The 54,993-nt window shown below is 73.6% G+C and carries 51 protein-coding genes and 2 pseudogenes; 18 read left to right on the top strand and 35 right to left on the bottom strand.

Annotation, left to right across the window (positions count from 1 at the left end):
- Window positions 1-26 precede the first annotated feature (26 nt).
- Entirely contained in the window at window positions 27-917 is an 891-nt protein-coding gene (locus ACZ4K2_RS29230; RefSeq protein WP_467469542.1) for a helix-turn-helix domain-containing protein, read from the bottom strand.
- Between the two features lie 92 nt (window positions 918-1,009).
- Between ACZ4K2_RS29230 and ACZ4K2_RS29225 the strand changes: the two genes are divergently transcribed.
- The 3 genes from ACZ4K2_RS29225 to ACZ4K2_RS29215 all read left to right on the top strand — a co-directional run bounded on the left by ACZ4K2_RS29225 (window position 1,010) and on the right by ACZ4K2_RS29215 (window position 4,428).
- Window positions 1,010-2,764, top strand: coding sequence for a beta-galactosidase (locus ACZ4K2_RS29225; protein ID WP_467469540.1), 1,755 nt, complete (start codon window positions 1,010-1,012; stop codon window positions 2,762-2,764).
- Between the two features lie 77 nt (window positions 2,765-2,841).
- Window positions 2,842-3,723: a hypothetical protein gene (locus ACZ4K2_RS29220; RefSeq protein ID WP_467469538.1), complete on the top strand. Its 882-nt coding sequence runs from the start codon at window positions 2,842-2,844 to the stop codon at window positions 3,721-3,723.
- 63 nt (window positions 3,724-3,786) lie between these two features.
- Window positions 3,787-4,428 (top strand): SIMPL domain-containing protein, encoded by a 642-nt coding sequence (locus tag ACZ4K2_RS29215; RefSeq protein WP_467469536.1) that lies wholly within the window; start codon window positions 3,787-3,789, stop codon window positions 4,426-4,428.
- Between the two features lie 37 nt (window positions 4,429-4,465).
- Here ACZ4K2_RS29215 and ACZ4K2_RS29210 read toward each other — a convergent pair whose 3' ends face one another.
- From ACZ4K2_RS29210 to ACZ4K2_RS29190, 5 genes are all read right to left on the bottom strand, one after another.
- Window positions 4,466-5,077, bottom strand: coding sequence for a TetR/AcrR family transcriptional regulator (locus tag ACZ4K2_RS29210; RefSeq protein WP_467469534.1), 612 nt, complete (start codon window positions 5,075-5,077; stop codon window positions 4,466-4,468).
- A 35-nt stretch (window positions 5,078-5,112) separates the two neighbouring features.
- Window positions 5,113-5,856 carry a vWA domain-containing protein gene (locus ACZ4K2_RS29205; RefSeq protein ID WP_467469532.1) on the bottom strand — a complete coding sequence of 248 codons (744 nt, stop codon included), beginning with the start codon at window positions 5,854-5,856 and terminating at the stop codon, window positions 5,113-5,115.
- Between the two features lie 195 nt (window positions 5,857-6,051).
- Window positions 6,052-7,515: a glutamate synthase subunit beta gene (locus ACZ4K2_RS29200; protein ID WP_467469530.1), complete on the bottom strand. Its 1,464-nt coding sequence runs from the start codon at window positions 7,513-7,515 to the stop codon at window positions 6,052-6,054.
- The gene (gene gltB / locus ACZ4K2_RS29195; protein WP_467469730.1) at window positions 7,508-12,016 is read right to left on the bottom strand and encodes a glutamate synthase large subunit; all 4,509 of its coding nucleotides are present in this window, start codon (window positions 12,014-12,016) and stop codon (window positions 7,508-7,510) included. Before gltB ends, ACZ4K2_RS29200 begins: the two co-directional genes overlap by 8 nt.
- A gap of 553 nt (window positions 12,017-12,569) precedes the next feature.
- Window positions 12,570-13,301, bottom strand: a complete 732-nt coding sequence (locus ACZ4K2_RS29190) for a VIT1/CCC1 transporter family protein (protein WP_467469528.1) — start codon at window positions 13,299-13,301, stop codon at window positions 12,570-12,572.
- A 257-nt stretch (window positions 13,302-13,558) separates the two neighbouring features.
- On the opposite strand from ACZ4K2_RS29190, the pseudogene ACZ4K2_RS29185 reads away from it, so the two are divergent.
- Window positions 13,559-13,801: pseudogene (locus ACZ4K2_RS29185) on the top strand (ADP-ribosylglycohydrolase family protein); the annotation flags it as partial.
- Here the strand turns inward: ACZ4K2_RS29185 and ACZ4K2_RS29180 are convergent.
- Window positions 13,729-13,950, bottom strand: coding sequence for a hypothetical protein (locus ACZ4K2_RS29180; protein WP_467769980.1), 222 nt, complete (start codon window positions 13,948-13,950; stop codon window positions 13,729-13,731). The pseudogene ACZ4K2_RS29185 and the gene ACZ4K2_RS29180 sit on opposite strands and share 73 nt — an antisense overlap.
- Window positions 13,951-13,979: 29 nt before the next feature.
- Here ACZ4K2_RS29180 and ACZ4K2_RS29175 point away from each other — a divergent pair, with 29 nt between their 5' ends.
- From ACZ4K2_RS29175 to ACZ4K2_RS29165, 3 genes are read left to right on the top strand one after another with little or no spacing between them, the layout of a single operon-like run.
- The gene (locus ACZ4K2_RS29175) at window positions 13,980-15,164 is read left to right on the top strand and encodes an ADP-ribosylglycohydrolase family protein (RefSeq protein ID WP_467469525.1); all 1,185 of its coding nucleotides are present in this window, start codon (window positions 13,980-13,982) and stop codon (window positions 15,162-15,164) included.
- Complete coding sequence (locus ACZ4K2_RS29170; RefSeq protein WP_467469728.1) at window positions 15,152-16,552, top strand: ADP-ribosylglycohydrolase family protein; 1,401 nt, start codon at window positions 15,152-15,154, stop codon at window positions 16,550-16,552. The genes ACZ4K2_RS29175 and ACZ4K2_RS29170 overlap by 13 nt, the downstream gene beginning before the upstream one ends.
- Complete coding sequence (locus ACZ4K2_RS29165; protein ID WP_467469523.1) at window positions 16,549-17,316, top strand: PfkB family carbohydrate kinase; 768 nt, start codon at window positions 16,549-16,551, stop codon at window positions 17,314-17,316. The genes ACZ4K2_RS29170 and ACZ4K2_RS29165 overlap by 4 nt, the downstream gene beginning before the upstream one ends.
- 127 nt (window positions 17,317-17,443) lie before the next feature.
- Here ACZ4K2_RS29165 and lgt read toward each other — a convergent pair whose 3' ends face one another.
- From lgt to hisI, 11 genes are all read right to left on the bottom strand, one after another.
- On the bottom strand, window positions 17,444-18,421 hold the full coding sequence (gene lgt / locus ACZ4K2_RS29160) for a prolipoprotein diacylglyceryl transferase (protein WP_467469521.1): 978 nt from the start codon (window positions 18,419-18,421) through the stop codon (window positions 17,444-17,446).
- A gap of 83 nt (window positions 18,422-18,504) precedes the next feature.
- Window positions 18,505-19,278: a DsbA family protein gene (locus ACZ4K2_RS29155; protein ID WP_467469519.1), complete on the bottom strand. Its 774-nt coding sequence runs from the start codon at window positions 19,276-19,278 to the stop codon at window positions 18,505-18,507.
- A gap of 97 nt (window positions 19,279-19,375) precedes the next feature.
- Window positions 19,376-20,194, bottom strand: coding sequence for a tryptophan synthase subunit alpha (gene trpA, locus ACZ4K2_RS29150; RefSeq protein ID WP_467469517.1), 819 nt, complete (start codon window positions 20,192-20,194; stop codon window positions 19,376-19,378).
- Window positions 20,191-21,474, bottom strand: a complete 1,284-nt coding sequence (trpB, locus tag ACZ4K2_RS29145) for a tryptophan synthase subunit beta (protein WP_467469515.1) — start codon at window positions 21,472-21,474, stop codon at window positions 20,191-20,193. The genes trpA and trpB overlap by 4 nt, the downstream gene beginning before the upstream one ends.
- 141 nt (window positions 21,475-21,615) lie before the next feature.
- On the bottom strand, window positions 21,616-21,783 hold the full coding sequence (gene trpM, locus ACZ4K2_RS29140; protein ID WP_467469513.1) for a tryptophan biosynthesis modulator TrpM: 168 nt from the start codon (window positions 21,781-21,783) through the stop codon (window positions 21,616-21,618).
- 22 nt (window positions 21,784-21,805) lie between these two features.
- A complete protein-coding gene (gene trpC / locus ACZ4K2_RS29135; RefSeq protein WP_467469511.1) occupies window positions 21,806-22,615 on the bottom strand; it encodes an indole-3-glycerol phosphate synthase TrpC in 810 nt (269 codons plus the stop codon).
- Window positions 22,616-22,749: 134 nt separating this feature from the next.
- Entirely contained in the window at window positions 22,750-23,214 is a 465-nt protein-coding gene (locus ACZ4K2_RS29130; protein WP_467469509.1) for a DUF2752 domain-containing protein, read from the bottom strand.
- A gap of 172 nt (window positions 23,215-23,386) precedes the next feature.
- Window positions 23,387-23,644: an HGxxPAAW family protein gene (locus ACZ4K2_RS29125; protein ID WP_467469507.1), complete on the bottom strand. Its 258-nt coding sequence runs from the start codon at window positions 23,642-23,644 to the stop codon at window positions 23,387-23,389.
- A 221-nt stretch (window positions 23,645-23,865) separates the two neighbouring features.
- The gene (locus tag ACZ4K2_RS29120; RefSeq protein ID WP_467469505.1) at window positions 23,866-24,504 is read right to left on the bottom strand and encodes a TIGR02234 family membrane protein; all 639 of its coding nucleotides are present in this window, start codon (window positions 24,502-24,504) and stop codon (window positions 23,866-23,868) included.
- Between the two features lie 25 nt (window positions 24,505-24,529).
- Window positions 24,530-26,035, bottom strand: coding sequence for an anthranilate synthase component I (locus tag ACZ4K2_RS29115; RefSeq protein ID WP_467469503.1), 1,506 nt, complete (start codon window positions 26,033-26,035; stop codon window positions 24,530-24,532).
- Between the two features lie 11 nt (window positions 26,036-26,046).
- Complete coding sequence (hisI, locus tag ACZ4K2_RS29110; RefSeq protein WP_467469501.1) at window positions 26,047-26,448, bottom strand: phosphoribosyl-AMP cyclohydrolase; 402 nt, start codon at window positions 26,446-26,448, stop codon at window positions 26,047-26,049.
- 82 nt (window positions 26,449-26,530) lie between these two features.
- Between hisI and ACZ4K2_RS29105 the strand changes: the two genes are divergently transcribed.
- Window positions 26,531-27,166, top strand: a complete 636-nt coding sequence (locus ACZ4K2_RS29105; protein ID WP_467469500.1) for a TIGR03085 family metal-binding protein — start codon at window positions 26,531-26,533, stop codon at window positions 27,164-27,166.
- Between the two features lie 28 nt (window positions 27,167-27,194).
- On the opposite strand, the gene ACZ4K2_RS29100 is transcribed toward ACZ4K2_RS29105, so the two are convergent.
- The 10 genes from ACZ4K2_RS29100 to hisD form a co-directional block, all read right to left on the bottom strand.
- Window positions 27,195-28,433, bottom strand: coding sequence for an MFS transporter (locus tag ACZ4K2_RS29100; protein ID WP_467469498.1), 1,239 nt, complete (start codon window positions 28,431-28,433; stop codon window positions 27,195-27,197).
- A 22-nt stretch (window positions 28,434-28,455) separates the two neighbouring features.
- On the bottom strand, window positions 28,456-29,043 hold the full coding sequence (locus tag ACZ4K2_RS29095) for a winged helix-turn-helix domain-containing protein (RefSeq protein WP_467469497.1): 588 nt from the start codon (window positions 29,041-29,043) through the stop codon (window positions 28,456-28,458).
- A gap of 109 nt (window positions 29,044-29,152) precedes the next feature.
- Complete coding sequence (gene hisF / locus ACZ4K2_RS29090) at window positions 29,153-29,908, bottom strand: imidazole glycerol phosphate synthase subunit HisF (RefSeq protein ID WP_467469495.1); 756 nt, start codon at window positions 29,906-29,908, stop codon at window positions 29,153-29,155.
- Between the two features lie 6 nt (window positions 29,909-29,914).
- Window positions 29,915-30,310, bottom strand: a complete 396-nt coding sequence (locus ACZ4K2_RS29085; RefSeq protein WP_467469493.1) for a RidA family protein — start codon at window positions 30,308-30,310, stop codon at window positions 29,915-29,917.
- A complete protein-coding gene (gene priA / locus ACZ4K2_RS29080) occupies window positions 30,307-31,032 on the bottom strand; it encodes a bifunctional 1-(5-phosphoribosyl)-5-((5-phosphoribosylamino)methylideneamino)imidazole-4-carboxamide isomerase/phosphoribosylanthranilate isomerase PriA (RefSeq protein WP_467469491.1) in 726 nt (241 codons plus the stop codon). Before priA ends, ACZ4K2_RS29085 begins: the two co-directional genes overlap by 4 nt.
- Window positions 31,033-31,035: 3 nt before the next feature.
- Window positions 31,036-31,680 carry an imidazole glycerol phosphate synthase subunit HisH gene (gene hisH, locus ACZ4K2_RS29075; protein ID WP_467469489.1) on the bottom strand — a complete coding sequence of 215 codons (645 nt, stop codon included), beginning with the start codon at window positions 31,678-31,680 and terminating at the stop codon, window positions 31,036-31,038.
- Window positions 31,671-31,835, bottom strand: a complete 165-nt coding sequence (locus ACZ4K2_RS29070; protein WP_467469487.1) for a hypothetical protein — start codon at window positions 31,833-31,835, stop codon at window positions 31,671-31,673. The genes hisH and ACZ4K2_RS29070 overlap by 10 nt, the downstream gene beginning before the upstream one ends.
- A 3-nt stretch (window positions 31,836-31,838) precedes the next feature.
- Window positions 31,839-32,432 carry an imidazoleglycerol-phosphate dehydratase HisB gene (gene hisB, locus ACZ4K2_RS29065; RefSeq protein WP_467469485.1) on the bottom strand — a complete coding sequence of 198 codons (594 nt, stop codon included), beginning with the start codon at window positions 32,430-32,432 and terminating at the stop codon, window positions 31,839-31,841.
- Window positions 32,429-33,571 (bottom strand): histidinol-phosphate transaminase, encoded by a 1,143-nt coding sequence (locus ACZ4K2_RS29060; RefSeq protein ID WP_467469483.1) that lies wholly within the window; start codon window positions 33,569-33,571, stop codon window positions 32,429-32,431. Before ACZ4K2_RS29060 ends, hisB begins: the two co-directional genes overlap by 4 nt.
- Window positions 33,568-34,893 (bottom strand): histidinol dehydrogenase, encoded by a 1,326-nt coding sequence (gene hisD, locus ACZ4K2_RS29055; RefSeq protein ID WP_467469481.1) that lies wholly within the window; start codon window positions 34,891-34,893, stop codon window positions 33,568-33,570. Before hisD ends, ACZ4K2_RS29060 begins: the two co-directional genes overlap by 4 nt.
- A gap of 200 nt (window positions 34,894-35,093) precedes the next feature.
- Between hisD and ACZ4K2_RS29050 the strand changes: the two genes are divergently transcribed.
- The 4 genes from ACZ4K2_RS29050 to ybaK all read left to right on the top strand — a co-directional run bounded on the left by ACZ4K2_RS29050 (window position 35,094) and on the right by ybaK (window position 39,143).
- Window positions 35,094-36,671, top strand: coding sequence for an oxidoreductase (locus tag ACZ4K2_RS29050; protein ID WP_467469479.1), 1,578 nt, complete (start codon window positions 35,094-35,096; stop codon window positions 36,669-36,671).
- Between the two features lie 134 nt (window positions 36,672-36,805).
- Window positions 36,806-37,855 (top strand): hypothetical protein, encoded by a 1,050-nt coding sequence (locus tag ACZ4K2_RS29045; RefSeq protein WP_467469477.1) that lies wholly within the window; start codon window positions 36,806-36,808, stop codon window positions 37,853-37,855.
- An 11-nt stretch (window positions 37,856-37,866) separates the two neighbouring features.
- A complete protein-coding gene (locus ACZ4K2_RS29040; protein WP_467469476.1) occupies window positions 37,867-38,607 on the top strand; it encodes an LON peptidase substrate-binding domain-containing protein in 741 nt (246 codons plus the stop codon).
- A gap of 32 nt (window positions 38,608-38,639) precedes the next feature.
- Window positions 38,640-39,143: a Cys-tRNA(Pro) deacylase gene (gene ybaK, locus ACZ4K2_RS29035; protein ID WP_467469474.1), complete on the top strand. Its 504-nt coding sequence runs from the start codon at window positions 38,640-38,642 to the stop codon at window positions 39,141-39,143.
- A 526-nt stretch (window positions 39,144-39,669) separates the two neighbouring features.
- On the opposite strand, the gene ACZ4K2_RS29030 is transcribed toward ybaK, so the two are convergent.
- The 4 genes from ACZ4K2_RS29030 to ACZ4K2_RS29015 form a co-directional block, all read right to left on the bottom strand.
- Window positions 39,670-40,299, bottom strand: coding sequence for an AAA family ATPase (locus tag ACZ4K2_RS29030; protein WP_467469472.1), 630 nt, complete (start codon window positions 40,297-40,299; stop codon window positions 39,670-39,672).
- A gap of 34 nt (window positions 40,300-40,333) precedes the next feature.
- Window positions 40,334-41,155, bottom strand: a complete 822-nt coding sequence (locus ACZ4K2_RS29025) for an ABC transporter permease (protein ID WP_467469470.1) — start codon at window positions 41,153-41,155, stop codon at window positions 40,334-40,336.
- Window positions 41,156-41,216: 61 nt separating this feature from the next.
- The gene (locus ACZ4K2_RS29020) at window positions 41,217-42,227 is read right to left on the bottom strand and encodes an ABC transporter ATP-binding protein (RefSeq protein ID WP_467469726.1); all 1,011 of its coding nucleotides are present in this window, start codon (window positions 42,225-42,227) and stop codon (window positions 41,217-41,219) included.
- A gap of 62 nt (window positions 42,228-42,289) precedes the next feature.
- Window positions 42,290-43,513, bottom strand: a complete 1,224-nt coding sequence (locus ACZ4K2_RS29015; protein WP_467469468.1) for an NYN domain-containing protein — start codon at window positions 43,511-43,513, stop codon at window positions 42,290-42,292.
- A gap of 223 nt (window positions 43,514-43,736) precedes the next feature.
- On the opposite strand from ACZ4K2_RS29015, the gene ACZ4K2_RS29010 reads away from it, so the two are divergent.
- The gene (locus ACZ4K2_RS29010; RefSeq protein WP_467469466.1) at window positions 43,737-43,907 is read left to right on the top strand and encodes a hypothetical protein; all 171 of its coding nucleotides are present in this window, start codon (window positions 43,737-43,739) and stop codon (window positions 43,905-43,907) included.
- 72 nt (window positions 43,908-43,979) lie between these two features.
- Here ACZ4K2_RS29010 and dnaE read toward each other — a convergent pair whose 3' ends face one another.
- Window positions 43,980-47,519, bottom strand: coding sequence for a DNA polymerase III subunit alpha (dnaE, locus tag ACZ4K2_RS29005; protein WP_467469464.1), 3,540 nt, complete (start codon window positions 47,517-47,519; stop codon window positions 43,980-43,982).
- Window positions 47,520-47,756: 237 nt separating this feature from the next.
- On the opposite strand from dnaE, the gene ACZ4K2_RS29000 reads away from it, so the two are divergent.
- The 4 genes from ACZ4K2_RS29000 to ACZ4K2_RS28985 all read left to right on the top strand — a co-directional run bounded on the left by ACZ4K2_RS29000 (window position 47,757) and on the right by ACZ4K2_RS28985 (window position 52,503).
- Window positions 47,757-49,082, top strand: a complete 1,326-nt coding sequence (locus tag ACZ4K2_RS29000; protein ID WP_467469462.1) for a DUF2252 domain-containing protein — start codon at window positions 47,757-47,759, stop codon at window positions 49,080-49,082.
- 68 nt (window positions 49,083-49,150) lie between these two features.
- A complete protein-coding gene (locus ACZ4K2_RS28995) occupies window positions 49,151-49,837 on the top strand; it encodes a hypothetical protein (RefSeq protein ID WP_467469460.1) in 687 nt (228 codons plus the stop codon).
- Between the two features lie 102 nt (window positions 49,838-49,939).
- Entirely contained in the window at window positions 49,940-50,752 is an 813-nt protein-coding gene (locus tag ACZ4K2_RS28990; protein WP_467469458.1) for a thioredoxin domain-containing protein, read from the top strand.
- Window positions 50,753-50,832: 80 nt separating this feature from the next.
- Entirely contained in the window at window positions 50,833-52,503 is a 1,671-nt protein-coding gene (locus ACZ4K2_RS28985) for an alkaline phosphatase D family protein (RefSeq protein WP_467469456.1), read from the top strand.
- Window positions 52,504-52,512: 9 nt separating this feature from the next.
- On the opposite strand, the gene ACZ4K2_RS28980 is transcribed toward ACZ4K2_RS28985, so the two are convergent.
- Window positions 52,513-53,082, bottom strand: coding sequence for a dienelactone hydrolase family protein (locus ACZ4K2_RS28980; protein WP_467469454.1), 570 nt, complete (start codon window positions 53,080-53,082; stop codon window positions 52,513-52,515).
- A 107-nt stretch (window positions 53,083-53,189) separates the two neighbouring features.
- On the opposite strand from ACZ4K2_RS28980, the gene ACZ4K2_RS28975 reads away from it, so the two are divergent.
- Window positions 53,190-54,296: a mechanosensitive ion channel family protein gene (locus ACZ4K2_RS28975; RefSeq protein WP_467469452.1), complete on the top strand. Its 1,107-nt coding sequence runs from the start codon at window positions 53,190-53,192 to the stop codon at window positions 54,294-54,296.
- A gap of 16 nt (window positions 54,297-54,312) precedes the next feature.
- Here the strand turns inward: ACZ4K2_RS28975 and ACZ4K2_RS28970 are convergent.
- A pseudogene (locus ACZ4K2_RS28970) lies at window positions 54,313-54,885 on the bottom strand (SDR family NAD(P)-dependent oxidoreductase); the annotation flags it as partial.
- Between the last annotated feature and the right edge of the window lie 108 nt (window positions 54,886-54,993).

Here is a 54,993-nt window from a genome sequence, read left to right as displayed (position 1 = left end):
ACCCTATGCGCTGGAGCGGCCGGGTCCTACGGGGTGTCCGCGGACTGGATGACCGGCGGTTCGCCGGGGTCCGGGACGCGGTCGCTCCAGCCTCCGGGGACGGTGCGGCCCTGCCGGGCGCGGAACCGGACGGGGGCGAGGCCGACGCGCCGGGTGAACAGCCGGGAGAAGTAGGCGGGGTCGCCGTAGCCGACGCGGCGGGCGACGGCCGCGACGGGCAGCTCGGTGGTGGCGAGGAGTTCCTTGGCCCGGGCGAGGCGGACGCCGAGGAGGTAGTCCTTCGGGCTGCACCCGGCCGCCCGGCGGACCGCGCCGCGCAGCTCGGCGGTGGTCATGCCGTGCCGGGCGGCGTGGCCGGCGACGCTCAGCGGTGTGCAGGCGTCGCGGGCGAGGGCCACCAGCACCTGGTCGCCGTCGGGGGCGAGGTCGGCGCGGGCGCGGCGCAGGGCGACGAGGAGTTCGTGGACGGCGGCGCCGGTCTCCACCTCCAGCAGGGGGTTGCCGGGGCGGGCGGCCCGGGCGATGCGGGCGACGGCCGCGCGGGGGCCGCAGGCGTCGGAGAGCGGGACGACGGGCCGGTCGGGCTCGATGTAGCCGAGTTCGCGGTAGGCCGCGGTGGCGGGTCCGGTGAAGTCCACGAACCCCTCGTCCCAGCCGGTGTCCGCATCGGGGGCGTAGTGGTGGGGCACGCCGGGGGTGAGCCACAGCAGCGCGGGCGCGGTGACGGCGGTGCGGCGGCCGTCGGCGGCCCGGTACCAGCCGCCGCCCGAGCTGATCACCACGGCCACGTGGTGGTCGAGGGTGCGCGGGCCGACGGTGGGCAGCGCGCCGTGCTGGAGGCCGACGCCCAGGCAGACCAGGCCGAGGCGGTGGTGGGCGGGGCCGGGGCTGAAGAACCGCATCCAGGTCCGGTACATCGGCGCTCCTCCCGCTGTCCGCGGACTTTTGTCCAAGCAGCGCCGATCTTCGTCCATGGCGCGGATCACCGGAAGGGGTGACGCTGGGGCGCATGAGCGAGTTCACGGTGGGGGAATCGGACTTCCTGCTGGACGGGCGTCCGGTGCGGCTGCTGTCCGGGGCGCTGCACTACTTCCGGGTGCACGAGGACCAGTGGGGGCACCGGCTGGCGATGCTCCGCGCGATGGGCCTGAACTGCGTGGAGACGTACGTGCCGTGGAACCTGCACCAGCCGCGTCCGGGGGTCTGCCGGGACGTGGGGGCGGTCGGCCGGTTCCTGGACGCGGTGCACGCGGCGGGGCTGTGGGCGATCGTGCGGCCCGGCCCCTACATCTGCGCCGAGTGGGAGAACGGCGGGCTGCCCGCGTGGCTGACGGGCGCGGCGGGCACGCGCGCGCGTACGCGTGACGAGCGCTACCTGGCGCACGTGCGCGACTGGTTCCGGCTGCTGCTGCCCGAGATCGTGTCCCGCCAGGCCGACCGCGGCGGCCCGGTGGTCATGGTGCAGGTGGAGAACGAGTACGGCAGTCACGGCAGCGACGGCGGCTACCTGGCGGAGTTGACCGCGCTGCTGCGCGCCGAGGGGGTCACCGCCGTGCTGTTCACCTCGGACGGTCCCGAGGACCACATGCTGACCGGGGGTTCGCTGCCCGGGGTGCTCGCCACGGTGAACTTCGGCTCCGACGCGCGCGAGGCCTTCGCGGCGCTGCGCCGCCACCGCCCGCGGGGTCCGCTGATGTGCGCGGAGTTCTGGTGCGGCTGGTTCGACCACTGGGGCGGCGAGCACGCGGAGCGGGATCCGGCCGACGCCGCCGGGGCGCTGCGCGAGATCCTGGAGTGCGGTGCGTCGGTGAACCTGTACATGGCGCACGGCGGCACCGGTTTCGGGGGCTGGTCGGGCGCCAACCGGGGCGGCCCCCTGCACGAGGGCCCGCTGGAGCCGGACGTGACCTCGTACGACTACGACGCGCCGGTGGACGAGTACGGCCGCCCCACCGAGAAGTTCCGGCGGTTCCGCGAGGTGCTGTCCGGGTACCGCGCCGGGCCGCTGCCGGACCTGCCGCCGCCGCCCGCGGTGCTGGGCGCCCCGGCCGGGGCCGTCCTCACCGGCTGGGCGTCCCTGCCGGCCGTCCTGGAGGCGCTGGGCGGCCCGGAGACGGTCGCGCCCGTGCCGCCCGCCTTCGAGGAGCTGGGGGTCACCCGGGGCCTGGTCCGGTACCGGGTGGACGTGCCCGGGCCGCGCCGGCCGTACCCGCTCACCGTGCGCGGGCTGCGGGACCTCGCCGTGGTGTACGTCGACGGCGAGCGGGCCGGGGTGCTCACCGAGGAGGAGCCGGACCTGCCGGAGCCGGTCGCGGGCCCGGCGCGGGTGGAGCTGTGGGTGGAGTCCCTGGGGCGGGTGAACTACGGGCCGCGGCTCGGCGAGGCCAAGGGCGTCACCGGCGGCATCCTGCACGAGCGGCAGTACCTGCACGGGGTACGCGCGCGCGGGCTGGACCTGGACGCGTTCGACGGCGGGGTGGCCGCGGTGCCCTTCGGGGCGCTGCCGGGCCGGGGGGCGCCGGGGCTGTACCGGGGCACGGTCACGGTCGCCGGGGCCGGGGACGCCCGGCTGGAGCTGCCCGGCGGGACGCGCGGGTTCGCCTGGATCAACGGCTTCAACCTGGGCCGGTACTGGTCGGTGGGGCCGCAGCGGTCGCTGTACGTGCCCGGGCCGGTGCTGCGGGAGGGCGGGAACGAGCTGTGGCTGCTGGAGCTGGACGGGTCGGGCCCCGAGCCGCCCGCGCCGCGCCTGCTGCCCGTGTGACCGGCCGCTCCCCCTTCCGCCGCGTCCCCCGCCGCCTACAGTGGAGGTGGGGTCCGGCCTGATCTGGGGGTGCCGACGTGGCGAACGGCGGACCGGTCGAGCACGGCTACCCGCACCTGGAGACGGTGCGGGCCGCGGTCACCGCGCTGTACCGGCGGCTGTCCCGGGACACCATCGAGACGTTCGCGGTCAGCCTGGCCCCGGCCGACGTGGCCTTCTGCGACGTCGACGACCTGCATCTGGGGGCGCAGCGGGTGGCCCGGGAGATCGTGCGGCACTTCCGGCTGCCGGACGCCCGGCTGATCGTCGGCTTCCGGGAGATGACCCACGCGGCGAACGTCGAACTGGCGTCGGGGCCGGAGTACTTCGTGGAGCTGAACGACCGGTTCCGCACCCACCGCGGGGACATCGGCGCGGCGCTCGCCCACGAGGTGGCGCACGTCTACCTGCACCGGCTGGGCCTGTCGTTCCCCACCACGGCCGAGAACGAGATCCTGACGGACACCACGACGGCCTACCTCGGCGCGGGCTGGCTGCTGCTGGACGCCTACCGGGAGGACGGGGTGTCGTCGCAGAAGCTCGGTTACCTCACCCCGGAGGAGTTCGGGTACGTCCTGGCCAAGCGGGCCCTGCTCGTCCACGAGGACCCCTCGGTGTGGTTCACCAGCCCGCAGGCGTACGCCGCCTACTGTGACGGGCTGGCGCTGGCCCGCCGGGACGGGCGGCAGCCGCCGCTGGCGGGCGCCGGCTGGGCGGGCCGCCGCCGCTACGCCGTGGACCGCCGGCACGCCGCCGCTGCCCCGGCCGCGGCGGCCTACGCCTTCGCCACCGACCCGGCCGGCCGGCTGCGGGTCTCCTTCCCCTGCCCCACCTGCCACCAGCGGATCGGGGTGCCGGTGCGGGGGCGGGTGCGGGCGCGGTGCGGCCTGTGCCGGACCGTGCTGGAGTGCGACACGTAGGGGTTGTCGTCCGGATCGGCCCGGGGCCGCGACGCCCGGCACGGCACCTGCTTCAATGCGCGCATGGACGAGACGATCGGACGGCCCTGGGGCATCAGCGTGTTCGGCACGGGCAGCGTGCGGGTGGAGCCGGCACTGGTGCGGGTGAGGCTGACGGTGGACGTGCTGGAGCCCGCCGCGGACCGGGCGTTCCAGGAGGCGGGCGCGGCCGTGTCCCGGCTGCGGGAGACCCTGCGCCGGCACGGGATACCGGACGCGTCGGTGTCCGGCTCCCGGCTCGGGCTGGCCTCGGAGTACGACGGTTACGGGGCCGAGCGGAGGTTCCTCGGCTACCGCTGCCGCGCCTCGTACGCCGTGGAGAGCGAGGACCTCGACGGGCTGGAGCGGCTCCTCGTGGACGCGGTCGACGCCGGTGCCCGGGAGGTCGAGCAGGTCGAGTACGACGTGCGCGACAGGGCGGCGCTGCGGGACGAGGCGCGCCGCAGGGCGGTGGCGGCCGCCCGCCGCGAGGCCGGGGTCTACGCGGAGGCGGCCGGGGTCGCGCTGGGTGCCGTGCTCCACATCCAGGACGTGGACCCGGAGTCGCACCGCTTCCACCAGTACCGGGCGCCCGCCGCCGCGGGGGGCGCCCCGGCGGGCGGCCTGGCCCCGGGGACGGTCGAGGTGTCCGCCGGGGTGCTGCTGGGGTTCGCGCTCGGGCACTGACCGGCCCCGGCCCCGCGAACTCGCGTACGGGGCCGGGTCAATCGCGTACGGCGATGCCGTCCAGCACCATCGACAGGTACTGGCGGGCGATCTCCTCGGGGCTGTGCCGGCCGCCGGGCCGGTACCAGGAGGCGGCGACCCACACGGTGTCCCGCACGAACCGGTAGGCGAGCCGGACGTCCAGGTCCGCGCGGAAGACCCGCTCGGCGGCGCCGCGTTCGAGCGTGCCGAGCCACGCCTCCTCGAACCGGCGCTGGGACTCGGCGAGGAACGCGAACCGGTCCTGGGCGGCGAGCTGCCTGCTCTCCTTCTGGTAGATCGCGACGGCGGCGCGGTGCCGGTCCATCTCCCGGAAGGACTCGGTGACCAGCGCCTCCAGCGTCTCGCGGGGGCCCAGTCCGGAGGCGAGGACGGTGTCGTAGCCGTCCCACAGCTCGTCGAGGAAGGTCCGCAGGATCTCCTCGAGCATCGATTCCTTGGAGTCGAAGTGGTAGTAGAGGCTGCCCGCGAGCATTCCGGCGTGGTCGGCGATCCTGCGGACGGTGGTGGCGTTGTAGCCGTGTTCGGCGAACACCTCGGCAGCGGTGCTGAGGAGTTCGCCGCGCCGGGCCGCCGCCGCGGTCACCTGAGGTTTCTTCTTGGTCGGCACGCCTCCATTGTGGTGTCCCCCGGCCCCGGTCCGGGCTACGGGAGCGGGAGGGGCCGATCCGGCGGCACTATGCCCGCCGCGCGTGCGGCCGTGAGCCACCTCGGGAACTCGCCGACGAGCCGGTCGTACAGCTCGGCGTCGGAGACCCGGCGCGGGTCGTGGCCCGCGTGGAAGAAGCCGGCGTTGTCCACGACCCGCCGGCCGGGCACCGGCAGGTCGTCCAGTCGGCGCAGGAAGTCGAACTGCCGGCTGTCCGGGTCGCCGAAGCCGACGAACTGCCAGAACAGCGGCAGCGCGGCCGCCTTGCACAGGTACCGCTCGGCGGCGGCCTTGCTGACCGGGCCGCCGTCGGTCTGGAAGACGACCAGGGCGGGATCGGTGGCACCGCTGTCCAGGTAGTGGTCGACGACGGCGTCCATCGCCACGTGGTAGCCGGTCCTGCCCATGTGGCCGAGTCCGGCCGCGATCCGCTCGATGCGGCCCTCGTGGCCGTCGAGGGCGATGTCGGTGACGGCGTCGACGTCCGTGGAGAAGAACACCACGGGCACGCGTCCGTCGTCGTCGAGGTGCGCGGACAGGCCCAGCACCCGGTCGGCGAGCGCCTGCACGCTGCCGTCCCGGTAGTACGGCCGCATCGAGCCCGAGTGGTCGATGACGAGGTAGACGGCCGCCCGCAGCCCGTCCAGGCCGTGCTTGCGCAGCGACACCCCCGCCGACCGGTAGGCGCCGACGAGCGCGGGCGCGGTCTCCTCCACCTTGCGCAGGCTGATCGCGGCCATGGTCCCCCCTCGGCTGTCCCGGGGCCCGAGCCTACGTGGCCCGCGCGGCTCGCGTGCCCGCGGGGACGCCGGGGCGGGGATGGGGAGACGGCACCTGCCCAGTCGTCCGGTCGGGGACAGGCGGGCAGGCGCCGTCGGTGTTCCGTACGCCGTTGTACGGGACGTTCTCGGGGGACCTCGGGTCCCCGGTGCGCGTCAGACCGCCAGCGCGCGGTCCGTCGGGCGGATCGGGGCCGGCAGGTCGCTGGCCCCGGTCAGGTGGCGGTCGACCCCGCGGGCGGCCGAGCGGCCCTCGGCGATCGCCCACACGATGAGGGACTGGCCGCGGCCGGCGTCACCGGCGACGAACACACCCGGCACGTTGGTCTGGAAGTCGGCGTCGCGGCCGATGTTACCGCGTTCGTCGAGGTCCAGGCCGAACTGCTCCACCAGTCCGTTCTCCCGGTCGGTGCCGGTGAAGCCCATGGCGAGGGTGACGAGCTGGGCCGGGATCCTCCGCCCGGTGTCCGGCTTGGGGGTCAGCCTGCCGTCGACGAACTCCACTTCGGCCAGGTGCAGCCACTGGACGTTGCCGTCCTCGTCGCCCTCGAAGTGGGTGGTGGAGGCGGAGTAGATCCGCTCGCCGCCCTCCTCGTGGGCCGAGGTGACCTTGTAGAGGACCGGGAAGGTCGGCCAGGGCTGGCTGGTGGCGTGGCGCTCGTCGTTCGGGCGGGGCATGATCTCCAGCTGGGTGACGGAGGCCGCGCCCTGGCGGTGGGCGGTGCCCACGCAGTCCGCGCCGGTGTCGCCGCCGCCGATGACGACGACGTGCTTGCCCTCGGCCGAGATCGGCGGGGTGACGTAGTCGCCCTCCTGGACCTTGTTGGCCAGCGGCAGGTACTCCATCGCCTGGTGGATGCCCTTGAGCTCGCGGCCGGGCACCGGCAGGTCGCGGGCCATGGTCGCGCCGGCGGCGATCACGATCGCGTCGTAGCGCTTCTTCAGGTCGCGGGCGCTCAGGTCGCGGCCGATCTCGACGCCCGTGCGGAAGCGGGTGCCCTCCGCGCGCATCTGCTCGATGCGGCGGTTGATGTGCCGCTTCTCCATCTTGAACTCGGGGATGCCGTAGCGCAGGAGGCCGCCGACGCGGTCCGCGCGCTCGTAGACGGCGACCGTGTGGCCGGCCCGGGTGAGCTGCTGGGCGGCGGCCAGGCCCGCCGGGCCGGAGCCGATGACCGCGACCGTCTTGCCGGACAGGCGCTCGGGGATCTGCGGGGCGACGTCCCCGGTCTCCCACGCCTTGTCGATGATGGAGACCTCGACGTTCTTGATGGTGACCGGCGGCTGGTTGATGCCGAGCACGCACGCCGACTCGCAGGGGGCGGGGCAGAGGCGGCCGGTGAACTCCGGGAAGTTGTTGGTCGCGTGCAGCCGCTCCTGGGCCGCGGCCCAGTCCTCGCGGTAGGCGTAGTCGTTCCACTCGGGGATCAGGTTCCCCAGCGGGCAGCCGTTGTGGCAGAACGGGATGCCGCAGTCCATGCAGCGGCCGGCCTGCTTGCTGATGATCGGCAGCAGGGAGCCGGGGACGTAGACCTCGTTCCAGTCTTTGACGCGCTCACCGACGGGACGGGTCCGGGCGACCTCGCGGCCGTGGTTCAGGAAGCCCTTCGGGTCAGCCATTGATCGCCGCCTCCATCATCTTCTCGGTGATCTCGGTCTCGGAGAGACCGGCCCGCTCGGCGGCGTCCTTGGCGGCGAGCACTGCCTTGTACGTAGTGGGGATGATCTTGCTGAACCGCTCCACGGCGGTGTCCCAGTCGGCGAGCAGCTTCCCGGCGACCGTCGAGCCGGTCTCCTCGGCGTGGCGGCGCACCACGTCGTGCAGCCACTGCCGGTCGGTGTCGTCCAGCGACTCGATCGCCCCGGCGTTGCCGGCGTTGACGTTGTCGCGGTCGAGGTCGACGACGTAGGCGACTCCGCCGGACATGCCGGCCGCGAAGTTGCGGCCGGTCGGGCCGAGGACGACGGCGTGGCCGCCGGTCATGTACTCGCAGCCGTGGTCGCCCACGCCCTCGGAGACGACCAGCGCGCCGGAGTTGCGGACGCAGAACCGCTCACCGGTGCGGCCGCGCAGGAACAGCTCGCCGCCGGTGGCGCCGTAGCCGATGGTGTTGCCCGCGATCGTCGAGTACTCGGCGAGGTGGTCGGCCGCGCGGTCCGGGCGGACGACGATCCGGCCGCCGGACAGGCCCTTGCCGACGTAGTCGTTGGCGTCGCCCTCCAGGCGCAGCGTGACGCCGCGCGGCAGGAACGCGCCGAAGGACTGGCCGGCGCTGCCGGTGAAGGTGATGTCGATGGTGTCGTCGGGCAGGCCCGCGCCGCCGAACTTCTTCGTCACCTCGTGGCCGAGCATGGTGCCGACCGTGCGGTTGATGTTGCGGATGGCGACCTGGGCGCGCACCGGCTGGGCCTCGGTCGCGTCGTGCGCGGCGAGGGCGTCGGCGGCGAGCTTGATCAGCTCGTTGTCCAGCGCCTTCTCCAGGCCGTGGTCCTGGGCGATCAGCCGGTGGCGGACGGCGCCCTCGGGCAGGTCGGGCACGTGGAACAGCGGCTCCAGGTCCAGGCCCTGCGCCTTCCAGTGGTCGACGGCGCGCTCGACGTCCAGCACCTCGGCGTGGCCGACGGCCTCCTCGATGGAGCGGAAGCCCAGCTCGGCGAGGAGTTCGCGGACCTCCTCGGCGATGAACCGGAAGAAGTTGACGACGTACTCGGCCTTGCCGGCGAAGCGGTCGCGCAGTACCGGGTTCTGGGTGGCGATGCCGACCGGGCAGGTGTCCAGGTGGCAGACGCGCATCATGACGCAGCCGGAGACGACGAGCGGGGCGGTCGCGAAACCGAACTCCTCGGCGCCGAGCAGCGCGGCGATGACCACGTCGCGGCCGGTCTTGAGCTGGCCGTCCGTCTGCACCACGATGCGGTCGCGCAGGCCGTTGAGGAGCAGGGTCTGCTGGGTCTCGGCGAGGCCCAGCTCCCAGGGGCCGCCCGCGTGCTTGAGCGAGGTGAGCGGGGAGGCGCCCGTGCCGCCGTCGTGACCGGAGATCAGGACCACGTCCGCGTGCGCCTTGGACACGCCCGCGGCGACCGTGCCGACGCCGACCTCGGAGACCAGCTTGACGTGGATCCGCGCCTGCGGGTTCGCGTTCTTCAGGTCGTGGATGAGCTGGGCGAGGTCCTCGATGGAGTAGATGTCGTGGTGCGGCGGCGGGGAGATCAGGCCGACGCCCGGCGTGGAGTGCCGGGTCTTGGCGACCCACGGGTAGACCTTGTGGCCGGGCAGCTGGCCGCCCTCGCCTGGCTTGGCGCCCTGGGCCATCTTGATCTGGATGTCGTCCGCGTTGACCAGGTACTCGCTCGTGACGCCGAAGCGGCCGGAGGCGACCTGCTTGATGGCGGACCGGCGCGCCGGGTCGTACAGCCGGTCGGGGTCCTCGCCGCCCTCACCGGTGTTGGACTTGCCGCCCAGCTGGTTCATGGCGATGGCGAGGGTCTCGTGCGCCTCCTTGGAGATGGAGCCGTACGACATGGCGCCGGTGGAGAAGCGCTTGACGATCTCCTCGACCGGCTCGACCTCGTCCACCGGGACGGGCTGCCGGCCGGTGGCGAAGCCGAACAGGCCGCGCAGCGTCATCAGGCGCTCGGACTGCTCGTTCACCCGGTCGGTGTACTTCTTGAAGATGTCGAAGCGGCCGGTGCGCGTGGAGTGCTGGAGGCGGAAGACCGTCTCGGGGTCGAACAGGTGCGGTTCGCCCTCGCGGCGCCACTGGTACTCGCCGCCGATGTCCAGCGCGCGGTGCGCCGGGGCGATGCCGGAGGCCGGGTACGCCTTGGCGTGGCGGGCGGCGACCTCCGCGGCGACGACGTCGATGCCGACGCCGCCGATCTTGGTCGCGGTGCCGTTGAAGTACTTCTCGACGAAGCTCTCGTCCAGGCCGACGGCCTCGAAGACCTGGGCGCCGCGGTAGGAGGCGACGGTGGAGATGCCCATCTTGGACATGACCTTCAGGACGCCCTTGCCGAGGGCGTAGATCAGGTTCTTGATGGCCTTCTCGGGCTCCAGGCCGTTGAGGAAGGTGCCGGCCCGCAGCAGGTCCTCGACGGACTCCATGGCCAGGTACGGGTTGACCGCGGCGGCGCCGTAGCCGATGAGCAGCGCGATGTGGTGGACCTCGCGGACGTCGCCGGCCTCGACCAGCAGGCCCACGTGGGTGCGCTGCTTGGTGCGGATGAGGTGGTGGTGGACGGCCGCCGTGAGCAGCAGGGACGGGATCGGCGCGTGCTCGGCGTCGGAGTGGCGGTCCGACAGGACGATCAGGCGGGCGCCGTTGTCGATGGCGGCGTCGGCCTCGGCGCAGATCTCCTCGATGCGCGCGGCGAGGGAGTCGCCGCCGCCGGAGACCCGGTACAGGCCGGAGAGGGTCGCGGCCTTGAAGCCGGGCAGGTCGCCGTCGGCGTTGACGTGGATGAGCTTGGCCAGCTCGTCGTTGTCGATGACCGGGAAGGGCAGCACGACGGATCGGCAGGAGGCGGCGGTCGGGTCGAGCAGGTTGCCCTGCGGGCCGAGCGAGCTGCGCAGGGAGGTGACCAGTTCCTCGCGGATCGCGTCCAGCGGCGGGTTGGTGACCTGCGCGAAGAGCTGGGTGAAGTAGTCGAAGAGCAGGCGCGGGCGCTCGGACAGGGCCGCGATGGGCGAGTCGGTGCCCATGGAGCCGATCGGCTCGGCGCCGGTGCGGGCCATCGGGGCGAGGATGACGCGCAGCTCCTCCTCGGTGTAGCCGAAGGTCTGCTGGCGGCGGGTGACCGAGGCGTGGGTGTGGACGATGTGCTCGCGCTCGGGCAGGTCGCCCAGCTCGATCTCGCCGGCCTCCAGCCATTCGGCGTACGGCTGCTCGGCGGCGAGGGCCGCCTTGATCTCGTCGTCCTCGATGATCCGGTGCTCGGCGGTGTCGACGAGGAACATGCGGCCGGGCTGGAGGCGGCCCTTGCGGACGACCTTGGCCGGGTCGATGTCGAGGACGCCGACCTCGGAGCCGAGGACGACGAGGCCGTCGTCGGTGACCCAGTAGCGGCCCGGGCGCAGGCCGTTGCGGTCGAGCACCGCGCCGACCTGGGTGCCGTCGGTGAAACAGACGCAGGCGGGGCCGTCCCAGGGCTCCATCATCGTGGAGTGGTACTGGTAGAAGGCGCGCCGGTCCGGGTCCATGGAGGCGTGGTTCTCCCACGCCTCCGGGATCATCATCAGCACGGACTGCGGCAGCGAGCGGCCGCCCAGGTGCAGCAGTTCCAGCACCTCGTCGAAGGACGCGGAGTCGGAGGCGTCCGGGGTGCAGACCGGGAAGAGGCGGTCCAGGGCGCGGTCGCCGAAGAGGCCGGAGGCGAGCTGCGACTCGCGGGCGCGCATCCAGTTGCGGTTGCCCTTGACGGTGTTGATCTCACCGTTGTGGGCGACGAAGCGGTACGGGTGTGCGAGGGGCCACGAGGGGAAGGTGTTCGTGGAGAACCGGGAGTGCACGAGCGCGATCGCGGACGCGAAGCGGCGGTCGGACAGGTCCGGGAAGAAGGGCTCCAGCTGGCCGGTGGTCAGCATGCCCTTGTAGACGATCGTCCGGGCGGACAGGGACGGGAAGTAGACGCCGGCCTCGCGCTCGGCGCGCTTGCGCAGCGCGAACGCCTTCCGGTCCAGGGCGATGCCCTCGCTCACCGCGTCGCCGACGAAGATCTGCCGGAAGACGGGCATCGTCGAGCGGGCGGTGGCGCCCAGCAGCTCGGGGGCGACCGGGACCTCGCGCCAGCCGAGGACGGTCAGCTCCTCCTCGGCGGCGATCGTCTCGATCCGTGAGACGGCGTCCTCGGTCCCCTCGCCCGGCAGGAACGCGATGCCCACCGCGTAGGCGCCGACCGCCGGAAGGTCGAATCCGGCCACCTCGCGGAGGAAGGCGTCGGGCACCTGGGAGAGGATTCCCGCGCCGTCGCCCGAGTCGGGCTCGGACCCGGTGGCACCGCGGTGCTCCAGGTTGCGCAGGACGGTGAGCGCCTGCTCGACCAGGGTGTGGGACGCCTCGCCGGTGAGGGTGGCGACGAAACCGACGCCGCACGCGTCGTGTTCGTTGCGGGGGTCGTACATACCCTGCGCAGCAGGGCGAGCATCCATGAACGACCAGTTCCGGCCGTTCGAGGGGTGCTGGGACGGCTGGCGCGGCGTACGCATCGGCTCTCCCGTCGTCGTCATGTGGCATGTGGCAAGTGCCGAGGGACGACGTTGGCCCTCTGCGGAGATCGAAAGTTCGTGCAGGTTACATGATGGGTCGCATACCGGGAAGCGGATAGCCCATTCCAGCATGCGGACACCACGGGGGGTGGCGGGAGCACCGCGCGACGCGGCCGGTGCCGTGGGGATGCGGCGGGTGCCGTGGGGGTGACGGCGGGGGGTGCCACCCGGTGGTGGCAGGGGCCGCACGGGGCGGCGGACGTGAGCGGGGGCCGGCGCGGACGAGATCGGTCGGATCCGTGTCCGGTGGCCCGGAGGGGGCCGGGGAGGGCGTCATCGCCCACCCCGCGTGGAGGTTGCGGCAGGCGTCATTGCCCGCAGCGCTTACGGCTCATGCCCGGTGGCCGAGCCCGCGAAACCAACGAGTAAGTGGTTACCTATGCGAACCTTTGCATAGGCTCCGATGCCGTCATCCTACGGCCGTTCCGAACAGTCCGCCCAGGGCGTACGTCACACCGGCCGCCGCACCGCCGAGCGCGAGCTGCCGCAGACCGCTGAACCACCAGGTGCGCGCGGTCACCTTCGCCACGACGGCGCCGCACCCGAACAGCCCGGCGAGGGCGAGCAGCACGGCGGGCCACAGCGCGGTGGCGCCGAGCAGGAACGGCAGCACGGGCAGCAGGGCGCCGAGCGCGAAGGAACCGAAGGACGACACGGCCGCGACCAGCGGCGAGGGCAGGTCGCCGGGGTCGATGCCCAGCTCCTCGCGGGCGTGTATCTCCAGCGCCTGCTCGGGATCGGCGGAGAGCTGCCGGGCGACCTCGCGGGCCAGGGCGGGCTCGACGCCGCGGGCCGCGTACAGCGCGGCCAGCTCGGCCTCCTCGTCCTGCGGGTGCTTGCGCAGCTCGCGGCGCTCGACGTCGAGTTCCGCCTCGACGAGTTCACGCTGGGAGGCGACCGAGGTGTACTCGCCCGCGGCCATGGAGAACGCGCCGGCGGCGAGCCCCGCAAGGCCCGTGATCACCAGGGTGTGCTGGCTGACGGACCCGCCGGCCACGCCCGTCATCAGGGCGAGGTTGGAGACCAGGCCGTCCATCGCACCGAAGACGGCGGGCCGCAGCCAGCCACCGTTCACATCGCGGTGCGTGTGGTTGTCACGGTGCGCCTCGTGCAGCGCGGCCTCGGTGTCGATGATCGCCATGCGGGTCCCCCAGGGAAGCTTAGCCAAAGCTAACTTTGGACGCGTTCTACTTTTTGACAACACTGAACCTACGCCGTCGATTCCCCGCCCGCCAGCAAGGAAAGGCTGGGCTTACCTGCGCGTTCGTTCTCCGGCGCGCCCGGTCGCGAGGGCCGGACCGCGTACCGGGCGGGTGACAGAGGGGCTGCCGAGGCTCGTGGGAACACCTCCCGTGGGACACATCCGCAAAGGTCCCGAGCGGCCCCCAGGAGGCGCCCATGGCATCGATCGCCCGCACCGACCCGGCCCCGGTGCCCGGTGACGCCGCCGGGCTCCGCGAGCGGGCGCGCGGTGCGCTGCTCGGGCTGGCCGTGGGCGATGCGCTGGGGGCGCCGGCGGAGAACCTCAAGCCCTCCGAGATCCGCGCCCGCTGGGGCCGCATCACCGGTTACGTCGCCGAGCGGCCGTGCGGCACGGACGACACCGAGTACGCGATCTTCTCCGGGCTGCTGCTGGCCCGGCACGGGTCGGCGCTCACCCCGGCGCACGTGGAGGCGGCCTGGCACGAGTGGATCGCCGACCGGGCCGAGGGCTGCTGTCCGGCTGCACCCTGCCCCGGCTCACCGGCACCGATCTGGTGGAACTCGCCGGACTCCTGGAAGCCGTGCAACCGGCCCGGCCAGGAGGATGATTCGGGGCATGACGCCCGAAGAACACGAAACCGGCGGACCCGGGCCGTGCGGTCTCGCCGACCGCATCACCGGCGCCCTGGTCGGAGCCGCCGTCGGCGACGCCCTCGGCGGCCCGGTCGAGGGCTACTCCCCCGACCGGATCACCGAACGCCACGGCGGCCGCGTCCAGGGGATCGTGGGCCCCTGGCACGGCGACGCCTGGCGCACCGCCCGTCCCCTCGCGCCGTACCACAAGGGCGACGGCCACGTCACCGACGACACCCTGATGACCCACGCGCTGATCCGGGTCTACGACCGCGTCCGCGACCACCTCGACGCGTACGCGGTCGCCGAGCACCTGGTGCCGGACCTGATGACCGAGCCCCGCTGGATCCCGGAGCTGGAGGCAGAGGCCCTGCCCCTGCACCGCCTCTTCCTCGCCGAGAAGTGGCTGGTGGCCCGGCTGGCCTACGGGCACGCGGACCCGCGGGAGGCGGGCGTCGGCAACATCGTCAACTGCGGTGCCGCGATGTACATGGCCCCGGTCGGCCTGGTCAACGCGGCCTGCCCGGCCGCCGCCTACGCCGAGGCGCTGGACGTGGCCGGCGCGCACCAGTCGTCGTACGGCCGGGAGGCGGCCGGTGTCCTCGCCGCGGCGGTGGCCGCCGCCGCGGCACCCGGCGCGACCCCGGACTCGGTGGTGGACGCCTGCCTGTCGCTGGCCAGGGACGGCACCCGCACGGCCATCGAGAAGGTCTGCGAAGTCGCCGCCCGGCATCGGGACTTCGAGTCGGCGCTCGGCCCGCTGCGGGCCGCGGTGGCCCCGTACGACACCGTGGGACCGGACTACCGCGCCCCCTCGCTCGGCGCCCGCCGCCCGTCCCGGCTGCACTCCGTCGAGGAACTCCCCGTCGCCCTGGGCATGCTGGTGGTGGCCCGCGGCGACTACCGGCACGCCGTGCTGGGCTCGGTCAATTACGGCCGGGACTGCGACTCGATCGCCACGATGGCCGGCGCCCTCGCGGGCGCGCTCGGTTCGCCCGTCCCCGAGGAGTGGGCGAAGACGGTGGCGGACGCCAGCCGGCTGGACCTGTGGGCGCCCGCCCGGACGCTCACCGCGGTCGCGCGGGAGGTCTTCGACCGGGACGTCCGCCGCCGGCGCGCCCACGAGCGGGCGTTCTCCGCGCTCGGAGGTCCGCCGTGCTCCGTCTGACCTGGGTCCAGCCTGAGGACCTGCTGGGCCACGAACTGCGCCAGGCCCGCCTGGACGGGCGCGAACCGTCGGCGGTCGAGGCGCGCTGGCGGGCGGCCGGCGGCCCGGACGCGCCGGAACGGGCGGGCGCCTCCGCACGGCCGGTCTCCCGCTACCTGCGGCAACTGGCCGAGGACCTGCTGGACGAACTCGCCGACCTGCCCAGCGCGCTGGCCGACGACGAGCCGACGGACCTGGCCCGCATCAGGTCCCGGTGCCCGGACTGGCCGGCGCCGCCCGCGAGCCGCCGGGAGCCGCCTGGGCACGGCCGCGGCACCGGCGCCCCCTCGGGACACCACCCGCGCGCCCTGGAGGCGGCCTGGCTCGGCCGGGCGGCCGGCTGCCTGCTGGGCAAGCCCGTGGAGAAACTGCCCCTGGACGGCATCCGCGCCCTGGCCGCGGCGACCGGGAACTGGCCGCTCACCACCTACTTCACCGCCAGGGGCGTCCCGCCGGACCTGCTCGCCGCGTACCCGTGGAACCGCCGCTCGGCCGCCACCTCCCTCGCCGAGAACATCGACGGGATGCCCGAGGACGACGACCTGAACTACCCGCTGCTCAACCTGCTCCTGCTGCGGCGGTACGGACGCTCGTTCGGCACCGCGGACGTGGCCCGGCTCTGGCTGGACGAGCTGCCGCCCGGCCGCACCTTCACCGCCGAGCGCGTCGCCGTCCGCAACCTCCTCGGCGGTGTCGAACCGCCCCGGACGGCCCGCCACCGCAACCCCTTCCGGGAGTGGATCGGCGCCCTGATCCGCGCGGACGTGCACGGCTGGACCAACCCGGGCGACCCGGCCGCCGCGGCCGAACAGGCGTACCGCGACGCGGTCCTCAGCCACACCGCGAACGGGGTCTACGCGGCGATGTTCACGGCCGCCGCGATCGCCGCCGCCTCCGCGACCCACGACGTGCACGCCTGCCTGGACGCCGGCCGCCGGGTGGTCCCGGCCCGTTCCCGCCTCGCCCTGGCGATCGACCACGCCCGTGAACTCGCGGTGCGGCACGAGGACTTCACCGAGGTCGTGGACGCGCTCCACGCTTGCTACGCGCCCGGCCACCACTGGGTCCACGCCATCCCCAACACCGCCCTGATCACCGCCGCCCTCACGCACGCGGACGGCGACTTCGGGGGCTCCGTCTGCCGCGCGGTGTCGGGCGGCCTGGACACCGACTCGAACGGCGCCACCGCCGGCAGCATCGCCGGACTGCTCGCGGGCTCCCCCGAGGCCCTCCCCGAACGCTGGCGGGCCCCGCTGAAGAACCGGCTGGCCACCAGCGTCGCCGACTTCGACGGCACCGGCTTCGACACCCTCGCCCACCTCACCCACCTGGAGGCGACCCGCCCATGACCCACATCGCCGTCCTCGACAGTACGGACACGGCCCTCGTCACCTGCGTGCCGAGGGCCCCGCGGCTCGGCGAGACCCTGACCGGGCGCAAGTTCCGTACGGTCCCCGGCGGCGAGGGCGCCAACCGGGCGATCGCCGCGGCCCGAGCCGGGGCCACCGTCCCGATGATCGGCACGGTCGGCGACGCCGCGTTCGGGGCGCGGCCGCGCGACACCCTGGAGCACTCCGGTGCGGACACCGGCTTCCCGCGCACGGTGGAGGGCCTCTCCGGCACCGCGCACATCGTGGTGGACGACGAGGGCGGCAACGCGATCACGGTCGTCCCGGGCGCCGACGGCACCGTCGACCACCTCTCCCCCGGCGACGAAGGGCTGATCGCCACCACCGACGCCCTGCTGCAACCGGAGATCCCGCTCGCGGCGGTCGTCGCGGGCGCGGAGGCGGCCCGCCGGCACGGGGTGCGCACGGTCCGCACCGCCGCACCGGCCCGGGAGCTGCCGCCGGACCCCCTGGCCGCCACCGGCCTGCCGGTGCCGAACGGGTACGAGGCGGTCACCCTCACCGACCGCGCCGACCCGCGCGAGGAGCTTCCGGTGATCGAGCGGGCGTACCTGCCGACGCCCGCGGAGATCGAGCACGCGGAGGCGGTCACGGAGGCGGCGGCGGCCGGCCCGGGCGCCCCGGCCCTGCCCGACGGCCGCTTCGTCGACGCGGCGGCGGTGGCCATGGCCCGCCGCACCCTCTCGCTGACCCGGAGAACCTGACCCACGGCTCCTGACCGACCCCGCGCCCGACGGGCCCGGCAGCGCGAAGCGACGCGGGACCACGGCCTGGGAACGCGGCGAGGGCGCCCGGATGCCCCGGGCGCCCTCGTTGCCTGACCGGCGGCCGTCAGCCCTTCTTGGCCGACCCCGCCTCGTCCTTCGGCACCTCCGCCGGGTCCCGCGGCTGCTCCGCGGAGTTCCCGGCCGTGCCCTCGCCCTCGTCCCCGGTGGCCTCCGCACCCTCGCCCGGGGCGTCGGTGACCGCCTCGGCCGGAGCGCCCGCGGCGACCGCGGCCGGTTCGACGACGGCCTCCCGCCCCGGCCGCTTCCTCGCCGACACCACCATGTACAGCACGGCGAGCAGGAAGACGCCGAGTGCGGTCCAGTCGTTGAGGCGCAGGCCCAGGATGTGGTGGGCGTCGTCCACCCGCATGTACTCGATCCAGCCGCGGCCCAGGCAGTACGCGGCGACGTACAGCGCGAACGCCCGGCCGCGCCCCAGCTTGAAGCGGCGGTCCGCCCAGATCACCAGGAGGCCGACGCCGACGCACCACAGGGACTCGTAGAGGAAGGTCGGGTGGTAGTAGCCCGGCACCCGGCCGCCCTCGGAAGAGGTGATGTGCAGCGCCCAGGGGACGTGCGTCTCGCGGCCGTACAGCTCCTGGTTGAACCAGTTGCCCCAGCGGCCGATCGCCTGTGCGAAGGCGATCCCGGGTGCGACGGCGTCGGCGTAGGCGGGCAGCGGGATGCCCCGGCGCCGCGCGCCGATCCACGCGCCGAGCGCGCCGAGCGCGATCGCGCCCCAGATGCCGAGGCCGCCCTCCCACACCTTGAAGGCGTCCACCCAGTCACGGCCGTCGCCGAAGTACAGCTCGTAGTCCGTGATCACGTGGTAGAGCCGGCCCCCGACCAGGCCGAACGGCACCGCCCAGACGGCGATGTCGGCGACCGTGCCGGACTGCCCACCGCGGGCGACCCAGCGCTTGTTGCCGAACCAGACGGCAACGAAGACGCCGATGATGATGCAGAAGGCGTAGCCGCGCAGCGGGATGGGGCCGAGGTACAGCACCCCGTGCGACGGGCTGGGGATGTAGGCAAGGTTCATGGCAGATCCGACGCTACCGTGCCGGGCCGTGGGGACGGTAAACAGCCCGGCTACGGCTCCATAACAGGGGGCGGGGAGAACGCTCATCCCCGGGCGGCCGATTCCACCATCTGCTTGAGCCTGGCCGGCGTCATCGACCGGTCCTCGTAGATGTTCTTGCCGCCGAACAGCACCGTGGGCGTGCCGTTGTAACCGCCGGTCCGGAACGCCTGCTGTGACTTCTCCACCCAGGCGTCGTGGGTGCCGCCGTCGACGCACTTGCGGAAGGCGGGTGTGTCCAGGCCCGGCACCTTGCCGGCCAGCTTGATCAGCTTGGCGTTGCTCGCGAAGGCGTCGTCGGTCTCCTTGGGCTGGTTCGCGTACAGCACGTCGTGGTACTCGCGGAACTTCCCGGCGTCCTGGGCGCAGGCCGCGGCGTTCGCGGCGCGCAGCGAGCCGCTGCCGCCCAGGTTGCCGTCGATCAGGCGGACCAGGTGGTAGTCGATCCGGAGCTTGCCGGCGTCGGCCAGTTCGTGCAGGGTCGGCCGGTACGCCGCCTCGAACGCCTGGCAGGCCGGGCAGCGGAAGTCCTCCCACACGGTGAGCGTGGACTTGGCGCCGTCCTTGCCGACCGGGATCGCCAGGCCGTCCTTGCCCTGCGCGCCCGAGGGCGCCACGGCCGGGCCCGCGCCGGCGCCCTTGTTCTTGCCCGCGTTCGCGGCGACCACGCCGATCACCGCCGCGAGGCCCAGGACGCAGACGACGCTCGCGCCCACGATCAGCGCGCGCCGCCGCTTCTCCCCGGCCTTCTGCTTCTCACGCTCGACCGCCAGCCGCTCCCGGGCGGTGCGCTTTCCGTCACGGTTCTTCTCGCTCACACCCCCAGAACGAACCGGGGAGGCGCAGCGCGCCTCCCCGGCCGGAGGTCCACTCGTTCGAGTGACCGACTCCTGTGTGGCGGGACGTCACCCGTGGTCACACCCGCCGGCGCACGCCCTCCGCCAGCAGGCCGGCCAGTTCGCGGACCGCCGCGAGGCCGGAGGCGTGGTCCGGGGCGTCCAGCATCCGCTTCACGAACGCCGAGCCCACGATGACCCCGTCGGCGAAGCCGGCGACCTCGGCCGCCTGGGCCGCGTCGGAGACGCCGAGGCCGACGCAGACGGGCAGGCCGCTGCCGGTGCCGCGGGTGCGCCGGACCAGGTCCTCGGCCTGCGCCCCGACGGACGCGCGGGTACCGGTGACGCCCATCAGCGAGGCGGCGTAGACGAAGCCGCTGCCCGCCGCGGTGATCTCGGCGAGCCGCTCGTCCCTGCTGCTCGGCGCCACGACGAAGACGGTCGCGAGGCCGTGCTTCTCGGCGTGCTCGCGCCAGAGGGCCGACTCCTGCACCGGCAGGTCGGGCAGGATGCAGCCGGCGCCGCCCGCCTCGGCCAGCTCGGCGGTGAACCGCTCGACGCCGTAGCGGTCGATGGGGTTCCAGTACGTCATGACGAGTACCGGCTTGCCGGTCGCCCGGTGCGCCTCGCGGACCGTCCGCAGCACGTCGGCGATCTTCACGCCGCCGCGCAGGGCGATGTCGTCGGCGGTCTGGATGACCGGGCCGTCGAGCACCGGGTCGCTGTGCGGCAGGCCGACCTCGACGACGTCGGCGCCGCCGTCGAAGACGGCCCGGACCGCCTCGATGCCGCCGTCCACGGTCGGGAAACCGGCCGGGAGGTAGGCGATGAGCGCGGCCCGGCCCTCCGCCCGGGCGGCGGCGAGGGTGTCCGTCAACAGCTGCTGGTTGCCGCTCACTTGGCGTCCCCCTCGATCTCGGCGGTGTCGGCCGCGTCGGCGGCCACCTCGGCGTCGGTGTCGTAGAGGCCGAAGTAGCGGGCGGCGGTGTCCATGTCCTTGTCACCGCGGCCGGACAGGTTGACGACGATCAGGCCGTCCCCGCCCAGCTCCCTGCCGACCTCCAGGGCGCCGGCGAGGGCGTGGGCGCTCTCGATGGCCGGGATGATGCCCTCGGTCCGCGACAGCAGACGCAGGGCCTGCATGGCCGCGTCGTCGGTGACCGCGCGGTACTCGCCGCGGCCGGAGTCCTTCAGGTAGGAGTGCTCAGGGCCGATGCCCGGGTAGTCCAGGCCGGCCGAGATCGAGTACGGCTCGGTGATCTGGCCCTCCTCGTCCTGGAGGACGTACGAGCGGGAGCCGTGCAGGATGCCGGGCTCGCCCGCGGTCAGGGTGGCCGCGTGCTCCCCGGTCTCGATGCCGTGCCCGGCGGGCTCGCAGCCGATCAGGCGGACGCCCTCGTCGGGGATGAAGGCGTGGAAGAGGCCGATGGCGTTGGAGCCGCCGCCGACGCAGGCGACAGCCGCGTCCGGGAGGCGCCCGGCGCGCTCCAGGATCTGGCGGCGGGCCTCGACGCCGATGACCCGGTGGAAGTCGCGGACCATGGCCGGGAAGGGGTGCGGACCGGCGACCGTGCCGAACAGGTAGTGGGTGCGGTCGACGTTGGCGACCCAGTCGCGGAACGCCTCGTTGATGGCGTCCTTGAGGGTGCGGCTGCCGGACTTCACGGCGACGACCTCGGCGCCGAGCATGCGCATGCGGGCCACGTTGAGGGCCTGCCGCTCGGTGTCGATCTCGCCCATGTAGATGGTGCATTCGAGGCCGAACAGGGCGCAGGCGGTGGCCGTGGCGACGCCGTGCTGGCCGGCCCCGGTCTCGGCGATGACCCGGGTCTTGCCCATCCGCCGGGTGAGCAGGGCCTGGCCGAGCACGTTGTTGATCTTGTGGGAGCCGGTGTGGTTGAGGTCCTCGCGCTTGAGGAACACCCGGGCGCCGCCGGCGTGTTCGGCGAACCGCGGCACCTCGGTCAGCGCGCTGGGGCGGCCGGTGTAGTGGACGAGCAGGTCGTCGAGCTCACGGGCGAACTCCGGGTCGGCCTTCGCCTTGTCGTACTCGACGGCGACCTCGTCCACGGCGGCGACGAGGGCCTCCGGGATGAACTTGCCGCCGAACGCGCCGAAGTAGCCCTCGGGGCTGGGGACCTGACCGCCGGGGTCGGGGATGAAGAACTCGCTGGGCATGCGGAAACCTCACGGTGAGTGCGGGAAGAGACACTGATCGCCGTGGGGAGCGGGGAGGACGGGCCGCCGCGGGCCGTGGCCGGCCGGCCGGGCCCGTGCGGCGTGGCCGCGTCGGAGAAGGAGAAGGAGAGTCCCGCGCCCCTAATGGGCGCGGTGCCATCGCATGCCGTTGACCTGGCCGGGCTCGTCACCGATCACGTACCGCACCCTGCGGCCGTGGACGCGCCGGGCCGGGGCACGGCAGCCGCGGGGGCGACAGCCGCGCGCGAGGCGGGCGTACCGGTCCACGGTCGTCAGGGTGAGAGTCATCGGTGTCCAGCCTAGCGGGGGATCAGCCGCGTCCGTGCCGCAGTGCGGGATGCTCGCCCGCCGCCACCAGGTCGGCCACGGCCGCCTTCGGGTCGCGGCCGGTGACCAGGGACTCGCCGACCAGCACCGCGTCGGCGCCGGCGTTGGCGTAGGCGATCAGGTCGTGCGGGCCGCGGACGCCGGACTCGGCGACCTTGACGAGGTGGTCGGGGATCTCCGGGGCGACCCGGTCGAAGGTGCCGCGGTCGACCTCCAGCGTCTTCAGGTTGCGCGCGTTGACGCCGATGATCTTGGCGCCCGCGTCCACCGCCCGCTCGACCTCGTCCTCGTCGTGCACCTCGACGAGCGGGGTCAGGCCGATGGACACCGCCCGCTCGATCAGCGACTCCAGGGCCGGCTGGTCCAGGGCGGCCACGATCAGCAGCGCGAGGTCCGCGCCGTACGCGCGGGCCTCCCAGAGCTGGTACGAGGTGACGATGAAGTCCTTGCGCAGCACCGGGATGTCCACGCGCGCGCGGACCGCCTCCAGGTCGGCGAGCGAACCGCCGAAGCGGCGCTCCTCGGTGAGGACGGAGATGACGGCCGCGCCGCCCGCCTCGTAGTCCGCGGCGAGCCCGGCCGGGTCGGCGATCGCGGCCAGCGCGCCCTTGGAGGGGCTGGAGCGCTTGACCTCGCAGATCACCTTGACGCCGTCACCCTTGAGCGCGGCCACCCCGTCCTTGGCGGGACGCGCCTTGGCCGCGCGCTCCTTGAGCTCGTCGAGGCTGACGCGCGCCTGCCGCTCCGCGAGGTCGGCACGGACTCCGTCGATGATCTCGTCGAGCACACTCACGCGAGCGGCCCCCTTTCAGACGGTGGTTCCTTCGGGCTTCTGAAAACCATTGGTCCTTGCGATGGTATCCGCACCCGCGCCGGGGCTCCGCATCCAGTGGGCACCGGTCCCACGAGGTGGACCGTCCCGCGCGGTCAGGGGCGCAGCCAGCCGCCGGACGGCAGGTTGCGGACGACGGTGAAGACGAGCAGCAACGCGCCGGCGGCCCACAGGTGCGCCGGTCCGAGGCCGAGCCGGAGCGGCCGGCCGCGGGCCGCCCGGACCACCCAGACGGTCCACAGCACCGCGAAGGCCAGGTAGGCCGCCACGCCCGGCGCGTTGGCGTGCAGGGCGGCCGGGAGGTCGCCGTGGACGAAGGCGTGCGCGCTGCGCAGTCCGCCGCAGCCGGGGCAGTACAGGCCGGTGAGGGCGTACAGGGGACAGACGGGGTAGTGGCCGGGCCGGCCGGGGTCGACGGCGCCGACGTAGGTGAAGGCCCCGGCGACGGCCGCGAGGAGACCCAGCGGGACGCCGAGCCGCCGCGCGGCGGAGGCGGGCGCGGCCGGTGCCGTCCCGCCGCGGGGGGCCGGGGTCGGGGCGGTGCGGCTGTCGGCGTTCACGCGGGCATTCTCCCGCGCCGGCGCGGCGCACGCCCGCGCGTGCGCCGTATGGGCGCGGGCCGCTGCGGTGTGGGTCGCACGCGCCGGGCCGCTCCGGTGCGGGGGCCGGGCACGCCGGAGGGCGGCCCGCACCTCGCCGGTGCCGGGCCGCCCTCGCGGGGAAGACCTGGGCTCAGCCCTCCGCGCCGGCCGGCTCGCGGGTCGCGGCGGGGGCGGTGTGCGGCGGGGTGTGGGCCGCCTTCGGCTGGCCGAGACCCATCGCGCGCATGATGACGCCGACGACGCCGCCGAGGACCACGATCACCATGCCGGCCCAGAAGCCGATCGGCTGGGCCATCACCATGAAGGCGCCCGAGACGCAGAAACCGATGAAGGCGATGATGACACCGGTCCAGGCGGCCGGGGTGTGACCGTGGCTGCTGCCCGCCATGACTTTGCTCCTCGTTGCTGTATACGTGTCGACGTAGCCGCCGTACGCGTCTGTACGGTTCGAGCCCGCCCGTCACTGTCCGAGCCGGACGCTCGGCTCCATTGTCCCGTACGCGTGCGCGTGCCGGACGCGGGGGTCGGGTCTGATGCACCACACCCGCGCCGCGGTGCCGGTGCGCCGGGTGCGCAAGGGGCGGGAGGGGCGGGAGGTGCGGCGGGGGTTCAGGCGCCCGTCGGGTCCTCGCCCCGGTCCAGGGCCTTCCAGATCTCCTCGGGCCGCTCCGGGTCGACGGGCCGGGCCGTGCGCCGGGGGCGGGCGGTGCCCCGCTCGTAGCGGCCGGACATCGCGGGCCACCGGCTGCCGTAGCGCAGGGCGAGCAGACCGGCGAGCAGGATCAGCAGGCCGCCGGCGGCCGCGACGTAGGGCCAGCCGGTGTGGCCGAGCGCGCCGACCGCGGCCGCGGTGTCGCCGCTGACCTCGGCGGCCCGCTCGTCGAGCACCGAGCCGTCGGAGGCCTTCGCGAGGGCCGCGGCGGCGATCCCCGCACCGGAGAGCGCGAGCAGTGCGGAGACGACGAGGCGGCCGGCCCCGCGGACGGCGAAGACGGCGACGAGCGCGGCGAGGCCCACGACGGCGAGGGCCGCCGGGACACCCGTGACGTCGCTGCCCTTGGCGGTCAGCGGGAACGCGCCGCCGGCCACCGTGGCGGTGCCCTCCGCCCAGCGCTGCCGGGTCGCGAGCAGCGTCACGGCCGCGCCGAGCGCACCGGACAGGAGGGCCACGGCGAGGCTCCGCCGGCCGGACCGGGCGGGCTCGGCGGCTTCGGGGCGGGGGTCAGGTACGGCAGTCACGTACTCCACTATCGCCTGAACCCCGGCCCGGCGGTCACCCGGGGTTCCCCTGCGGGGCCCCCTGCCGTCCGAGGCGGTTCGCCGTGTGCACCGCCCGCAGCACCGCGGCCGCCTTGTTGCGGCACTCCTGGTCCTCCGCGACCGGGTCGGAGTCGGCGACGACGCCCGCTCCGGCCTGGACGTACGCCGTGCCCTCGCGGATCAGGGCGGTGCGGATGGCGATCGCGGTGTCGGAGTCGCCGGCGAAGTCCAGGTATCCGACGCAGCCGCCGTACAGACCGCGCCGGGACGGCTCCAGCTCGTCGATGATCTGCATGGCGCGGGGCTTGGGGGCGCCGGAGAGGGTGCCCGCGGGGAAGCAGGCGGTGAGCACGTCGTAGGCCGTGCGGCCTTCGGACACCTTGCCGGTGACGGTCGAGACGATGTGCATCACGTGCGAGTAGCGCTCGACGGACATGAAGTCGACCACCTCGACCGAGCCGGGCTCGCAGACCCGGCCGAGGTCGTTGCGGCCGAGGTCGACGAGCATCAGGTGCTCGGCGCGCTCCTTGGGGTCGGCGAGCAGTTCCTCGGCGAGTGCCTGGTCCGCCTGCGGGGTGGCGCCGCGGGGCCGGGTGCCGGCGATGGGGTGGACCATCGCGCGCCCGTCCTCGACCTTCACCAGCGCCTCCGGCGAGGAGCCGACGACGTCGAACCCGTCGAAGCGGAAGAGGTACATGTACGGCGAGGGGTTGGTGGCGCGCAGGACCCGGTAGACGTCCAGGGCGCTCGCCGTGCAGGGGGTCTCGAACCGCTGGGAGGGCACGACCTGGAACGCCTCGCCCGCGCGGATGCGCTCCTTGACGTCCTCGACGGCCGCCTGGAAGTCCGGTCCGCCCCACAGCGCGGTGTACTCGGGCAGTTCGGAGGGCGGCAGGACGGCGGGCGGCTGGGCCACCGCGCGCGTGAGGTCGGCCTCCATGGCGTCGAGCCGGGCCACGGCGTCCGCGTACGCCTCGTCGACGCCCGTCTCCAGGTCGTTGTGGTTGATCGCGTTGGCGATCAGCAGGACCGAGCCCTCCCAGTGGTCCATGACGGCGAGGTCGCTGGTCAGGAGCATGGTCAGCTCGGGGAGCCGGAGGTCGTCGCGCTCGCCGGGGCCGATCTTCTCCAGCCGGCGGACGATGTCGTAGCCCAGGTATCCGACCATGCCGCCGGTGAAGGGCGGCAGGTCCTCCTGGTGGGGGGTGTGCAGGGTCTGGAGGGTGGCGCGCAGGGCGGCGAGGGGGTCGCCGTCCGTGGGGACGCCGACCGGCGGGGTGCCGAGCCAGTGGGCCTGCCCGTCCCGCGCGGTGAGGGTGGCGGCGCTGCGCACCCCGACGAAGGAGTAGCGGGACCAGGACCGGCCGTTCTCCGCGGACTCCAGCAGGAAGGTGCCGGGGCGCTCCGCGGCGAGCTTGCGGTAGAGCGCGACCGGGGTGTCGCCGTCGGCGAGGAGCTTGCGCGTGACCGGGATGACGCGGCGGTCGGCGGCCAGCTTGCGGAAGGTCTCTTGGTCCATGGCGGCTGACCTTACTGACCGGCTGCCGGAGCGGCGCAATCCGCGTCCCGCAGCAGGACGTCCTCGTCGAAGCAGGTCCGCGCGCCGGTGTGGCAGGCGGCGCCCACCTGGTCGACCCTGACGAGGAGCGTGTCGGCGTCGCAGTCCAGCGCGACCGACTTCACCCACTGGACGTGGCCGGAGGTGTCGCCCTTGACCCAGTACTCCCCGCGGCTGCGCGACCAGTAGGTGCAGCGGCCGGTGGTGAGCGTGCGGTACAGCGCCTCGTCGTCCATCCAGCCGAGCATGAGCACCTCACCGGTGTCGTACTGCTGGGCGATGGCGGGGACGAGTCCGTCGGCGCCGCGCTTGAGCCGCGCGGCGATCTGCGGGTCGAGGCTGCTGGGCCGGGGGGTGCCGGTCGTACGGGTCATGGGTGCCATTGTGCCGCGCGGCCGCGGCGGGGCCGCGCGGCGTCCACTGCGCGGACTCGGCCCCTGGTCGTAGGCTGATCCCATGTCGACCTTCGCCCAGCGTGAACGGCTGCTGCTCGCCGACCTCCTGGAAACCGTCGGACCGGATGCCGAGACCCTCTGCGAGGGCTGGCGGACCCGGGACCTGGCGGCGCACGTGCTCGTGCGCGAGCGCCGCCCGGACGCGGCCGGCGGGGTGCTGATCAAGCCGCTCGCGTCGCGCCTGGAGAAGGTGATGGCCGAGTACACCGCCAAGCCCTACGGGGAGCTGATCCGGCTCATCCGCACCGGTCCGCCGCGCTTCTCGCCCTTCCAGCTCAAGCAGGTCGACGAGGCCGCGAACATCGTCGAGTTCTACGTCCACACGGAGGACGTCCGCCGTGCGCAGCCGGACTGGGGCCGGCGTGAGCTGGACCCGGTGTTCCAGGACGCGCTGTGGTCGCGGCTGGAGCGCACCGCGCGGCTGATGAGCCGGGGGGTGCCGACGGGGCTGGTGCTGCGCCGCCCGGACGGCCAGACGGTGGTCGCGCACCGGGGCACGCCGGTGGTCACGGTGACCGGTGAGCCGTCGGAGCTGCTGCTGTTCGCGTACGGCCGGCAGAGCGCGGCCAGGGTGGAGCTGGACGGCGAGGCGGAGGCGATCACGAAGCTGCACGAGTCGAGGCAGCTGGGCATCTGAGCCGCCCGCCGGGTTCGGCGGGGCCGCGTCAGCCGGGCAGTTCGGCGCGGCGCAGGGCCGGTACGACGAGGGCGACGACCCCGCCGAGTCCGCAGACGGCGGCGCTGCCCGCGTAGACCGGGCCGAGTCCGAAGGCGCCGATCGCGGCGGCCGCGAAGGGCATGCTCAGCGGGGTGAGGCCGAGGCTGACGAGGCTGGAGACGGCGGTGACGCGGCCCAGGCGGGCGGGGTCGGACCGGGTCTGGAGCAGCGCCCCGCAGAGCGCGCCGCTGAGGCCGGTGAGCAGGCCGACGAGCAGCGCCGTGCCGACGGCGGCGGCCAGGGTGGGGACGAAGGCGAGGGCGCCGACGGCGACGGAGCCGGTGGCGCACGCGCACCCGATGACGAGCCCGGCCCGGGGCAGCCGGCCCCGGACGGCCAGCAGGAGCGAGGCGGCCCCGGCGCCGGCCCCGAACCCCGCGAGTATCCAGCCCATGCCGGAGGCGCCCCAGCCGCGCCGGTCGGCGAGCAGGGTCAGGCCGACGTTCAGCGGGCCGACGAAGCCGAGGTCGCCGAGGGCGATGGCCACCATGAGCGGGGCGAGGACGGGGTGCCGGCGGATGTACCGCAGGCCGTCCTTGAGGTCGCTCCAGGCCGTGGTGGTGGTGCCGGGCGCGGGCGTCTCGCGCAGCCGGACGGACAGCAGCAGGGGCACCGAGACGGCGATGAGCAGACCGGCGAGCGCGAAGGCCGCGGCCGCGCCGCCGAGGGCCACGCCGAGCCCGCCGAGCGGGGCGCCGGCCACACCGGCGAACCGGATGGCGAGGCCGCGCATGCCCTGGACCCGGGCGAGCTGGCTTTTGCCGGTGAGCCGGGCCGGCAGGGCGCCCACGGCGGGCAGGAAGACGGCGTCGACGGTGCCGAAGACCAGCGCGAGCAGGGCGAGCGGCCACAGCCCCGGGCTGGTGGCGAACAGCAGGGCGGCGACGGCGAGGACGGCGGCGCAGCGCACGGCGTCGCTGCCGATGACGACCCGGCGCGGCCCGAGGCGGTCGGCGATCACGCCGCCGCCGAGCATCAGCACGGCCCGGGGCAGCGCGCTGGCGGACATGACGAGTCCGGCCTGGGCGGGGGTGCCGGCCTGGACGGCGGCCCAGGACAGGGCGAGGTAGTAGACGCTGTCGCCGAGCATCGAGGAGGTGTAGGCGGCGAGCCAGCGCAGGACGTTGGCGTCGCGGTGGGCGGGCCGGTCCTGGGTGGCGGCGGCCGGGGCCGTGGTGGCGGTCATGGCGGGGGCCTCTCGGGCTCGGTCAGTCGCGGAAGGGGAAGCCGTACGTGTAGAGCGCGACGTTCTCCCGGTCCTCGGTGCCGCCCGCGGCCTCGGCGGCCCGGCTCTGCTCGTCGTAGCGGCGCAGCAGCGCCGCCATCTCCTCCTTGAGGGCGGTGAGTTCCGCTGGGGTCAGCCGCATCCAGGACTCGGTGTCCATCGCCGCGGTGTTCCACTCGGCGCTCCAGGCGGGGCGTTCGTCCAGGAAGCGGTGGTAGCGGTCGGCGCGCTGCTCGTGGAAGAGGCGGGTGGCCGCGAGGTGGGCCGCGGCCTTGGCCGGCTCCGCCCGGAAGTCGGCGCCCTTGATGGTCAGTCCGGCCGAGGCGGGCTGCCACCAGCGTTCCCGGGCGTCACCGGTCTGCGCCCGCGCCTCTTCGATCAGGCCGTGCTCGGCGAGTTTGCGCAGGTGGTAGCTGACCAGGGACACCGCCTCGTCCACCTGCTCGGCGAGCTGGGACGCCGTGGCGACCCGGTCGACGCACAGCAGGCGGTACAGGTTCGCGCGCAGGGGGTGGGCGAGGGCCTTCAGGGTGCCCACGTCCGTGATGGCGCGGTTCTCGTCGCTCGGCATGATCCCAGCCTAGATAGAAAAGAAAAGTTGCGCAATTATTTTTGCGCAACTTCTCTTTCCTGTCCGGGCATGCGAGAGCCCCGGCCGTCGGCCGGGGCTCTCGGGGCGTCTACCGGACGGGGTGCCCGGCCTCCCGCAGCGTCTCCTTCACCTCGCCGATCCGCAGATCGCCGAAGTGGAACACCGACGCGGCCAGCACCGCGTCCGCGCCCGCCGCGACCGCGGGCGGGAAGTCGGCCAGCCGGCCGGCGCCGCCGGAGGCGATCACCGGGACCGTCACGTGCCCCCGCACCGCGGCGATCATCTCCAGGTCGTAGCCGTCCTTCGTGCCGTCCGCGTCCATCGAGTTCAGCAGGATCTCGCCGGCGCCCAGCTCCGCGGCCCGGTGCGCCCACTCGACCGCGTCGATGCCGGTGCCGCGGCGGCCGCCGTGCGTGGTGACCTCGAAGGAGCCGGACCCGGTGCGCCGCGCGTCCACCGACAGCACCAGCACCTGGCGCCCGAAGCGCTCGGCGATCTCGCGGATCAGGTCGGGGCGGGCGATCGCGGCGGTGTTCACGCCCACCTTGTCGGCGCCCGCGCGCAGCAGCTTGTCCACGTCCTCGGCGGTGCGGACGCCGCCGCCGACCGTCAGCGGGATGAACACCTGCTCGGCGGTGCGGCGCACCACGTCGTAGGTGGTCTCCCGGTCGCCCGAGGACGCGGTGATGTCCAGGAACGTCAGCTCGTCGGCGCCCTCGGTGTCGTACACCTTGGCCATCTCGACGGGGTCGCCCGCGTCGCGCAGGTTCTGGAAGTTGACGCCCTTGACGACCCGGCCGTTGTCCACGTCCAGGCAGGGGATGACTCGGACCGCCAGGGTCATGAGTGCTCAGGCTCCTCTGAATGCTTCGAGTTCTACTTCGACCAGGATGCGCGGGTCGACGAATCCCTCCACGACCAGCAGGGTCGAGACCGGCCGCACGGAGTCGAAGACCTCCTTGTGCGCCCGGCCCGCGGCGTCCACGTCCCGCACGTGCGTCAGGTACATCCGCGTCCGGATCACGGACCCGGCGCCGAGCCCGAACTCACCGAGCGCCTCGATCGCGCTGGTGAAGGCCACCTTGGCCTGCTCGTAGGGGTCGCCCTCGCCGTAGAGCACGTCGCCGCGGAAGGACGTCGTGCCCGCCACCAGCACGCGGTCGCCCGCCGCGACGGCGCGCGCGAACCCGAAACTCTCTTCCCAGGGACTTCCGCTCTGCACGCGCCGCACGGCCTCGGACGTCATGACGACACTTCCTCCAGTGCTTCTTCCAGGGTGAACGCCTTCGCGTACAGGGCCTTCCCGACGATGGAGCCCTCGACACCGAGGGGCACCAGTTCGGCGATGGCCCGCAGGTCGGCCAGGGAGGAAACGCCGCCGGAGGCCACGACCGGGCGGTCCGTGGCCGCGCAGACGTTCCTCAGCAGTTCCAGGTTGGGGCCCTGGAGCGTGCCGTCCTTGGCGATGTCGGTGACGACGTACCGGGCGCAGCCCTCCTTGTTCAGCCGCTCCAGCGTCTCGTAGAGGTCGCCGCCGTCGCGGGTCCAGCCCCGGCCGCGCAGGGTGGTGCCGCGCACGTCCAGGCCGACGGCGATCTTGTCGCCGTGCTCGGCGATGACCTTGGCGACCCACGCGGGCGTCTCCAGGGCGGCGGTGCCGAGGTTCACCCGGGTGCAGCCGGTGGCGAGGGCGGCGGCGAGGGTGTCGTCGTCGCGGATACCGCCGGACAGCTCCACCTTGATGTCCATCGCCTGGGTGACCTCGGCGATCAGCGCGCGGTTGTCGCCGGTGCCGAACGCGGCGTCCAGGTCGACCAGGTGCAGCCACTCGGCGCCGGAGCGCTGCCAGGCGAGGGCGGCCTCCAGCGGGGAGCCGTAGGAGGTCTCGGTCCCGGACTCGCCGTGGACGAGGCGCACGGCCTGGCCGTCGCGGACGTCGACGGCGGGGAGGAGTTCGAGCTTGGCCATGGTCTAGAGGGTTCCGATCCAGTTGGTGAGGAGCTGGGCACCGGCGTCGCCGGACTTCTCGGGGTGGAACTGGGTGGCCCACAGGGCGCCGTTCTCCACGGCGGCCACGAACGGCTCGCCGTGCGTCGACCAGGTGACCCGGGGGGCCTCGATCAGCGGGTTGTGGGTCTCCAGCGTCCAGTCGCGGACGGCGTAGGAGTGCACGAAGTAGAAGCGGGCGTCGGCGCCGAGCCCCGCGAAGAGCCGGCTGCCGGCCGGGGCGTCGACGGTGTTCCAGCCCATGTGGGGCACCACCTCGGCCCGGAGCGGCTCGACCGTGCCGGGCCACTCGTCCAGGCCCTCGGCCTCCACGCCGTGCTCGATGCCCCGCGCGAACAGGATCTGCATGCCGACGCAGATGCCCATGACCGGGCGGCCGCCGGACAGGCGGCGGTCGACCACCCAGTCACCGCGGGCGGCGCGCAGGCCGTCCATGCAGGCGGCGAAGGCGCCGACGCCCGGCACGAGCAGACCGTCGGCGTTCATCGCCTTGTCGAAGTCGCGGGTGATCTCGACATCGGCGCCCACGCGCGCGAGGGCGCGCTCGGCGGACCGGACGTTGCCGAAGCCGTAGTCGAAGACCACGACCTTCCTCGGGCTCAATTCCACACCTCCAGCCGCAGGACGCCCGCGACGAGGCACATGCCCGCGCCGATGGAGAGCAGCACGACGAGGCTCGTGGGCATCTTCTGCTTCACGAAGGAGACCACGCCGCCGGCCAGGAAGAGGCCGACGACGATCAGGAGGGTCGACAGACCGGTCATGGGTTACAGCGCGCCCTTCGTGGAGGGGAGGATGCCCGCCGCGCGAGGATCGCGCTCGGAGGCGTAGCGGAGCGCCCGGGCCAGCGCCTTGAACTGGCACTCCACGATGTGGTGCGCGTTGCGCCCGTACGGCACGTGCACGTGCAGCGCGATCTGCGCCTGGGCGACGAAGGACTCCAGGATGTGCCGGGTCATCGTGGTGTCGTACTCGCCGATCATCGGCGCCATCTTCTCGGGCTCGGTGTGCACGAGGTAGGGGCGGCCGGACAGGTCGACGGTGACCTGGGCGAGGGACTCGTCCAGCGGGACCGTGCAGTTGCCGAAGCGGTAGATGCCCACCTTGTCGCCGAGCGCCTGCTTGAACGCGGCGCCCAGCGCGAGGGCGGTGTCCTCGATGGTGTGGTGGGAGTCGATGTGCAGGTCGCCGTCGGTCTTCACGGTCAGGTCGAACAGACCGTGCCGGCCGAGCTGGTCGAGCATGTGGTCGTAGAAACCGACGCCGGTGGCGATGTCGGTCCGCCCGGTGCCGTCGAGGTCTATCTCGACCAGGACCGAGGTCTCCTTCGTGGTGCGCTCCACGCGTCCGACGCGGTTCATGCCTCAAGCTCCTTCGGGGGTGTGGGGGCGTTGCCCACGCAACACTGCACATCACGGACCGCGTCGAGGAACGCGTCGTTCTCCGCCGGGGTGCCCGCGGACACCCGCAGCCAGCCCGGCACGCCGTTGTCCCGGACCAGGACGCCCCGGTCGAGGATCCTCCGCCAGGCCTCGTGGGCGTCGCCGAACCGGCCGAACTGCACGAAGTTGGCGTCGGAATCGGTCACCTCGAAGCCGAGCGCGCGCAGCTCGGCGACCAGCCGGTCCCGCTCCGCCTTGAGCTGCTCGACGTAGCCCAGCAGGGTGTCGGTGTGCTCCAGCGCGGCCAGCGCGGTCGCCTGGGTGATCGCCGACAGGTGGTAGGGCAGCCGGACGAGCTGGACGGCGTCCACGACCGCCGGGTCGGCGGCGAGGTAGCCGAGGCGCAGGCCGGCCGCGCCGAACGCCTTCGACATGGTCCGGGAGACGACCAGGTGGGGGCGGCCCGCCAGCAGCGGCAGCAGCGAGCGGCCGTGGCTGAACTCGACGTACGCCTCGTCCACGATCACCATGGACGGCTTGGCCGCCTGCGCAGCGTCGTACAGCGCGAGGACCGTCTCCGGCGGGACCGCGTTGCCGGTGGGGTTGTTGGGGGTGGTGATGAAGACGACGTCGGGCCGGTGCTCGGCGATGGCCCGCCCGGCCGCCGCGACGTCGATCGTGAAGTCCTCGTTCCGGGGGCCGGGGAGCCAGCCGGTACCGGTCCCGCGCGCGATGAGGGCGTGCATCGAGTACGACGGCTCGAAGCCCATCGCCGTGCGGCCCGGCCCGCCGAACGTCTGCAGCAGTTGCTGGATGACCTCGTTGGAGCCGTTGGCGGCCCACACGTTCCCGGTGTCGAGCGGGTGCCCGCCGGTCCTCGTCAGGTACCCGGCCAGCTCGGTGCGCAGCCGGACCGCGTCCCGGTCCGGGTAGCGGTTCAGGCCGCGGGCGGCCTCCCGCACCCGCTCCGTGATCCGCTCGACCAGCGGCTCGGGCAGCGGGTAGGGGTTCTCGTTGGTGTTCAGCCGTACGGGGACGTCCAGCTGGGGCGCGCCGTAGGGCGACTTGCCACGCAGCTCGTCCCGTACGGGGAGATCGTCGATCCGCACGTCGCTCACTTGCCTCCGGGCACCTTCCAGCCGAACCGCGCCTTGACCGCCGCACCGTGCGCCGGGAGGTCCTCCGCCTCCGCGAGCGTCACCACGTGGTGCGCGACCTCGGCCAGCGCGTCCTTCGTGTAGTCGACGATGTGGATGCCGCGCAGGAAGGACTGCACGGACAGGCCCGAGGAGTGGCAGGCGCAGCCGCCGGTGGGCAGCACGTGGTTGGAGCCGGCCGCGTAGTCGCCGAGGGAGACGGGGGCCCAGGGGCCGATGAAGACCGCGCCCGCGTTCCTGACCCGGGCGGCGAGCCCGGCGGCGTCGGCGGTCTGGATCTCCAGGTGCTCGGCGCCGTACGCGTCGACCACCTTCAGGCCCTCCTCGACGCCGTCCACGAGGACGATCGCGGACTGCCGGCCCTTCAGGGCGGGCACGATCCGGTCGTCGACGTGCCGGGTGGCCGCGACCTGCGGCGCCAGCTCCCGCTCGACGGCGTCCGCCAGCTCGGCGGAGTCGGTCACCAGGACGGCCGCCGCGAGCGGGTCGTGCTCGGCCTGGCTGATCAGGTCCGCGGCGACGTGCACCGGGTCGGCGGTGGCGTCCGCGAGGATCGCGATCTCGGTGGGGCCGGCCTCGGCGTCGATGCCGATCTTGCCGGTGAAGTAGCGCTTGGCGGCCGCGACCCAGATATTGCCGGGGCCGGTGACCATGTTCGCGGGCGGGCAGGACTCGGTGCCGTGGGCGAACATCGCGACGGCGGTGGCGCCGCCGGCCGCGTACACCTCGTCCACGCCGAGCAGGGCGCAGGCGGCGAGGATCGTCGGGTGCGGCAGGCCGCCGAAGTCGGCCTGGGCCGGGGAGGCGAGCGCGATGGACTCGACGCCGGCCTCCTGGGCGGGCACGACGTTCATGACCACGGAGGACGGGTACACCGAGCGTCCGCCGGGCGCGTACAGGCCGACGCGGTCGACCGGCACCCACTTCTCGGTCACCGTGCCGCCGGGCACCACCTGCGTGGTGTGGGTCGTGCGCCGCTGCGCGCGGTGGACGAGGCGGGCGCGGCGGATGGACTCCTCCAGCGCGGCGCGCACCGCCGGGTCGAGGCCGGCCAGCGCCTCGGTGAGCGCCGAGGCCGGGACACGGACGGATTCCAGCCGCACTCCGTCGAACTTCTCGGCGAAGTCGATCAGCGCCGCGTCGCCACGATGATGCACGGCCTCGCAGATCGGACGCACCTTCTCCAGGGCGGCCGAGACGTCGAAGTCGGCTCGGGGCAGCAGGTCGCGCAGGGCGGGGCCCTCGGGGAGGGCGTCGCCGCGCAGATCGATTCGGGAGATCACAGTCCCAATTCTCTCAGACCGCCGCGGGGCGCCGTCCGCGCGTATCAATGGCTGATACAGAACCTGGGACAGTGCCTGGTACAGACGCTGGCCGGAACCCGGAAGACCCCCTTCACCCAGAGTGTTCGTGACGTCACGCAGCGGGCATGAACGGCTGTACGAAACACACTGAACGGGGACGGACGGGAAAGAGGCGAGCGGTGACCGAGGGAGCCGGCGTCCGCACGGGGGACCTGCCGGACGACCTGACCGCGGCCGAGGCGGGCATGTGGCAGGCCTTCCGCAACGGGAGCGTGTACGACCTGAGCAGCGGGGACTTCGTGGCGGACGATCCGCACGGCGGGCATCCGTGGGGTCCCGAGCGGACCGTGCGCGCCCGGATCGTGTGCTGGCTGCTGCTGGACGGCCCGCCGGCGCTGGCCGGCCGGGTGTCCGCGCTGAAGCTCGTCGGGGTGCGCATAGCCGACGTGCTGGACCTGGCGGGCGGCCAGGTCACGCCGTACGTGGAGCTGCGCGGCTGCCGCTTCGACGAGGAGGTGCGGCTGCCGGAGGCCCGGTTCACGACCGTGCGCCTGGTGGACTGCGCGGTGCCGCGGCTGGAGGCAGCCCGCGTGCACACGGAGGGCGATCTGCACCTGCCGCGCTGCCGGTTCCGCGGCGGGGTGCGGCTGACGGACGCGCACATCGGCACCGACCTGCTGCTCAACCAGGCCGTCGTGCACCGCGACCGCGGCGGCCGGTCGATCATGGCGGACGGCCTGACCGTCGGCCAGGACCTCCAGGCGGAGATGCTGGAGTCGAACGGCGAGATGAGCCTGCGCGGCGCCCAGGTCGGCGTCTCGCTCAGCCTGCGCGGCGCGAAGCTCGCCAACCCCTCCGCCCGCTTCGCGCTGAACGCCCCCCAGCTGACGGTCGAGCGGACCCTGTACCTGACCCCGGCCGGCGTGGGCAGCCCGCTGCTGAGCGGCACGACGCCCGCGCGCGGGACGCGCATCCAGCGGTTCGAGTGCCGCGGCGGGGTACGGCTGGACGACGGCCGGTTCGGCGACGCCGTCGACCTGGAGCGGGCCCGGTTCGTCCTCACCGACGACCAGGAGCTGTCCCTGCGCCGGGTGCAGACGCCGGAGCTGCGCTTCCTCGGGGACCGGCCGCAGCGCGGCAGGGTCGTGCTGTCGGGCGCCAGGATCACCACCCTGGTGGACCGCGCGAGCAGCTGGCCGGAGACGGGCAGCCTGCACATGGGCGGGTTCACCTACGAGAACCTGGTGCCGCAGGGCCCGTTCCCGCTGACCCGGCGCCTGGACTGGGTGGCGGCGGCCACCGCCGAGTACGCGCCGGAGCCGTACGAGCGGCTGGCCGCGGTGCTGCGGGCCGCCGGGGAGGACGAGGACGCGCGCGAGGTGCTGCTGGCCAAGCAGCGCCGGCGGCGCGAGACGCTGCCGGCGGCCGCCAAGGTCTGGGGGTACGCGCAGGACTGGACCGTGGCCTACGGGTACCGGCCGGGCCGGGCCGCGGTGTGGATGGCCGTGCTGTGGGCGGCGGGCACGCTCGCGTTCACGCACGCGGACCATCCGCCCCTCAATCCCGGCGGCCACCCGGCCTGGAACCCGGCGCTGTTCACGCTGGACCTGCTGCTGCCGGTGGTCGACCTGGGCCAGGCCGGCCAGTGGCGGCTGAGCGGCGGCTGGCAGTGGGTGGCGACGGGGATGATCGTGACCGGCTGGGTCCTGGCGACGACGGTGGCGGCGGGCGCGACCCGGCTGCTGCGGAGGAGCTGACGCGCGTCTCCACATGTCCACACCACTCGCACACAATATGAACATTCACCCTTTACCGGTCCTTGACCGTACGCCGTACAACCTTCCCTGACTTGGCCCGGCCCTCTGGCGCCGCCCCGACCTGCGGACTTTCAATGGTCGGCACCATGGCTCTGCTGCCCTCGTTCATCCGTCCCGCCCGGATGACCAAACGCCCCGCGCGCCCGGCCGGCCGGCCACCGGCCGGTGACGAGGCCGTGCTCGACGCGCCCGACGACCGTCTCTCGCCCGCGCTCGTCGCGGCCGGCCGGGGCGAGTACGCCGCCGCGGCCGGTCTGCTCGCCGCCACCCGCGCCGCCGCCGAGTGGGAGCCGCGCGACCGGTACGCGCGCCGCCTGGCCGGGTTCGCCCGCTCCCGCCCCGAGTGGTACGAGGAGTGGCGCGCCACCGCGCCCGACGACCCGGGGGCGCTGCTGGTCGCCGCCCAGCTGGCGGTGGACCGCGCCTGGCCCTCGCCCGCCCGCGCCGAGCTGCTGCGCGAGGTGAGCCCGCTGATCACCGCCGCCGCCCGCGCCGACGACCGCGACCCGGTGCCCTGGCGGATCGCGCTCGACCACGCGCGCGGCTCGCGGGCCGGACACCGCTACTTCGAGGAGCTGTGGGAGGCGGCCGTGCGGCGCGCCCCGCACCACTACGGCTGCCACGTGGCCGCCCTGCGCTACCTGGCCGCCTCCTGGCACGGCTCCCACCGGGAGTGCTTCGACTTCGCCGACCTGGCCGCACAGGACGCGCCGGACGACTCGCTGGTGCAGGCCCTGCCCGCCCGGGCGGCCTTCGGCTACCTCACCGACGGCTGCGGCCCCGCCGTGCCGCGCGCCCGCCTGGACGCGGCGGCCGACCGCGCGATCGCGCTGTCCGGGCGCCTTCCCGCGGCCGACCCGGGCCCCGCCGAGGTGCGCAACAAGCTGCTGTACGTGCTGCTGCGGCTGGACCGCCGGGAGGACGCCCGCGTCCAGCTCCGGCTGATCGGCCCGTACGCCACCTCGTTCCCCTGGGAGCGGTTCTCCGACGACCCCCTCGGCCACTTCCTGCGGCTGCGCGAGCACCTGGAGGCGGGTGCGGGAGCCGTTCCGGCCGGGCTGCTGCCGGTGCCGCCGGAACCCTGCGGCGGGCACGGCGGGCACGCACGCGCCGCCGACCACTAGGCTGGGGCGCCGTGACCACCGTCCGTCTCCCCCTCTTTCCGCTGAACTCGGTGTTGTTCCCGGGGCTCGTGCTGCCGCTGAACGTCTTCGAGGAGCGTTATCGCGCCATGATGCGCGACCTGTTGAAGACCCCCGAGGACGAGCCGCGCCGGTTCGTCGTCGTCGCCATCCGTGACGGCCACGAGGTCGCGCCGAGCGACCCGGGCATGCCGGACCCCACGGCACGGCCCGAGCGGGGCCCGGCCGCCGGCTTCGGCCCGGACCCGCTCAAGGCGCTGCACGGGGTGGGCTGTGTGGCGGACGCGGCGACGATCCGGGAGCGGTCCGACGGCACGTTCGAGGTGCTGGCGACCGGTACGACCCGGGTGCGGCTGCTGTCCGTGGACGCGTCGGGCCCGTTCCTCACCGCGGAGCTGGAGGAGCTGCCCGAGGAGCCCGGGGACGAGGCCGGCGCGCTGGCCGAGGGCGTCCTGCGCTCCTTCCGCCAGTACCAGAAGCGGCTGGCGGGCGCCCGGGAGCGCTCGCTGTCCGCCCCGGCCGAGCTGCCGGACGACCCGGGCGTGGTGTCGTACCTGGTGGCGGCCGCGATGGTGCACGACACCCCGACCAAGCAGCGGCTGCTCCAGGCGCCGGACACCGCGTCCCGGCTGCGGGACGAGCTGAAACTGCTGCGCGGGGAGACGGCCATCATCCGTAACCTGCCGTCGCTGCCCGCGTTCGAGCTGACGCGGGCGCCGACGAGCCTGAACTGAGGACGATCCGAGAGACCGGGGCCGACAGTCCGATGGCGAAGAAGCCGAAGAAGCAGCAGCAGTCCGGGGGCACGCCCGCCACGGTCGCCCTGGCGGCGGCGGGGGTGGAGTTCACCGTCCACTCCTACGACCACGACCCGTCCCACCCGTCCTACGGCGAGGAGGCGGCGGAGGCGATGGGCGTCTCCCCCGACCGCGTGTTCAAGACCCTGGTGGCCGACGTGGACGGCGCGCTGGTGGTGGGCGTGGTCCCGGTGGCCGGCTCGCTGGACCTGAAGGCCCTGGCGGCGGCGGTGGGCGGCAAGCGGGCGGCCATGGCCGACCCGGCCCTCGCCGAACGCACCACGGGCTACGTCCGCGGCGGCATCTCCCCGCTGGGCCAGCGCAAGCGGCTGCGCACGGTCCTCGACGACTCGGCGCGGGCCCACACGACGATCTGCGTGTCGGCGGGCCGCAGGGGCCTGGAGGTCGAACTCGCCCCCGCCGACCTGGCCGAGCTGACGGCCGCGACCCTGGCCCCGATCGGCCGCCCCTGACACCCGAGGACTCGACCGGGCCCTCGGCAGCACCCACCGGGCACGGGCGCGCCGGACGCCCATGGAATCGCCGGGCACGGGCGAACGGAAGCGCCTGACGGAACCAATCGGCACGGGCGAACGGGAGCACCCGACGGAACCGACCGGGCCAGGCGGGACGAGGCCGCCCACGCAACCGACGCCTGGCCGGGCAGTAACGATTCCCCTCGGCCGAGCGGGACAGCAGCACACCCGCGACCACGCGCGCGGCCGGGGCGGCAGCCCAGGACGCGCGGGACGGGGCGGGCAGGTGCCCGCAACCCCTCATCATCGGCCGGAGCAGCGGGACGGGGGTGTACGACCGCCACCGGCACCTGCGCCCGCGGCGACGCGGCACGGGCAGGTGTCCGTACCCCCTCGTCACCGGCCGGGGCAGCGGCACAGGCGCTGTACGACCGCCGTCGGCATCCACGCCCGCCACCACTCACGCCGGCCACCGGGGCGGCTCGGAGGCGCGGGAAAGCGGGGGCCGGGGTGCCGGGCTCGGCTACGGCTGCTGCGGCTCGGGGTCGCGCGGGCCGAACAACGCGGTCAGCCCCAGGTGCGCCAGCAGCCCCCCGAGCGGCCAGGCCAGCAGCGCGCCCTTCGCCGAGAGCTTCAGCGGCGCCGGGAACGCCACGCCCTTGCCCACGGCCCGCGCGTGCGCGAGCACGTCCGACCCGGGGCCCAGCCAGACCCCGAGCCGCCAGGCCAGCAGCGAGCCCAGCAGCCCGCCCACGCCCAGCCCCACGACCAGCGGAACACCGCCGCGCCGCCGCCACAGGAACACCGCGATCGCGTTGACCAGCCCGAAGGCGAGGCCCAGCAGGGCGAACGTACCGTCCACCCCGATCGCCTGCTCCCCCTCGGAGTCCTTCAGGTAGACGACCCAGGCCCGGTCGATCTGCTCGCCCACCAGCGGCACGTGCGGCGCCAGCCAGAACCACAGCAGCCCCAGCAGCGCTCCGCCGACCACCGAGACCGCCGTGACGACGGCGGCCTCCCTCACTTCCGTCCTCATACCGGGACCGTCCTGTGCGTAGCCGTCCCCGGCGAGTTCCCCGGCGGGCGGGGTCTGCCGCACCTGGCGCGCGGAGTCGTCGTGCGGCGGCGGAGGAGGAGTCAACGGTGCGCTCACCCCGCCATCGTGCCAGGTCGCGCCGTGCGCCGCGTCACCGGACGGCGGCCCTGCGGTAGGCCCGGGTCGCGACGGCCAGCGAGACCACGCCGACGCCCGCGCACACCCCCAGGTCAGCGAGGACGACGGCCCAGTCCGGGTGCGCGCCGAAGGTCCGCGCGTACGCCTCCACGCCGTAGGTGGAGGGCAGCAGGTCACGGGCCAGCCGGACGATCTGCGGCATCCGGTCGGCCGGCAGGACGCCCAGCAGCAGCGCCGCCGACATGCCGAGCTGCCCGAGCAGCGTGGCCAGCTCCGGCCGGGGCGCCAGCAGCCCGCAGGCGGCGCCGAGCCCCGCCAGCGCGGCCCCGGCGAGCGGGATGACGGCCACCAGGATCCACAGGTTGGTCAGCGGCAGCCCGAACAGCGCGCAGCCGAACGCGGCGGTCACCAGGGTCCCCGGCACGGTGAAGGAGGCGTACGCCGCCGCCGCGCCCAGCACCACGGCCGCCGGCGGCACCGGCAGCGTGGCGTAGTGGTCGAGCCCGCCGCTGGCCCGGAGCTGCCCGAAGTACTGCGAGAGCAGGTTCAGCGCCACGTAGGCGACGACGAGCACGGACGACCCGGCCACCACGGACTGCGCCTCGGGCCCGCTGTCGACGACCCCGCGCATCATCACGGTGATGCCGACGGACTGGAACGTCGCCACGAACAGCAGCGGGATCCGCGCCACCCGGGCCCGGGACAGCTGCGCCCGGTAGACGGCCGCCAGCGACGGCCACAGCCGCGCGGGCGGGCCCAGCTCGGCCGCGCGGGGCGCCGTCTCCGGCACGGCCGGGGCGCCCGGCGGCAGGACCCCGGCGGGTACGACACTCACGACGAGCTGCTCCTCTTCCCTGTGGCAGTCGCGGTCCCCGCGCGTTCCGCGGCCCGTCCGCTCACGTCCTCACCAGACCCTGCCGCGCTTCGCCGCCCAGCGCTAGGTAGACGTCCTCCAGGCTGGGCGTGGCGAGGGTGAAGTCGTCCAGGGCGGCGAAGGCGGCCCCGCCGGTCACGGTGGCCACGACGGCGCGCGCCTCCTCCGGCGCGAGCCGCAGCGTCCAGCGCCGGCCGGACTCCGCGGCGCGCTCGCGCAGGACCGCCACCTCGGGCACCTCGAGCGGCGCGCTCTCCCGCCACACCAGTTCCACCCGCACCTCGCCGGCGACCCGCGTCTTGAGCCCGGCGGGGGTGTCGCAGGCGATGACCCGGCCCTGGTCGAGCACGGCGACCCGGTCCAGGACCGTCTCGGCCTCGATGACGTTGTGGGTGACCAGCAGCACGGTCGTGCCGTGCTCGGCCCGCCGCCGGTCCACGGCCGCCCAGACCGCGCGCCGGGCCACCGGGTCCATGCCCGTGGTCGGCTCGTCCAGCACCAGCAGCGGCCGCGGTCCGACGAGGGCGGCGGCGAAGCAGGCGAGCCGCCGCTGCCCGCCGGAGAGTTTCCGCAGGGCGCGCCCGGCGATCGGGGCCAGCCCCAGTTCGTCCAGGACGGCGTCCCGCTCCGCCCGCGCCCGCCGGACGTCCAGGCCGCGCAGCCGTCCGGTGGTCTCGGCGGCCAGGGAGACGGTCAGCTCGTCCAGGGCCGTGGAGTCCTGGCCCAGGTAGGCGAGGATGCGGGCGGCCCGCTCGGGGTGCCGCACGATGTCGTGGCCGAGGATCTCGACGCTGCCCGTGTCCGGCCGCAGCAGCCCGGTGAGCTGCCGTACCAGGGTGGACTTGCCGGCGCCGTTCGGGCCGAGCAGCCCGAACACCTCGCCGCGCCGCACGTCCAGCTCCACCCGGTCGGTGGCCCGCACCTCGGGCGTGCCGGGCGCGCCGCGCCGGCTCCGCACGGCCGGATAGGTCTTGCCGAGGCCGCGCACGCGTACGACGACGTCGTACCGAAGTGCCTGTGCCGCGCGCGTCATCACAAAGGACGAGCCTACGGGGTCGGGGGCCTTCACTCGCCTTCGGGGGCGGCTACGGAGGATCAGTCCGCGGTGGGCGCGTGCGGTTCGGCGGCCGCCGGGACGTCGAACTCCCGCCAGAACCCCGCCCGAATGGCGTAGCGGTCGTGCTCGTCGATCTGGTCGTCCTTGTGCGCGAGCAGGCCGAACCGCGCCGCGTAGCGCAGCAGCTCCCCGTCGATCCGGTGCGGGACGCGCGGGTACATCTGCGACAGCCGCTGGAGGTGGCTCTGGTCGCCGAGCCGGGACATCCAGCGGCGGGCGAAGACCTGCCCCACCTCGTACGGGTCGCCGCCGACGGTGGTGATGTCCTCCTCCCGGTCGGCCCACCGCTGCTCGGCGGTGGTGAGCTGGGCCAGCGTCGGCATGGACGCCACCTCGGGGGGCTCGGGGGCGGTGCCCGGCCGGTCGACCCAGCCCTTGTCGGAGGACCAGCGCAGGGTCGCGGTCGGCGGGTGCTGCGCGGGAGGGGCGCCGGATGCGCGCAGCGCGGCCAGGTCCTTGGGGGTGGGGACGCCCTTGGGGGCGGGGACCCGCTCGGCGGCGCCGTTCTGCGCCGCCGGGGCGGCCGGGGGGTGCGGGGGCTGCTCGGCGGGACGCTCGCCCGACGCGGCGGGCGCGGACTCGGGCAGCGGCGCGGAGAGGATGGCGGCGATCTCGGGGCGCGGCGCGGGCGGCGGGGCGCAGACGCCGGTCAGCTCCTTGGCGCGGACGGCCTGGGTGATCCAGGCGCGGTCCAGCACGCGCCGCTCGTCGGCCTCGGCGACCAGGTCCTCGGACTGGTTGTAGTCGCCGTCGGCGGCCTGGACGGCCCACAGGTGGACGGCGACGCCGTGCTCCTTGGCGGCCATCATGCCGGGCAGCAGGTCGCCGTCGCCGGTGACGAGGACGATGTCGGAGCAGGCTCGGTTGCGGGCCAGCTCGGTCAGCTCGGCGTGCATGGCGGCGTCGACGCCCTTCTGGGCCCAGCGTCCGTCGCTGCGGGTCAGGGCGCCCAGGCGGACGGTGACCCGGGGCATCACGCGCAGCCTGCGGTGCTCCGGCTGGGGGACCCGGTCGGGGGCGCCGTCGAACCAGTAGATGCGCAGCAGCGGGCGTCCGGTGTCGGACTCCGCGCGCTCCCGCAGCGCCTGGACCAGCGCGGTGTGGTCGACGGTGATCCGGGACCGCGAGGGCTCGCCGGCGAGGAGGCTGGCGGCGGCGCCCAGCAGGTACCCGGCGTCCACCAGGACGATGCAGCGGTCCACGCGACTCACCCTCTTCCCCGGAGGTTCTGCTTCGGACTTCCTTCGAGTCTGCCCGACCGCGCAGGGGTTAACGGCCCGAACTCGATCATCGGCGTGGCGTTTCGGCATCCCGTCCGCCCACCCGCCCTGTTACACACGGTAATTATCCGACATGCGGCCGATGTCGGCATATGTGAATCTGAACGCGGCCCTGGCCCCTAGATCCCCCACAGGAGGCAGAACCATGGCCAAGAACAAGAACCGCAAGCAGGCCGGACCGCAGAACCGCGCGTCGCAGCCGGAGCACGCGCAGCGTCCCTCCGCGGAGGAGCACGAGTCGCAGGCGGCTCAGGTTCCGGGCAGCTCCACGGATGTTGCTCGTGGCAAGAAGCAGAAGAGCTTCGGCCACAACTAACGGGCAGTTGAAGCCCAGGCACACGGAAGGGGCGCACCCGTCTCGGGTGCGCCCCTTTCCGCCGCGGTGGGCTCAGCCGGCCAGGCAGGACGGGCCGAGCAGCACCTTCAGATCGCCGAACAGCGCGGGATCGGGCTTGACCCGGTGCCGGTCCAGGCGCAGCACGGTGGTCTTGCGCGGGCCCTGGAGCCTGATCCGGACCTCGCTGTCGCCCTTGTGGTGGCTGAGGATCTCACCGAGGCGGCTGACCATGGGCGGAGTGACCCTGGTGGCCGGGATGGTGAGGACCACGGGCGCGTTGGCGCCCGCGTTGGACAGGTCGGGCACCAGCAGTTCCATGGCGACGAGCCGGGGCACGTCTTCGCGCTTGTCGAGCCGGCCCTTGACGAACACCACGGCGTCCTCGACGAGTTGGGTCGACACCAACTGGTAGGTGGCCGGGAAGAACATGCACTCGATGGAGCCCGCCAGGTCCTCCACGGTGGCGATGGCCCAGGCGTTGCCCTGCTTGGTCATCTTGCGCTGGAGGCCGGAGATGATGCCGCCGATGGTGACCACCGCGCCGTCCGCGTGCTCGCCGCCGGTGAGCTGGGCGATGCCCGCGTCGGCCTTGTCGGACAGCACGTGCTCCAGGCCGAAGAGCGGGTGGTCGGAGACGTACAGACCGAGCATCTCGCGTTCCTGGGCGAGCAGGTAGGTCTTGTCCCACTCGTCGTCGGTGAACTGCACGTCGAGTCCGAAGCCGGGCTCGCTGCTGGTCTCCTCGCCCATGCCGCCGAAGAGGTCGAACTGTCCCTCGGCCTCCTTGCGCTTGACCGCGACCACGTTGTCGATCATCGGCTCGTACTGCGCCGTGAGCCCCTTGCGGGTGTGGCCCATCTCGTCGAAGGCGCCGGCCTTGATCAGCGATTCGGTGGTGCGCTTGTTGCAGACGACCGCGTCGACCTTGTCGAGGTAGTCCGGGAAGGAGCTGTACTTCCCCTTGGCCTTGCGGCACTTGATGATCGACTCGACGACGTTGGTGCCGACGTTGCGGACGGCGGAGAGGCCGAAGAGGATCACGTCGTCGCCCTGGGCGGCGAAGTTCGCCTCGGACTCGTTGACGTTCGGCGGCAGGACGCGGATGCCCATGCGGCGGCACTCGTTGAGGTAGACCGCCGACTTGTCCTTGTCGTCCTTGACGGAGGTCAGCAGGGCGGCCATGTACTCGGCGGGGTAGTTCGCCTTGAGGTACGCCGTCCAGTAGGAGACCAGGCCGTACGCGGCGGAGTGCGCCTTGTTGAACGCGTAGCCGGCGAACGGGACCAGGACGTCCCACAGGGCCTGGACGGCCTCGTCGCTGTAGCCGTTCTTGCGGGCGCCGGCCTGGAAGATGGTGAAGTTCTTCGCCAGCTCGTCGGGCTTCTTCTTGCCCATCACGCGGCGGAGGATGTCGGCCTCGCCGAGCGAGTACCCGGCGATGATCTGGGCGGCCTTCTGCACCTGCTCCTGGTAGACGATCAGGCCGTAGGTGACCGCGAGGACCTCTTCGAGGGGCTCCTCCAGCTCCTTGTGGATCGGCGTGATCTCCTGCTGCTTGTTCTTGCGCAGCGCGTAGTTCGTGTGGGAGTTCATGCCCATCGGGCCCGGCCGGTACAGGGCCGACACGGCGGAGATGTCCTCGAAGTTGTCGGGCTTCATCAGCCGCAGCAGGGACCGCATGGGGCCGCCGTCGAACTGGAAGACGCCGAGGGTGTCGCCGCGCTGGAGCAGGTCGAAGGTCGTGGGGTCGTCGAGCGGGAGGCTCAGGAGGTCGATGTCGACCCCCTTGTTGGCCTTCACCATCTTGACGGCGTCGTCCATGATCGTGAGGTTGCGCAGGCCCAGGAAGTCCATCTTCAGCAGGCCGAGCGACTCACAGCTCGGGTAGTCCCACTGCGTGATGGTCACGCCGTCGGAGTGCCGGACCCAGACCGGGACATGCTCGGTGATGGTCTCGCTGGACATGATCACGCCGGCGGCGTGCACGCCCATCTGCCGGACCAGGCCCTCCACCCCGCGCGCGGTGTCGATGACCTTCTTGACGTCCGGCTCGTTCTCGTACATCCCGCGGACCTCGCCGGCCTCGCTGTAGCGCGGGTGCTGCGGGTCGGTGATGCCGGACAGCGAGATGCCCTTGCCGAGGACGTCGGCGGGCATGGCCTTGGTGATCCGGTCGCCCATCGCGTACGGGTAGCCCAGCACGCGCGCCGAGTCCTTGATCGCGTTCTTGGCCTTGATGGTGCCGTACGTGCCGATCATGGCGACCTTGTCGGCGCCGTACTTCTCCGTCACGTACCGGATCACCTCGACGCGCCTGCGCTCGTCGAAGTCGATGTCGACGTCGGGCATCGAGATGCGCTCGGGGTTGAGGAAGCGCTCGAAGATCAGGCCGTGCGGGATCGGGTCGAGGTCGGTGATGCCCATGGCGTAGGCGACGATCGAGCCGGCCGCGGAGCCGCGGCCGGGGCCGACCGCGATGCCGTTGTTCTTGGCCCACATGATGAAGTCGGCGACGACGAGGAAGTAGCCGGGGAAGCCCATCGAGATGATGACGTCCATCTCGTAGTCGGCCTGCTTCTGGCGGTCCTCGGGGATGCCGCCGGGGAAGCGGCGCTCCATGCCCCGGCGGACCTCCTCCTTGAACCAGGTGACCTCGGTGTAGCCCTCGGGGATGTCGAACTTGGGCATGAGGTCGCGCTTCTCGAACATGCCGGTGGTGTCGACCATCTCGGCGACGAGGAGCGTGTTGGCGCAGCCCTCCTGCCAGGCGTCCGAGGAGTCGATGGCGTACATCTCGTCCGTGGACTTCAGGTAGTAGCCGGTGCCGTCGAACTTGAAGCGGTCCGGGTCGGAGAGGTTCTTGCCGGTCTGGATGCACAGCAGGGCGTCGTGGGCGCCCGCCTCGTGGGCGTACGTGTAGTGCGAGTCGTTGGTGACCAGCGGGGGGATGCCGAGCTTCTTGCCGATCTCCAGCAGGCCGTCGCGGACCCGGCGCTCGATCTCGATGCCGTGGTCCATCAGCTCCAGGAAGTACCGGTCCTTGCCGAAGATGTCCTGGTAGTCGGCGGCGGCCTTCAGCGCCTCGTCGAAGTGGCCGAGGCGCAGCCGGGTCTGCACCTCGCCGGAGGGGCAGCCGGTGGAGGCGACGATGCCCTCGGACCACCGGGCGATGGTCTCCTTGTCCATCCGGGGCCACTTCTGCAGCCAGCCCTCGGCGTAGGCGTCGGAGGAGAGCCGGAAGATGTTGTGCAGGCCGGTCCGGTTCACCGCCCACATCGTCTTGTGGGTGTAACCGCCGGAACCGGAGATGTCGTCCCGCTTCTGGTGCGGCTGGCCCCAGAGGATCTTGCGCTTGTTGCGCCGGGACTCGGGGGCGACATACGCCTCGATCCCGATGATCGGGGTGATCCCGGCCTTCTTCGCGGTGTGGAAGAAATCGTACGCCCCGTGCAGGTTGCCGTGGTCGGACATGGCGATGTGCGTCATGCCCATCTCGTTGCAGGCGTTGAACATGTCCTTGAGCCGCGCGGCACCGTCCAGCAGCGAGTACTGGGTGTGGACGTGCAGGTGCGTGAAGGGCGGCTTTGACACGGTTTCGGCCTCCGGGGCGAACAGGCGTCGACGATCTTCCGACCGGCTGCGGACAGTCTGGGGGACAGCGTCGAAGTCTATGCCCCGCCGCCGACACTCGCGGGGTCCGCCCGCGTACCTTCGTGCGGGAACCGGGCACTCCCGCGTGGCGTCGCCCGTTGAAGACGGCGGAAGCGCTGCCCCGCTCCCGCCCGCACCCGCACGCAGCACCCGTCCCGCTCCAGGAGGCACCCCGCGATGTCGGTCCCCCAGCTCAGCGACGAGCAGCGCGGCGAGGAGATCCTCGCCGTCTTCGACACCGCCTTCGGCCGGCTCCTGGCCGCCGACCCGGCCGCCTTCCGGGTGAAGTTCCGCAAGATGGCGGCCTCCGCGTTCGCGTTCTACCGGGGCACGGCGTGCCTCTTCTACCACGACCTCGACGCGGAGAAGCGCGGCGGCCCGTACCTGGACGACCGCACCTCGCGCGTGTGGATCCACGGCGACCTGCACGCGGAGAACTTCGGCACCTACATGGACTCCAACGGGTGCCTGGTCTTCAACGTCAACGACTTCGACGAGGCCTACGTCGGCCCGTTCACCTGGGACCTCAAGCGCTTCTCGGCCTCGATCGCGCTCATCGGGTACGCGAAGGCGCTCGCCGACGAGCAGATCACCGAACTGGTGACGATCTACGCCGCCGCCTACCGCGAGCGCGTCCACGCCCTGGCCACGGGGGCCAAGGACGACGAGGTGCCGCCCTTCACGCTGGACACCGCGCAGGGTCCCCTGCTGGACGCGCTGCGTGACGCCCGCTCCCTCACCCGTTTCGGGCTGCTCGACTCGATGACCGAGATCCGCGACTTCGAGCGCCGCTTCGCGCCGGGCGGCGGCTCCGTCGAGCTGGACGCGGCCACCCGCTACAAGATCCTCGCGGCCTTCGACGGCTACCTGGAGACGCTGCCGGACGCCTCCCTGGCCCGCCCGGACTCCTACCGCGTGAAGGACGTCGTCGGCCGCCGCGGCATCGGCATCGGTTCGGCGGGCCTGCCGTCGTACAACATCCTCCTGGAGGGCCACAGCGACGCCCTGGAGAACGACGTCGTCATCTACATCAAGCAGGCCCAGACCCCGGCGGTCTCGCGGCACCTCGCGGACCGGGCCGTCGCGGACTACTTCCTGCACGAGGGCCACCGCACGGTGATCTCCCAGCGCGCCCTCCAGGCGCACGCCGACCCGTGGCTCGGCTGGACCGAGCTGGACGGCGCGGGCCAGCTCGTCGCCGAGATCTCGCCGTACGCGGTCGACCTGGACTGGGGCGACATCGACGACCCCGAGGAGATCGCCGCCGTCGTCGCCGACCTGGGCCGGGCCACCGCCACCATGCACGCGGCGGCCGACGACACCTCGGGCGAGTCCCTGGTGCCGTTCTCCACCGAGCGGGCCATCGACGCGGCGCTCGCGGCCGACGAGGAGGGCCTCGCGCCGCTCCTGGTCGACTTCGCGCACGACTACGGGGCACGGGCGCGCGCCGACCACCAGATCTTCGTCGACCTGTTCCGCAACGGCCGGATCCCGGGGCTGTAGTCCCCGCGGGTTCACAGGCACCCTTTAAGGGTCCCTTAACCGCCTACGTGACAGACTCTCCTCTCGCTATGGACATATCCGGGACCCCGCTCAGAGCCGTGCGCGCGGCGCTGTTCACGGCTTTCGTCGTGACGCTCGGCACCGCGTCGCACGTGCTGCTGTCCCGTGCCCCGCTGCCGACCGCGACCGTGGGCGCGGTCGCCGCCGGGGTGTTCGCCGCCGCGTACGCGCTGGCGGGCCGCGAGCGGGGCTTCGGCCGGATCGCCGCCCTGCTGGTCCCGCTGGAGCTGGCCGCCGACACGGTGTTCACCACCGGCCAGCACGCCTGTTACGGCCGGGCGGGCGGCCCGATCGCCGGCCCGCTGCGCGCGGTCGGCCTGGACGTGCTGTGCGAGGGCCGGGTGGGCACCCCGCTGACGCGGGTCACCGGTGACCCGGGCGACACCGGGGCGCTCCTCGCCCACGCCAGCCCTGCGGCCGCCTGGCTGCTGCTGGCCGCGCACGTCGGGGTGGGCCTGGTCGCCGCCGCCTGGCTGCGCCGGGGCGAGCGGGCGCTGGCCCGCCTGCTCCGCGCGGTCGCGGCCGCCGGGTTCCGGCCGCTGCTGCTGGCGGTGGCCGCGACCACCGTGCGGCCCGTGCCGGCCCGCCGGCCGCCCCGCCCCGCCCCGCACCGCTCCGCCGCCCGCGACCGGCTCCTCGCGCACTCCCTGGGACGGCGTGGACCGCCGTGCTCCCCCGCCGCCGCCCCCGCCTGAGCGACGACCGCTCCCCCGGCGGCCGGCGGCAGCCGAGCACCAGCAGTCCCCCACAGGTATCCCGCGTACCACGTGTGCGCGTCCCACATGGAGATCACCACTATGAGCAAGCGGAACAGCCAGGCGGAGAAGACGGCGGCCCGGGAGCGGCTGCGCCAGGAGCGCGAGCGGCAGGCCAAGCGCGACAAGGCCAGGCGGCAGCTGATCGTCGCCGCCTCGGTCGTGGCCGTGCTGGCCGCGGCCGGCGGCATCGGCTACGCCGTCGTGCAGGCCAACAAGCCCGCCCACTGGGAGGCCGTGAAGGACGAGAAGCTCGTCAAGCCCGCCCACACCTCGGGCAAGGACGGCACGACGGTCGTCCTCGGCAAGAGCACCGCCGAGAAGACCCTGGTCATGTACGAGGACCCGCGCTGCCCGGTCTGCGCGACGTTCGAGCAGACGGTCGGCCCGACGGTGCAGAAGGACCTGGACGCCGGCAAGTTCAAGATCCAGTACGTCGGCGCCACCTTCCTCGACAACAGCCTGCCCGGCGAGGGCTCCAAGAACGCGCTCAGCGCCCTCGGAGCCGCGCTGAACGTGAGCCCCGAGGCGTTCCTCGAGTACAAGTCCGCGATGTACTCGGCGAAGTGGCACCCCGAGGAGACCGACGACAAGTTCAAGGACGACGCCTACCTGCTGAAGATCGCCGACACGGTCCCCGCCCTGAAGGGCAACGCGGCGTTCCGCAAGGCCGTGCAGGACGGCACCTACGACCGGTGGGCGGTGGAGGAGTCCAAGGTCTTCGACAAGGACGGCATCTCGGGCACGCCGACCCTGAAGATGGACGGCAAGAACCTGACCGGCGCAGACGGCAAGAACGCGCCGATGACCGTCCCGGAGTTCAACACCGCACTGGAGAAGGCCCTGAAGGGCTGAACCGACGACACGCCGAACGGCGGGCGAACTTTCGCGCGTTCGCCCGCCGCGGCGCATACCGATCAGTAACCTGATCGGTCGTGACCAGTCGAAACAGAACAGCCGAGGCCGCCCAGCGCCTCGAGACGCTCTCGCCCCGCCGCCGTACGGTCGTCAAGGCCGCGGCGGCGGCGGCCGTCCTGGCCGGCCCGCTGGCCGCCGCCCTGCCGGCCCGCGCCGCCACGGACGCCCCCGCCTTCCTGCACGGCGTCGCCTCCGGCGACCCGCTGCCCGACGGCGTGCTGCTGTGGACCCGGGTGACACCGACCCCGGAGGCGATACCCGGCTCCGGAATCGGGCCGGACACCGAGGTCGGCTGGGTCGTCGCCCGGGACAAGGCGTTCACCAGCGTCGTCGCCCGGGGCTCCACCACCGCGACGGCCGCCTCCGACCACACGGTGAAGGCCGACATCCGCGGCCTGGCACCGGCCACGGACTACTGGTTCCGGTTCTCGGCCGGCAGCACGGACTCCCCGGTGGCGCGCACCCGCACCGCCCCGGCGGCGGACGCCGCCGTCCCGGGCCTGCGCTTCGGCGTGGTCTCCTGCGCCAACTGGGAGGCCGGCTACTTCTCGGCCTACCGCCACCTCGCCGCCCGCAACGACCTCGACGCCTGGCTGCACCTCGGCGACTACATCTACGAGTACCGGTCCGGCGAGTACGGCACCCGCGGCACGGTCGTCCGCCCGCACGCGCCCGCCCACGAGATCCTCACCCTCGCCGACTACCGCACCCGGCACGCCCGGTACAAGACGGACCCCGACCTCCAGGCGCTGCACCTGAAGGCGCCGGTCGTCGCGATCTGGGACGACCACGAGTTCGCCGACAACGCCTGGTCGGGCGGCGCGGTCAACCACACCGAGGGCGCCGAGGGCACCTGGGCGGCCCGGCAGGCCGCCGCCAAGCAGGCCTACTTCGAGTGGATGCCGGTCCGCCCCGCGATCGCCGGCACCACCTATCGGCGGCTGCGCTTCGGCAAGCTCGCCGACCTGTCCCTGCTGGACCTGCGCTCCTTCCGCTCCCAGCAGGCCGCCACGGCGAGCGGCTCGGTGGACGACCCGGACCGCACGCTCACCGGACGCGCCCAGCTCGACTGGCTGAAGGCCGGTCTGCAGGCGTCGGACACCACCTGGCGGCTGGTCGGCAACTCCGTGATGATCTCGCCGTTCTCCTTCGGCTCCCTCTCCGCGGACCTGTTCAAGCCGCTCGCCAAGCTGCTCGGGCTGCCCCAGGAGGGCATCGCCGCCAACACCGACCAGTGGGACGGCTACACCGACGACCGCCGCGAACTCCTGGCCCACCTGCGCTCCCACGCCATCGGCAACACCGTGTTCCTGACCGGTGACATCCACATGGCGTGGGCCAACGACGTGCCGGTGGACGCGGGCACCTACCCGCTGTCGGCGTCGGCGGCCACCGAGTTCGTGGTGACCTCGGTGACCTCGGACAACCTCGACGACGTGGTGAAGGCGCCCGAGGGCACGGTCTCCGCGGCCGCCGCCCCGGTCATCAGGGCCGCCAACCGGCACGTCCACTGGGTGGACACCGACCGGCACGGCTACGGCGTGCTGGACATCACCGCCGAGCGCGCGCAGATGGACTACTACGTCGTCTCCGACCGCACGAAGCCGGACGCCGGCGCGAGCTGGGCGCGCTCCTACCGCACCCGCAGCGGCACGCAGAGGGCCGAGCGGACCTACGACCCGGTCTGAGGGGCTCGGCTACAGGCTGTCGAGGAAGCCGAGCGCCACCCGCCAGGTGGCCTCGGCGGCCTCCGCGTCGTAGTCCGGCAGCCCGGGGTCGGTGTAGAGGTGCCCGGCCCCGGGGTAGCGGTAGACCTCCACGTCGGCTCCCGCCCGGCCCATCTGGAGGTACCAGGCGCTCTGCCAGTCGTCCGTCTCGAACGGGTCCGGCTCGGCCACGTGCAACTGCACCGGCAGCTCGTCCACCTGCGCGCCGGGCGCGATGTCCGACGTGCCGTGCAGGAGCAGCAGCCCGCGCGCCCTGCCGTCGCCGAGGGCGAGGGTCTGGGCGACGGAGGCACCGAGCGAGAACCCGGCGTACACCAGGCCCCGGTCCGAGTACGGGGCCGCCGCCAGCACGGCCCGCTTCAGCAGCTCCTCCCTGCCGACGCCCTCCTTGAACTCCATGCCGTCCTCGACGGTGTCGAACGTGCGCCCCTCGAAGAGGTCCGGCGTCCACACCTCGTGGCCCGCCGCGCGCAGCCGGTCCGCGGCGTCGCGCACCGCGGGCCGGAGCCCGTAGGTCGAGTGGAAGAGCATGATGTTCATGAGGCCATGGTGCCAGCCGTGGCCCGGACCCCGTGGCGCGGCCCGTACCCAGGACCGGGCCGAACTCACATGTTCATGCCCGCCGGGCTCCGGTTAGGAGCGGAGGCATGGAGAACATACTCCGTCCCCTGCTCGTGATCGGCAGCTCGGTCCTGCTCACCCTGGCCATCGGATGGGCCACGGACCGGCTGCTGAGCAAGGCGGACGCCCGCGACCGAGACACCCCGCTGTGGGGGCTGCTGCGCCGCGCCCGCATCCCGTACCAGCTGGTCCTGTGCGCCGCCATGCTCAGAGGCTCCTACGACCAGGCGAAACTGCTGGAGCAGTACAGGGCCGGCATCGGCCGGACGCTGACCCTGGTCCTCATCGGGTCCGCCGCCTGGCTGGTGATCCGGATCGCGGCGGCGATCGTCGAGACCTCGTACAGCCGCTACGCCCGGGTTCACCGGGACGCGGCCCGGGTGCGCCGGGTGCGCACCCAGGTCGAGCTGATCATGCGGGTGGTCTCGGCGATCGTCATCGTCGTGGCCTCCGCCTCGATGCTGCTGACGTTCCCGGCGATGCGGGCGGCCGGTGCCTCGCTGCTGGCCTCCGCCGGCATCGTCGGCATCGTGGCCGGTGTCGCCGCCCAGTCGACCCTGTCCAACCTGTTCGCGGGGCTCCAGATCGCCTTCGGCGACATGGTGCGGATCGGCGACACGGTCGTCGTGGACGAGGAGTGGGGCACGGTCGAGGAGATCACGCTCACCTTCCTGACGGTCAGGACCTGGGACGAGCGGCGGATCACCATGCCGGTTTCGTACTTCACCTCCAAGCCGTTCGAGAACTGGTCGCGCGGGACTCCGCAGATGACCGGCACCGTCTACTGGCACCTGGACCACAGCGCGCCGATCGAGGCGATGCGCGAGAAGCTCCGCGACATCCTGCGCCAGTGCACGGCCTGGGACGGCCGCGCCTACAACCTGGTGGTGACCGACACCACGCCGAACACCGTCCAGGTGCGCGCGCTGGTGACCGCGAAGGACGCGGACGACATCTGGACGGTGCGGGTCGCGGTCCGCGAGCAGATGATCACCTGGCTGTCCGCGGAGCACCCCTACGCGCTGCCCCGGGTGAACACCTCGGACGCGGTCCTCGCCCCGAACCGCGTGCCGTCGCCCGACCGGGCGACGCTGCGCAAGGCCTACGAGTTCCCGCGCACGGGCCGGGGCTGACCTCGCCCTTACCGGGTCAGTGCCCGCGCTCGGCGCCGCCGTTGACCTGGACGACCTGCGAGGTGATGTGCCCGGCCCCCGGCGAGGCGAGCCAGCGCAGCGTCTCGGCGACGTCCCCCGGCCGGCCGGCCCGGCCCGTCGAGGTCTGCCCGACGAGGGCCGCCCGGCGGGCCTCGTCCATGGTGTCGCCGAAGAACTCGGTGTCCTCGACGTATCCGGGGGCGACCACGTTGACGGTGATGCCGCGCGGGCCCAGTTCCCGGGCCAGGTCGTGGGCGTACGGGTGCAGTCCGGCCTTGGCCGCCCCGTAGGCGCCGCTGCCCGAGCCCCGGTAGGCGGCGATGGAGCCGACGAGGAGGACCCGGCCGCCGGGCTCGGCGAGCCGGTCCTTCAGCGCCTCCGTGAGGAGCGCCGCGGTCAGGACGTTCTGCCGGAAGGCGACGGTCCACCGGTGGGCGACCTGGTCGAGCGGGTCGTCGCCGGTCGCCGGGGGCTCCAGGTTCCCGGAGCCGCCGGCGCCGTGCACGAGCACGTCCACGGTGCCCAGTTCCCGGGCGACGAACCGGGCCACGCCGCGGGCCGGGGCGGGGGGGGGCCCGGGCCCCGGGGGGGGGGGGGGCCCCGGGCCCCCCCCCCCCCCCCCCCCCCGGGGGGGCCCCCCCCCCCCCCCCCCCCCCGCGCCCCCCCCCCCCCCCCG

It is taken from the genome of Streptomyces sp. NPDC025833, assembly GCF_055558055.1.
The sequence above is the reverse complement of the archived record's forward strand: the minus strand, read 5'-3'. Positions and strand labels throughout refer to the sequence as shown.

What these genes read in the sequence shown, in the direction of transcription:
- ACZ4K2_RS29230 (WP_467469542.1), bottom strand. Translation starts at nt 917, where the DNA reads ATGTACCGGACCTGGATGCGGTTCTTCAGCCCCGGCCCCGCCCACCAC.
- ACZ4K2_RS29225 (WP_467469540.1), top strand. Translation starts at nt 1,010, where the DNA reads ATGAGCGAGTTCACGGTGGGGGAATCGGACTTCCTGCTGGACGGGCGT.
- ACZ4K2_RS29215 (WP_467469536.1), top strand. Translation starts at nt 3,787, where the DNA reads ATGGACGAGACGATCGGACGGCCCTGGGGCATCAGCGTGTTCGGCACG.
- ACZ4K2_RS29205 (WP_467469532.1), bottom strand. Translation starts at nt 5,856, where the DNA reads ATGGCCGCGATCAGCCTGCGCAAGGTGGAGGAGACCGCGCCCGCGCTC.
- ACZ4K2_RS29200 (WP_467469530.1), bottom strand. Translation starts at nt 7,515, where the DNA reads ATGGCTGACCCGAAGGGCTTCCTGAACCACGGCCGCGAGGTCGCCCGG.
- gltB (WP_467469730.1), bottom strand. Translation starts at nt 12,016, where the DNA reads ATGTACGACCCCCGCAACGAACACGACGCGTGCGGCGTCGGTTTCGTC.
- ACZ4K2_RS29190 (WP_467469528.1), bottom strand. Translation starts at nt 13,301, where the DNA reads ATGGCGATCATCGACACCGAGGCCGCGCTGCACGAGGCGCACCGTGAC.
- ACZ4K2_RS29175 (WP_467469525.1), top strand. Translation starts at nt 13,980, where the DNA reads ATGACGCCCGAAGAACACGAAACCGGCGGACCCGGGCCGTGCGGTCTC.
- ACZ4K2_RS29165 (WP_467469523.1), top strand. Translation starts at nt 16,549, where the DNA reads ATGACCCACATCGCCGTCCTCGACAGTACGGACACGGCCCTCGTCACC.
- lgt (WP_467469521.1), bottom strand. Translation starts at nt 18,421, where the DNA reads ATGAACCTTGCCTACATCCCCAGCCCGTCGCACGGGGTGCTGTACCTC.
- trpB (WP_467469515.1), bottom strand. Translation starts at nt 21,474, where the DNA reads ATGCCCAGCGAGTTCTTCATCCCCGACCCCGGCGGTCAGGTCCCCAGC.
- trpM (WP_467469513.1), bottom strand. Translation starts at nt 21,783, where the DNA reads ATGACTCTCACCCTGACGACCGTGGACCGGTACGCCCGCCTCGCGCGC.
- ACZ4K2_RS29125 (WP_467469507.1), bottom strand. Translation starts at nt 23,644, where the DNA reads ATGGCGGGCAGCAGCCACGGTCACACCCCGGCCGCCTGGACCGGTGTC.
- ACZ4K2_RS29115 (WP_467469503.1), bottom strand. Translation starts at nt 26,035, where the DNA reads ATGGACCAAGAGACCTTCCGCAAGCTGGCCGCCGACCGCCGCGTCATC.
- hisI (WP_467469501.1), bottom strand. Translation starts at nt 26,448, where the DNA reads ATGACCCGTACGACCGGCACCCCCCGGCCCAGCAGCCTCGACCCGCAG.
- ACZ4K2_RS29105 (WP_467469500.1), top strand. Translation starts at nt 26,531, where the DNA reads ATGTCGACCTTCGCCCAGCGTGAACGGCTGCTGCTCGCCGACCTCCTG.
- ACZ4K2_RS29100 (WP_467469498.1), bottom strand. Translation starts at nt 28,433, where the DNA reads ATGACCGCCACCACGGCCCCGGCCGCCGCCACCCAGGACCGGCCCGCC.
- ACZ4K2_RS29095 (WP_467469497.1), bottom strand. Translation starts at nt 29,043, where the DNA reads ATGCCGAGCGACGAGAACCGCGCCATCACGGACGTGGGCACCCTGAAG.
- hisF (WP_467469495.1), bottom strand. Translation starts at nt 29,908, where the DNA reads ATGACCCTGGCGGTCCGAGTCATCCCCTGCCTGGACGTGGACAACGGC.
- ACZ4K2_RS29085 (WP_467469493.1), bottom strand. Translation starts at nt 30,310, where the DNA reads ATGACGTCCGAGGCCGTGCGGCGCGTGCAGAGCGGAAGTCCCTGGGAA.
- priA (WP_467469491.1), bottom strand. Translation starts at nt 31,032, where the DNA reads ATGGCCAAGCTCGAACTCCTCCCCGCCGTCGACGTCCGCGACGGCCAG.
- ACZ4K2_RS29070 (WP_467469487.1), bottom strand. Translation starts at nt 31,835, where the DNA reads ATGACCGGTCTGTCGACCCTCCTGATCGTCGTCGGCCTCTTCCTGGCC.
- hisB (WP_467469485.1), bottom strand. Translation starts at nt 32,432, where the DNA reads ATGAACCGCGTCGGACGCGTGGAGCGCACCACGAAGGAGACCTCGGTC.
- ACZ4K2_RS29045 (WP_467469477.1), top strand. Translation starts at nt 36,806, where the DNA reads ATGGTCGGCACCATGGCTCTGCTGCCCTCGTTCATCCGTCCCGCCCGG.
- ybaK (WP_467469474.1), top strand. Translation starts at nt 38,640, where the DNA reads ATGGCGAAGAAGCCGAAGAAGCAGCAGCAGTCCGGGGGCACGCCCGCC.
- ACZ4K2_RS29020 (WP_467469726.1), bottom strand. Translation starts at nt 42,227, where the DNA reads ATGACGCGCGCGGCACAGGCACTTCGGTACGACGTCGTCGTACGCGTG.
- ACZ4K2_RS29010 (WP_467469466.1), top strand. Translation starts at nt 43,737, where the DNA reads ATGGCCAAGAACAAGAACCGCAAGCAGGCCGGACCGCAGAACCGCGCG.
- ACZ4K2_RS29000 (WP_467469462.1), top strand. Translation starts at nt 47,757, where the DNA reads ATGTCGGTCCCCCAGCTCAGCGACGAGCAGCGCGGCGAGGAGATCCTC.
- ACZ4K2_RS28995 (WP_467469460.1), top strand. Translation starts at nt 49,151, where the DNA reads ATGGACATATCCGGGACCCCGCTCAGAGCCGTGCGCGCGGCGCTGTTC.
- ACZ4K2_RS28990 (WP_467469458.1), top strand. Translation starts at nt 49,940, where the DNA reads ATGAGCAAGCGGAACAGCCAGGCGGAGAAGACGGCGGCCCGGGAGCGG.
- ACZ4K2_RS28980 (WP_467469454.1), bottom strand. Translation starts at nt 53,082, where the DNA reads ATGAACATCATGCTCTTCCACTCGACCTACGGGCTCCGGCCCGCGGTG.
- ACZ4K2_RS28975 (WP_467469452.1), top strand. Translation starts at nt 53,190, where the DNA reads ATGGAGAACATACTCCGTCCCCTGCTCGTGATCGGCAGCTCGGTCCTG.